At 42.8% G+C, this 57,671-nt stretch carries 53 protein-coding genes and 2 riboswitches (1 of these 55 running past the window's edge); of the genes, 14 read left to right on the top strand and 39 right to left on the bottom strand.

Translation table 11 applies throughout. From position 1 onward, the window contains the following. Positions 1 to 128 precede the first annotated feature (128 nt). The 4 genes from E4K68_RS02815 to E4K68_RS02800 all read right to left on the bottom strand — a co-directional run bounded on the left by E4K68_RS02815 (position 129) and on the right by E4K68_RS02800 (position 2,812). Entirely contained in the window at positions 129 to 533 is a 405-nt protein-coding gene (locus tag E4K68_RS02815) for a cytochrome c (RefSeq protein WP_158291361.1), read from the bottom strand. Between the two features lie 267 nt (positions 534 to 800). Beyond that, positions 801 to 1,607 carry a CoA-transferase gene (locus tag E4K68_RS02810; RefSeq protein ID WP_135377191.1) on the bottom strand — a complete coding sequence of 269 codons (807 nt, stop codon included), beginning with the start codon at positions 1,605 to 1,607 and terminating at the stop codon, positions 801 to 803. Then, positions 1,607 to 2,581, bottom strand: a complete 975-nt coding sequence (locus E4K68_RS02805; RefSeq protein ID WP_135377190.1) for a CoA transferase — start codon at positions 2,579 to 2,581, stop codon at positions 1,607 to 1,609. The genes E4K68_RS02810 and E4K68_RS02805 overlap by 1 nt, the downstream gene beginning before the upstream one ends. 21 nt (positions 2,582 to 2,602) lie before the next feature. Beyond that, positions 2,603 to 2,812, bottom strand: a complete 210-nt coding sequence (locus E4K68_RS02800) for a hypothetical protein (RefSeq protein WP_135377189.1) — start codon at positions 2,810 to 2,812, stop codon at positions 2,603 to 2,605. Positions 2,813 to 3,026: 214 nt separating this feature from the next. Then, positions 3,027 to 3,202, top strand: a riboswitch (cobalamin riboswitch). 109 nt (positions 3,203 to 3,311) lie between these two features. On the opposite strand from E4K68_RS02800, the gene cobT reads away from it, so the two are divergent. The 7 genes from cobT to E4K68_RS02765 all read left to right on the top strand — a co-directional run bounded on the left by cobT (position 3,312) and on the right by E4K68_RS02765 (position 10,175). Beyond that, positions 3,312 to 4,391: a nicotinate-nucleotide--dimethylbenzimidazole phosphoribosyltransferase gene (gene cobT / locus E4K68_RS02795; protein WP_135377188.1), complete on the top strand. Its 1,080-nt coding sequence runs from the start codon at positions 3,312 to 3,314 to the stop codon at positions 4,389 to 4,391. Between the two features lie 55 nt (positions 4,392 to 4,446). After that, on the top strand, positions 4,447 to 5,040 hold the full coding sequence (gene cobU, locus E4K68_RS02790) for a bifunctional adenosylcobinamide kinase/adenosylcobinamide-phosphate guanylyltransferase (protein WP_135377251.1): 594 nt from the start codon (positions 4,447 to 4,449) through the stop codon (positions 5,038 to 5,040). A gap of 6 nt (positions 5,041 to 5,046) precedes the next feature. Then, complete coding sequence (gene cobS, locus E4K68_RS02785) at positions 5,047 to 5,784, top strand: adenosylcobinamide-GDP ribazoletransferase (protein ID WP_135377187.1); 738 nt, start codon at positions 5,047 to 5,049, stop codon at positions 5,782 to 5,784. Between the two features lie 233 nt (positions 5,785 to 6,017). Further along, positions 6,018 to 7,637: a spore germination protein gene (locus E4K68_RS02780; RefSeq protein ID WP_135377186.1), complete on the top strand. Its 1,620-nt coding sequence runs from the start codon at positions 6,018 to 6,020 to the stop codon at positions 7,635 to 7,637. Between the two features lie 28 nt (positions 7,638 to 7,665). Beyond that, on the top strand, positions 7,666 to 8,850 hold the full coding sequence (locus tag E4K68_RS02775; protein ID WP_135377185.1) for a Ger(x)C family spore germination protein: 1,185 nt from the start codon (positions 7,666 to 7,668) through the stop codon (positions 8,848 to 8,850). A 6-nt stretch (positions 8,851 to 8,856) separates the two neighbouring features. Beyond that, positions 8,857 to 9,939, top strand: coding sequence for an endospore germination permease (locus tag E4K68_RS02770; RefSeq protein WP_135377184.1), 1,083 nt, complete (start codon positions 8,857 to 8,859; stop codon positions 9,937 to 9,939). A 17-nt stretch (positions 9,940 to 9,956) separates the two neighbouring features. After that, positions 9,957 to 10,175, top strand: coding sequence for a hypothetical protein (locus tag E4K68_RS02765; RefSeq protein ID WP_135377183.1), 219 nt, complete (start codon positions 9,957 to 9,959; stop codon positions 10,173 to 10,175). A gap of 119 nt (positions 10,176 to 10,294) precedes the next feature. Here E4K68_RS02765 and E4K68_RS02760 read toward each other — a convergent pair whose 3' ends face one another. Together E4K68_RS02760 and E4K68_RS02755 are read right to left on the bottom strand one after the other, a co-directional pair. Then, a complete protein-coding gene (locus E4K68_RS02760) occupies positions 10,295 to 11,455 on the bottom strand; it encodes a PLP-dependent aminotransferase family protein (protein WP_135377182.1) in 1,161 nt (386 codons plus the stop codon). A gap of 185 nt (positions 11,456 to 11,640) precedes the next feature. Further along, the gene (locus tag E4K68_RS02755) at positions 11,641 to 12,273 is read right to left on the bottom strand and encodes a corrinoid protein (protein ID WP_135377181.1); all 633 of its coding nucleotides are present in this window, start codon (positions 12,271 to 12,273) and stop codon (positions 11,641 to 11,643) included. Between the two features lie 287 nt (positions 12,274 to 12,560). On the opposite strand from E4K68_RS02755, the gene E4K68_RS02750 reads away from it, so the two are divergent. Continuing rightward, positions 12,561 to 13,211, top strand: coding sequence for a VTT domain-containing protein (locus E4K68_RS02750; RefSeq protein WP_135377180.1), 651 nt, complete (start codon positions 12,561 to 12,563; stop codon positions 13,209 to 13,211). A 62-nt stretch (positions 13,212 to 13,273) separates the two neighbouring features. Here the strand turns inward: E4K68_RS02750 and E4K68_RS02745 are convergent, their stop codons facing one another. From E4K68_RS02745 to E4K68_RS02735, 3 genes are all read right to left on the bottom strand, one after another. Next, positions 13,274 to 14,260: a TIM44-like domain-containing protein gene (locus E4K68_RS02745; RefSeq protein WP_135377179.1), complete on the bottom strand. Its 987-nt coding sequence runs from the start codon at positions 14,258 to 14,260 to the stop codon at positions 13,274 to 13,276. Positions 14,261 to 14,349: 89 nt separating this feature from the next. Then, the gene (locus E4K68_RS02740; RefSeq protein ID WP_135377178.1) at positions 14,350 to 15,036 is read right to left on the bottom strand and encodes a PspA/IM30 family protein; all 687 of its coding nucleotides are present in this window, start codon (positions 15,034 to 15,036) and stop codon (positions 14,350 to 14,352) included. 233 nt (positions 15,037 to 15,269) lie between these two features. Beyond that, entirely contained in the window at positions 15,270 to 15,896 is a 627-nt protein-coding gene (locus E4K68_RS02735) for an SGNH/GDSL hydrolase family protein (RefSeq protein WP_243450228.1), read from the bottom strand. Between the two features lie 130 nt (positions 15,897 to 16,026). Here E4K68_RS02735 and E4K68_RS02730 point away from each other — a divergent pair, with 130 nt between their 5' ends. After that, entirely contained in the window at positions 16,027 to 16,986 is a 960-nt protein-coding gene (locus E4K68_RS02730; RefSeq protein ID WP_135377249.1) for a cation diffusion facilitator family transporter, read from the top strand. A 113-nt stretch (positions 16,987 to 17,099) separates the two neighbouring features. Here the strand turns inward: E4K68_RS02730 and E4K68_RS02725 are convergent, their stop codons facing one another. Beyond that, complete coding sequence (locus tag E4K68_RS02725; protein WP_348982828.1) at positions 17,100 to 17,609, bottom strand: GNAT family N-acetyltransferase; 510 nt, start codon at positions 17,607 to 17,609, stop codon at positions 17,100 to 17,102. A gap of 361 nt (positions 17,610 to 17,970) precedes the next feature. On the opposite strand from E4K68_RS02725, the gene E4K68_RS02720 reads away from it, so the two are divergent. Beyond that, positions 17,971 to 18,171 (top strand): aspartyl-phosphate phosphatase Spo0E family protein, encoded by a 201-nt coding sequence (locus E4K68_RS02720; protein WP_135377177.1) that lies wholly within the window; start codon positions 17,971 to 17,973, stop codon positions 18,169 to 18,171. Positions 18,172 to 18,701: 530 nt separating this feature from the next. On the opposite strand, the gene E4K68_RS02710 is transcribed toward E4K68_RS02720, so the two are convergent. Next, the gene (locus E4K68_RS02710; RefSeq protein ID WP_243450227.1) at positions 18,702 to 19,991 is read right to left on the bottom strand and encodes an FMN-binding glutamate synthase family protein; all 1,290 of its coding nucleotides are present in this window, start codon (positions 19,989 to 19,991) and stop codon (positions 18,702 to 18,704) included. A gap of 636 nt (positions 19,992 to 20,627) precedes the next feature. On the opposite strand from E4K68_RS02710, the gene E4K68_RS02705 reads away from it, so the two are divergent. Beyond that, positions 20,628 to 21,293: a DoxX family membrane protein gene (locus tag E4K68_RS02705; protein ID WP_243450226.1), complete on the top strand. Its 666-nt coding sequence runs from the start codon at positions 20,628 to 20,630 to the stop codon at positions 21,291 to 21,293. A gap of 564 nt (positions 21,294 to 21,857) precedes the next feature. On the opposite strand, the gene E4K68_RS02700 is transcribed toward E4K68_RS02705, so the two are convergent. The 3 genes from E4K68_RS02700 to E4K68_RS02690 form a co-directional block, all read right to left on the bottom strand. Continuing rightward, positions 21,858 to 22,247, bottom strand: coding sequence for a response regulator (locus tag E4K68_RS02700; RefSeq protein ID WP_243450225.1), 390 nt, complete (start codon positions 22,245 to 22,247; stop codon positions 21,858 to 21,860). A 45-nt stretch (positions 22,248 to 22,292) separates the two neighbouring features. Then, positions 22,293 to 22,478 carry a hypothetical protein gene (locus tag E4K68_RS02695; RefSeq protein ID WP_135377174.1) on the bottom strand — a complete coding sequence of 62 codons (186 nt, stop codon included), beginning with the start codon at positions 22,476 to 22,478 and terminating at the stop codon, positions 22,293 to 22,295. Positions 22,479 to 22,963: 485 nt separating this feature from the next. Next, entirely contained in the window at positions 22,964 to 26,023 is a 3,060-nt protein-coding gene (locus E4K68_RS02690; RefSeq protein WP_135377173.1) for a PAS domain S-box protein, read from the bottom strand. Positions 26,024 to 26,971: 948 nt separating this feature from the next. Between E4K68_RS02690 and E4K68_RS02685 the strand changes: the two genes are divergently transcribed. Next, positions 26,972 to 27,589 carry a hypothetical protein gene (locus tag E4K68_RS02685; protein ID WP_158291360.1) on the top strand — a complete coding sequence of 206 codons (618 nt, stop codon included), beginning with the start codon at positions 26,972 to 26,974 and terminating at the stop codon, positions 27,587 to 27,589. Between the two features lie 468 nt (positions 27,590 to 28,057). Here the strand turns inward: E4K68_RS02685 and E4K68_RS02680 are convergent, their stop codons facing one another. The 10 genes from E4K68_RS02680 to E4K68_RS02635 all read right to left on the bottom strand — a co-directional run bounded on the left by E4K68_RS02680 (position 28,058) and on the right by E4K68_RS02635 (position 36,203). Continuing rightward, the gene (locus tag E4K68_RS02680) at positions 28,058 to 28,510 is read right to left on the bottom strand and encodes a C-GCAxxG-C-C family protein (RefSeq protein WP_135377171.1); all 453 of its coding nucleotides are present in this window, start codon (positions 28,508 to 28,510) and stop codon (positions 28,058 to 28,060) included. A 19-nt stretch (positions 28,511 to 28,529) separates the two neighbouring features. Beyond that, a complete protein-coding gene (locus tag E4K68_RS02675; protein ID WP_135377170.1) occupies positions 28,530 to 28,961 on the bottom strand; it encodes a hypothetical protein in 432 nt (143 codons plus the stop codon). A 16-nt stretch (positions 28,962 to 28,977) separates the two neighbouring features. Then, complete coding sequence (locus E4K68_RS02670) at positions 28,978 to 29,652, bottom strand: YdjY domain-containing protein (RefSeq protein ID WP_243450224.1); 675 nt, start codon at positions 29,650 to 29,652, stop codon at positions 28,978 to 28,980. 1 nt (position 29,653) lies between these two features. Continuing rightward, positions 29,654 to 30,679 (bottom strand): lysylphosphatidylglycerol synthase transmembrane domain-containing protein, encoded by a 1,026-nt coding sequence (locus tag E4K68_RS02665; protein WP_135377168.1) that lies wholly within the window; start codon positions 30,677 to 30,679, stop codon positions 29,654 to 29,656. After that, positions 30,672 to 31,376 carry a TVP38/TMEM64 family protein gene (locus E4K68_RS02660; protein WP_348982827.1) on the bottom strand — a complete coding sequence of 235 codons (705 nt, stop codon included), beginning with the start codon at positions 31,374 to 31,376 and terminating at the stop codon, positions 30,672 to 30,674. Before E4K68_RS02660 ends, E4K68_RS02665 begins: the two co-directional genes overlap by 8 nt. Before the next feature lie 112 nt (positions 31,377 to 31,488). Further along, complete coding sequence (locus E4K68_RS02655) at positions 31,489 to 32,070, bottom strand: CDP-alcohol phosphatidyltransferase family protein (RefSeq protein ID WP_135377167.1); 582 nt, start codon at positions 32,068 to 32,070, stop codon at positions 31,489 to 31,491. A gap of 18 nt (positions 32,071 to 32,088) precedes the next feature. After that, positions 32,089 to 33,174, bottom strand: coding sequence for an ABC transporter ATP-binding protein (locus E4K68_RS02650; protein ID WP_135377166.1), 1,086 nt, complete (start codon positions 33,172 to 33,174; stop codon positions 32,089 to 32,091). Positions 33,175 to 33,267: 93 nt separating this feature from the next. Then, complete coding sequence (locus E4K68_RS02645; RefSeq protein WP_243450223.1) at positions 33,268 to 34,080, bottom strand: ABC transporter permease subunit; 813 nt, start codon at positions 34,078 to 34,080, stop codon at positions 33,268 to 33,270. 22 nt (positions 34,081 to 34,102) lie between these two features. After that, entirely contained in the window at positions 34,103 to 34,984 is an 882-nt protein-coding gene (locus tag E4K68_RS02640; RefSeq protein ID WP_135377164.1) for a sugar ABC transporter permease, read from the bottom strand. Next, the gene (locus tag E4K68_RS02635) at positions 34,968 to 36,203 is read right to left on the bottom strand and encodes an ABC transporter substrate-binding protein (protein ID WP_135377163.1); all 1,236 of its coding nucleotides are present in this window, start codon (positions 36,201 to 36,203) and stop codon (positions 34,968 to 34,970) included. Before E4K68_RS02635 ends, E4K68_RS02640 begins: the two co-directional genes overlap by 17 nt. Positions 36,204 to 36,528: 325 nt before the next feature. Here E4K68_RS02635 and E4K68_RS21585 point away from each other — a divergent pair, with 325 nt between their 5' ends. Together E4K68_RS21585 and E4K68_RS02625 are read left to right on the top strand one after the other, a co-directional pair. Next, a complete protein-coding gene (locus E4K68_RS21585) occupies positions 36,529 to 36,690 on the top strand; it encodes a DUF255 domain-containing protein (protein WP_135377162.1) in 162 nt (53 codons plus the stop codon). Positions 36,691 to 36,727: 37 nt separating this feature from the next. Beyond that, positions 36,728 to 38,689: a thioredoxin domain-containing protein gene (locus tag E4K68_RS02625; RefSeq protein WP_135377161.1), complete on the top strand. Its 1,962-nt coding sequence runs from the start codon at positions 36,728 to 36,730 to the stop codon at positions 38,687 to 38,689. A gap of 151 nt (positions 38,690 to 38,840) precedes the next feature. On the opposite strand, the gene E4K68_RS02620 is transcribed toward E4K68_RS02625, so the two are convergent. The 15 genes from E4K68_RS02620 to E4K68_RS02545 form a co-directional block, all read right to left on the bottom strand. Beyond that, the gene (locus tag E4K68_RS02620; protein WP_135377160.1) at positions 38,841 to 39,908 is read right to left on the bottom strand and encodes an HD-GYP domain-containing protein; all 1,068 of its coding nucleotides are present in this window, start codon (positions 39,906 to 39,908) and stop codon (positions 38,841 to 38,843) included. 580 nt (positions 39,909 to 40,488) lie between these two features. Beyond that, positions 40,489 to 42,225, bottom strand: coding sequence for an adenine deaminase (gene ade / locus E4K68_RS02610; protein ID WP_135377159.1), 1,737 nt, complete (start codon positions 42,223 to 42,225; stop codon positions 40,489 to 40,491). 124 nt (positions 42,226 to 42,349) lie between these two features. Continuing rightward, positions 42,350 to 43,681: a 5'-deoxyadenosine deaminase gene (locus tag E4K68_RS02605; RefSeq protein WP_135377158.1), complete on the bottom strand. Its 1,332-nt coding sequence runs from the start codon at positions 43,679 to 43,681 to the stop codon at positions 42,350 to 42,352. A 136-nt stretch (positions 43,682 to 43,817) separates the two neighbouring features. Beyond that, positions 43,818 to 45,182, bottom strand: a complete 1,365-nt coding sequence (locus tag E4K68_RS02600) for an NCS2 family permease (protein WP_135377157.1) — start codon at positions 45,180 to 45,182, stop codon at positions 43,818 to 43,820. Between the two features lie 184 nt (positions 45,183 to 45,366). After that, on the bottom strand, positions 45,367 to 46,377 hold the full coding sequence (locus E4K68_RS21350) for a molybdopterin cofactor-binding domain-containing protein (RefSeq protein WP_135377156.1): 1,011 nt from the start codon (positions 46,375 to 46,377) through the stop codon (positions 45,367 to 45,369). Further along, complete coding sequence (locus E4K68_RS21345) at positions 46,374 to 47,639, bottom strand: molybdopterin cofactor-binding domain-containing protein (protein ID WP_135377155.1); 1,266 nt, start codon at positions 47,637 to 47,639, stop codon at positions 46,374 to 46,376. The genes E4K68_RS21350 and E4K68_RS21345 overlap by 4 nt, the downstream gene beginning before the upstream one ends. Then, complete coding sequence (locus E4K68_RS02585) at positions 47,636 to 48,103, bottom strand: (2Fe-2S)-binding protein (RefSeq protein WP_135377154.1); 468 nt, start codon at positions 48,101 to 48,103, stop codon at positions 47,636 to 47,638. Before E4K68_RS02585 ends, E4K68_RS21345 begins: the two co-directional genes overlap by 4 nt. Then, complete coding sequence (locus E4K68_RS02580) at positions 48,100 to 48,942, bottom strand: FAD binding domain-containing protein (protein ID WP_135377153.1); 843 nt, start codon at positions 48,940 to 48,942, stop codon at positions 48,100 to 48,102. The genes E4K68_RS02585 and E4K68_RS02580 overlap by 4 nt, the downstream gene beginning before the upstream one ends. Before the next feature lie 53 nt (positions 48,943 to 48,995). Beyond that, positions 48,996 to 49,095: riboswitch (purine riboswitch) on the bottom strand. Between the two features lie 153 nt (positions 49,096 to 49,248). After that, the gene (gene yqeB / locus E4K68_RS02575; protein WP_135377152.1) at positions 49,249 to 50,097 is read right to left on the bottom strand and encodes a selenium-dependent molybdenum cofactor biosynthesis protein YqeB; all 849 of its coding nucleotides are present in this window, start codon (positions 50,095 to 50,097) and stop codon (positions 49,249 to 49,251) included. A gap of 25 nt (positions 50,098 to 50,122) precedes the next feature. Continuing rightward, on the bottom strand, positions 50,123 to 50,791 hold the full coding sequence (locus E4K68_RS02570) for an NTP transferase domain-containing protein (protein WP_135377151.1): 669 nt from the start codon (positions 50,789 to 50,791) through the stop codon (positions 50,123 to 50,125). Then, on the bottom strand, positions 50,773 to 51,585 hold the full coding sequence (gene yqeC / locus E4K68_RS02565) for a selenium cofactor biosynthesis protein YqeC (RefSeq protein WP_135377150.1): 813 nt from the start codon (positions 51,583 to 51,585) through the stop codon (positions 50,773 to 50,775). The genes E4K68_RS02570 and yqeC overlap by 19 nt, the downstream gene beginning before the upstream one ends. 61 nt (positions 51,586 to 51,646) lie before the next feature. Further along, positions 51,647 to 54,205, bottom strand: a complete 2,559-nt coding sequence (xdh, locus tag E4K68_RS02560; RefSeq protein WP_135377149.1) for a selenium-dependent xanthine dehydrogenase — start codon at positions 54,203 to 54,205, stop codon at positions 51,647 to 51,649. After that, the gene (gene hydA, locus E4K68_RS02555) at positions 54,198 to 55,601 is read right to left on the bottom strand and encodes a dihydropyrimidinase (protein WP_135377148.1); all 1,404 of its coding nucleotides are present in this window, start codon (positions 55,599 to 55,601) and stop codon (positions 54,198 to 54,200) included. The genes xdh and hydA overlap by 8 nt, the downstream gene beginning before the upstream one ends. A 245-nt stretch (positions 55,602 to 55,846) precedes the next feature. Further along, positions 55,847 to 56,797, bottom strand: coding sequence for a carbamate kinase (gene arcC / locus E4K68_RS02550; RefSeq protein ID WP_135377147.1), 951 nt, complete (start codon positions 56,795 to 56,797; stop codon positions 55,847 to 55,849). Between the two features lie 2 nt (positions 56,798 to 56,799). Then, on the bottom strand, positions 56,800 to 57,671 hold the 3' portion of the coding sequence (locus E4K68_RS02545) for an ornithine carbamoyltransferase (RefSeq protein ID WP_135377146.1). 133 nt of this gene lie beyond the right edge of the window; 872 of the gene's 1,005 nt are visible here — the last part of the coding sequence; its start codon lies off the right edge, out of view — the gene reads right to left on this strand; its stop codon occupies positions 56,800 to 56,802.

The following is a 57,671-nucleotide window of genomic DNA, read 5'->3' as shown; positions in this document are numbered from 1 at the left end:
TCTCAACACTAGGAAAAACTCTTTTCCAAATCCCATAAACAAATACGGCATCTGCCCAAATCATTTATTGTATAATAGACAAAGCACTCCTTCGATGTTTCGAAGGAGTGCTTTCCACATATCAACGCCTACTTTTTTAGGCCTGCCACATATTGCGATACCGCTTGCATTTCAGCATCACTAAGCATATTAGCATAAGCAGGCATACTTCCTTTACCTTTCTTGACAACCTCATAAACTTGAGCTTGAGTCCTACTTTCCTTATTCAGGGCTGCTGCGGAACCACCCGCACCTCCTGCACCATGACAGCCCGCACATTTTTGGTCATACACATCTTTTCCGCTTGCCGCCGTGGTCGTTGTCGAGGTGGATGACGCAGGCGTCTGGCCCGTTGTTGGCGCGGTCTGAGTGGTTGGTGATTGAACTTGCGGAGCCGGGGGTGGAGCTGGAGTCGGAGCTGGGGTTTGCGAACCGCACCCACTAACGATCGCTACTGTACCGACTAGTAATCCCGTGATCAAAAGTTTCTTCATGATTATTTCGACCTCCCTCATATTACTAATTCAGGGTTTAACCCGTAAAGGGATCGTTTATTAATTGAGCTAGTTTATTTATTCCCTTCGACGAATCTAATCATACTAAATGCGATTTCATAGATTGAAAATATGTTCAATCTATGAAAAAACACAAAAAAGATAAGCAATTCTTCAAGGAATTGCTTATCTTTTTTGTGTTTTTTTGTATTAAGCATTAGTTTTCATATTAATTACCTATATGGTTTACTTCGATTACAGCTATTCTTAAGGTAAGAAAATACCTTCCGGATCAACCGTCTTGTAAAGTAGTTCTAACTCATTGTAAGTTGGAGGCTTGGTTTCCCCGCTCACCCTCGAAATATTCAAGTCAAACATGCAGTTTTCTCTGACCTGTTCAGGGGTAAAACCTGGATGAACCGTATCTAGATATATTATTCCATCGTCATCAAAATGATAGACACCCATATTGGATATAACAGCCCAGGGACCGCCCCGGAAAGCCTTGCCGTAAACCTCTTTTTTATGGACGAATTCGCCACCCGGCCACTTAGGGATTCTCCATCCCGGTGAAGTGATGTAGCTACAGCGTTCTACAAAACGTCGTTTCTCCTGAATCATAATAAAGACAGTTCTTTTAGCGAGAGCATTAATGTCGGCGTTTCCACCACTACCCGTTAGACGCTTGCCGACTGGGGAGTAGCCCCCCATGGCGGTGGTATTGACACTGCCATACTGATCGATTTCTGCACCACCTAAGAAAGCCATATCCACATTTCCTCTTTGCAGTTGTCCAAAAACGTCGTATAAACCAGAAGCAATCGAAGCCTGATAGATACAGCGAGCATCCCCCACGGAGGTGGGCAGAGAAATGGGCCTTCCATCCACACTGCCGGCCTCATAAATACATACTGCGTTAGGCGCAGTGGTTTTCTGAGCCAACATGATAGCCAACATGGGCAATCCGGTTCCTGCAAAAACAACCTCCCCGTCTGTTACCTCTCTTGCTGCGGATACGGCCAGAAGGTCGATTGGTTTGAATTCGCCAACTTTTGCAAAATCATTACTAGCCATTATCTCGACCCCCTTTTCACTTTGGTGGAATAGCCTAGCGCAGCGCTGGCCCTCAAAGTTTCTAGGCGGCTGACGCCCAGCTTGTTAAGATATTCCTCATGATCAGCAACTCCAAAGATCCATTCTTTAGCCCATTCATCAAAGCCTTCCTGGGTACGCGTCTTAGTGAAGAAATTATTGATGAAAGCCCCATCTGTTTCATAAGCGCCAAAACATCCCGTGGGATGGGCTCCCCAAGGTAATTCCACAATATAGTCAACCAAGTGAGGCGGAATAAGATTCCTTTCCGGCTCACGACGGATGAACTCTTCCGGTACGATCTGCTCAGTAATGACGATTAACTTGTCGGCTGATTTCATCGCCTCCTCATCACTGAACTTTTGTCCCAATACCCGAACGGTTCCCTCTGAGCCCACCATATTAACGTGCGCAATGCACCAATTGGGCTGGGCAGCTGGAATTAGAGCCACTTCAGTCCCGGTAAAGTTCTCTTTGTATATTTCGTATTTTTTTGCTGGTATTTTGGGATTAGAGCCATCACGCAGACCAGCTTTACCCAGCATATCGTATTCCGGATTCAAAATATCGGACCCCAGCGCAGCATAAGTGGGCGTAAACGGTATCCCTTGAGAACCTGCCACCAAACGGCAAAGCATCTGCACATGGCTGTAATCTTCAATGATTAACTCGCCCGCTTCGACTTTGCGAGCCATATTTCCTGCGATCTTGCCAAATAATTCGTGACCATTCCAACACGACTCCCATATCTTTACACAACCGGCCCCGATCAACATATCACTGTGGGTCCCGCCGTTGACCTCCACTAAATGCAAGTTTTTCTTACCCTGTCGAATTAGTTCCATGATGGCTGCCATTGGACGACGCCAGATGGTAAATCCGCTAAATGTCAGCATGTCGCCATCGTTAATAAAGCTGATGGCCTCTGCTAAACTAACTTTTTGGGGTCTGCTCATGTATTTATACCTCCTTTTTTATTAGCTGGTTTTTAGCACTTTTTTGTTGGAGACATTTTCAATCGCTACCATCGAAAAATCTGTTCCTAAACTGATGGAGAAATACCCACATTCGTCAATTGAGTCCTTGTAAAGACGTGTCTGACCTTTGAATTTCTCACACCTCACGTTCTTCTCTTTTCTCTCTTGAAGGGAACATTCTCTCACTAAGATTCCTAATAATAACATCATACCTAGCCCTCATTAGGACGTCAAGACTTATTTTTATATTATTCAAATAAATATGAATATTTTATATTATTTGCCCAGTTTCTCATGTTTTAACTCCCCGACATCGTAGTGTTGAGTGCCCTTCATTTGCCTTCAGGCACCAAACAGAGTTAAAGCTCGTCAAATTATGAACAAGTACTTGAGATTAGAAAAAGGGTGTGTTATGCTTAAAAGAAAGAATATATACATTTTAGGTGCCCATTGGGAGAATAGGGAAGTTCGGTTTAAAACCGACGCGGACCCACCACTGTATTCGATGAGCTTCGTAAACCACTGGCGTTATGCTGGGAAGGTTACGGATTAAGCGATGATTCGTTAGCCAGGAGACCTGCCTAAGATGTTTACGTTTCCCACACCGTGGGGAGCGGCGGTGATGACGGTAAAGTCCCGACTACAAAGTTATTTGTGGTCAGGACTTTACTTTTTTTTACAAATAAAAATATTAAGGGGGAGAAAACCAATGGAAAAATTAACAGAATCCCAACTATTTTCTCAACTTGAAACTCTGATTGCGAGCATTTCAGACCTTGACGAGGAAGCTATGGCCCAAATCCAAGTTCGCTTAGATTCACTCACTAAACCTCAGGGAAGCCTGGGCCAATTAGAACATTTGGCCAAGCAACTCGGCGGCATCCAACGAACCTCCCGCCCTAAAATCCAAAAGAAAGCCGTCCTATTAATGGCAGGAGATCATGGAGTCGTCGAAGAAGGAGTAAGTGCCTTTCCTCAGGAAGTTACCCCTCAGATGGCGTATAATATCATGAACGGTGGGGCCGCCATCAATGTTCTATCTCGCCAAGCGAATGCCGAGGTATTTTTGACTGATGTCGGTATTGCCTTTCCATTAGAGGGAAATATTATTCATAAACGTGTCGCTGATGGGACTAAAAATATGGCCAAAGGCCCAGCCATGACACGGCAAGAAGCCTTACAAGCTCTACTAGTCGGAGCTGAGGTTGCCTCTGAAAAGATCGCTGAAGGATATAACCTTTTTGCCACAGGTGAACTCGGAATCGGTAATACTACCCCAAGTTCTGCCATCGTCGCCCTCTTGACGAATTCCTCCATTGAAGATGTGGTTGGGCGTGGAACCGGAATCGACGACGCCGGAGTCATTAGAAAACGTTGTGCCATTGAAAAAGCCATTGAAGTCAATCAACCTGATATAACGGACGCCCTCGATGTTCTAACCAAAGTAGGGGGCTTAGAAATTGCGGCGATTGCTGGTTCGATCCTTCAAGCTGCTGCTAGCCATGTTCCCATTGTGATCGACGGATTTATCTCGACTGCTGGCGCACTCATTGCTTCAAAACTGGCTCCTAAGAGCATCGCCTATATGATTCCCTCTCATGGGTCCGTCGAAATAGGTCACCGCAATGCATTATCCGGCCTAGGGCTTGATCCAATACTTAACCTGAATATGAGACTTGGTGAAGGAACAGGAGCCGCCATAACCTTTTACATTGTTGAATCCGCCCTTCATATCCTCGAGGAAATGGCGACCTTTGCTGATGCAGGAGTCAGTGAGCAATCAAGCTAACCCGAAGCAGCATGTCTCATCTCCATCCAATAAACTAGGGGAGTCGGTGAATGTTATGTCTCAATTTACACTCATCACAGGCGGTGCGAGGAGCGGTAAAAGCAGCTTTGCCGAACTCCTAGCTGCTTCAGCAAATTGTCCAGTCACATACATTGCGACCGCCCAGGTCTGGGACGAAGAAATGGCCCAGCGCGTTAAGAAACATCAGAAACAACGTCCGTCTACTTGGCAGCTCATCGAAGAACCCCTGAACATTCGTGATACCTTAATCCGACTAAAAGACGAGAACGGAGTTATTCTCCTCGATTGTGTCACTCTCTGGCTTACTAATCTTCTTTTAGCAGAACAAGCAGAATCATCAAACCAAGATGAGGCTAGTCCCACCATTGAGGGGCAAATCCTAGCTATGGTTCAGGAAGTCGCCCTGCTTGCCCAAGAGATAAAACCGCAAGTCCTCTTTGTCACCAACGAAGTGGGTCAAGGAATTGTTCCCGAAAACCCCTTGGCCCGAGCTTACCGCGATTTGTCCGGACGCAGCAATCAAATCCTGGCTCAGTGTGCAGATCAAGTGTATTTGGTCGTAGCTGGTTTTCCTATGGAGATTAAACACTCCGGTGAGAAACTGCTTGCTTCCCTACTCAAGGAGTGATTTAATTTGCGCGGGTTTGTCATTGCCCTAACCTTTTTGACTCGGCTTCCTTTTCCATCACCAAAAGACGTTTCTTCGGAAGAATTTACACATAGTTACAGGTATTATCCCGGGGTTGGATTAGTGATCGGTCTAATCCTCTGGCTTTTGGCGAAGGCTTTAATTCCGTATTACCCCCCTTTGGTTTTAGGTGCTATCTTATTAGCTGCAGAGTTAATGCTTACAGGAGGAATCCATCTAGATGGGTTTATGGATAGTATGGATGGATTATTATCCGCTCGAAGTCCAGAACAAATCCTGGAAATCATGAAGGATAGCCGAGTTGGGGCCCACGCCTCTATGGCACTAGTCGGCTTATTACTTCTTAAGTTCACCTTACTTGCCAGTCTGACTAGCCCCCAATCTCTTTCCATCCTAATTGTTATGCCCATGCTCTCTCGTTGGGTTTTTCAAATCGGCATGATCGGGTTTCCTTACGCGCGCTCCCAAGGGCTTGGCAAAGGATTTCATGAAGCTACACGTTGGATTCCGTTTCTTCTCATTGGCATGGTCGTTTGCGGGATTTCCTTCTTCTTTGCAGGAGTTGCCGGACTCATCGCCTTTGGAGTATCCATCCTCACGATAAGCGTCTTTGCCTCCAGGGTTTCTTCTCTTCTCGGGGGATTGACCGGCGACCTTTATGGAGCCTTTATCGAAGTTTCCGAAGTTGTGTGCTTATTGGTGGCTTTTCCCTTTCTCCACTGACTCAGCTATATAGTTCTATTATCCCTCATCAAATAAAAAGGGGCCATACCTTCCTTCCCAGTTTATTACACTTTTTTCGTTTGAGAATTTCATATAAGCTTGAGGATTATTCACCATTTTGTAGGTGTATAATCCTTTTTTTGTTCAAGATTTATGCCAATCTAAGAAAGATAAATAACTTCAGACTACATTGGTCATATTAACTAGGATGACTCCAGGAAGGGACGGGGGTAGTGATTAGTTACATAAATAACAAATTTCGGTATTTGAAATTCCTTATCGAAAACTCTCCTAGAAATCCAATAAAACTGGAAACTTCTCATACTGACCAGGAAATTCCTACTTCCCTTTCAAAAAGTCTTACAACAAACTTAGATGTTATAAAGGGCCTACTCGGGAAAAATTACGATGTCGTTATCCGAGATTTTACCCTCGGCGAGCATCGACAAGTGAAAGCAGCGATTGTTTATCTCAATGGAATGACCGATTCGAATACAATCAACGAAAATATTCTCAAACCTTTAATGTTTGAATCACGTTTAACCATTAATAACGATGCCTTAAACCTTAACGCTATTGAAGTTATTAGAACGAACATGCTTTCTGTAGGGGAAGTCAGTAAATCGACATCGATCCAAAAAATTATCGATAGCTGTTTGTCTGGCGAGACCCTATTACTAGTCGATGGTTGTCTTGAAGCCTTAGAAATCATGACCGCTAGTTGGAACTCCCGAAGTGTTGGAGAACCAAAAACCGAATCCGTAGTCCGTGGACCACGCGAAGGCTTTACAGAAAAAATACTTACAAACACAACCTTAATAAGGCGCAAAATCAAGAACCCGGATTTAATCATGGAATCTATGAAAATAGGTCAACGCACTAAAACAAGTGTTTGTATAGTCTATATAAAGGGAATTGCGAATCCTTTGCTCATTGAGGAGATTAAGCGTAGGCTAATAGATATCAAAACCGACTCGATCCTTGAATCTGGCTATATTGAGCAATTTATTGAAGATGCACCCTTCTCCATATTTTCAACCGTAGCGAATAGCGAAAAACCCGATACTGTAGCGGCCAAGATGCTTGAGGGACGGGCAGCCATTCTGGTCGACGGTACTCCGTTCGTACTTACTGTTCCCATGCTATTTATAGAAAGCTTTCAAAGCGCTGAAGATTATTATTCCCGACCATACTTCGCAAGTTTGATTAGGATGATTCGGTTTTTATCATATATGATCAGCATTCTCGCCCCAGCCACCTACGTGGCCTTGACAACGTTTCACCAGGAATTACTTCCCACTCCTCTTTTATTTAGCATGGCCGCTGCTCAAGAAGGGGTTCCTTTCCCAGCCGTGGTGGAAGCCATAACGATGGGGATTATATTTGAGATTCTGAGAGAGGCTGGAGTAAGATTACCCAGACCTGTCGGTCAAGCGGTAAGTATTGTAGGAGCCCTAGTGATCGGTCAATCCGCTGTAACCGCCGGACTAATCGGTGCGCCTATGGTTATCGTAGTAGCTTTAACAGCGGTAGCTAGTTTTGTAGTTCCTGCGCAAACGGATTCAGGAGGAATATTGCGTATCATTTTTACAATTCTGGCTGGGTTTATAGGTGGTTTTGGAATCATGATTGGGCTAATCGGGGTCTACATTCATCTAGCGTCACTAAGGTCCTTTGGGACTCCTTATCTTTCTCCTATCGCACCACTCATTGTGCGTGACTTGAAAGATACCTTTGTTAGAGCACCTTTATGGACTATGTTAACTCGACCTAGGACGATCGGCTGGCATGATCCCAAACGACAGGAATTCAGACTTAAACCTAGCCCACCTCCAGAAAAAGATACTGAATAAGAACTAACTTTTTAGATAAGGTGTCAAAATGAAAAATCACTACAAGATTATAGTCACAATAATAACGTTACTGGCAATCGCTTTGGGTACAACAGGCTGTTGGAATCGGCGAGAACTGCCTACTTTAGCCATCGTCTTGGGTGTTGGCGTAGATCGCATCGAAGACACAGGCAAGTTGAAATTGACCGCGCAAATTGTTAAAACAGCTACGTTGAAAACGAGTAGTACTGAGGATAGTAGCAGCGGAAGTAGCGGAGATGCTTTTTGGAATGCCACAAATACAGGTGATAGCATGTTTGAAACAGTGAGAGATTTCACACATAAAACGAACCGCAAGTTATATTGGCCTCATAATCAAGTGATAATCTTTGGCCATTCTCTTGCCGAAAAAGGAGTTCAACAATATATTGACTTCTTTATTCGGGACCAGGAACCCCGACTAGGAGTTTGGGTCTTGGTTGCTGACGATAAGGCTAGTGACGTGCTTGATGTCAAACCCAAACTAGAGAAAATCCCCGCAGTCAATCTTGCCGATTTAATGGAAGATCAATCGGCAAGTTCTCAGACAAGTGTTATTAAGCTCTACGAATTTATCACCCGCTTAATGAGCCAGACGACAGCTCCAATTGCCCCGATTGTTGAAGTTCAAGGAAAAGGGAACGATAAAGAATTGATCGTTACTGGCACAGCAGTTTTTAAACGAGATCAATTGATCGGAAAATTAGACAAAGAGGAAACTCGAGGCCTGTTATGGGTTATCGATAAGGTCAAGAGCGGAATCATCGATGTCAATTGTCCTGACTCTGATGCTAAAGTAAATTTAGAAATCATTCGTACCAAAGGTAAATTTACCTCAGAAATCATCGATAATAAGCCCTACATAAAAGTTGATATTAAAGAAGAGGGGAATATTGCCAGCCAATCCTGCTCAGACAGTTTAGTTTCCCCCGCTACAGTTGCAGCTTTAGAAGCGGAACAAGCTAATGCAATAAAGGAAGAAATCAAGGCTGCCCTAAGCAAAGCCCAGAAGCTTAATGCAGATATTTTTGGTTTTGGAGATGCCATCCATCAGAGACACCCCAGCGAGTGGAAAGAAATGAAAACTAACTGGAATGAACTCTTTCCAGATCTTGAAGTAGAGATCAATGTCGAGGCTAAATTACGCCGATCAGGCATAATAGGACAGCCACCAGCACCGGAAAAGGAGAAATAGCCGTTCATGAAACTTGAAAAGGGTGAAATATCAAGTTCACAATTAGTGTTCCTAGTAGGAGGTTTTTTGCAAGGCTCTCTTTTAACGTTATCATTTGCCGGCAATATCACTAAACATGATACATGGCTAGCTGTCATTGCGGGAGTAGCACTGACAGTCCCCTTAGCCTTGGTTTATATTGCTCTTGCTCAAAGATTCCCTGGTAAAAACTTAGTCGAAATGAATGAACTTATTTACGGCCCCTATCTAGGCAAACTAATTTCCTTGCAATATATTGGATTATTTTTAACGATCCTCGCATCAAATCTATGGTTTATAGGGGATTTTTTTCTGACCTACATTTTGCCGGAAACCCCCATATTAGTGATCATGATCATGTTTATGTTTATTTGTGCCTGGGCTGTGCGTAATGGAATAGAAGTAATAGCCAGGACCAGTTTTCTATTTGTCTTAATCACCTTGCTAATCACTTCAATAACATTTATTTTACTATTAAAAAATATGAAGATTACTAATCTATTACCAGTCTTGGATATTCCACTGCGAGACTTTATTCATAGCACTAATATTTTAATGGCTATTCCCTTTAACGAGGTATTTGTTTTTCTCATGGTAATCCCTTATATGAACAACCAAAAACATATTAAAGCCACTACTCTACTAGGATTAACAATCGGAGGCCTTAACATGTTACTCATGACGATACGTAATACATTGGTGCTGGGTCCTCTGGTTGCGATTCTTACATCTTCTTCGATGGAATCAGTGCGTTTGATAAACATAGGGAAAATTCTAACCAGACTTGAAATGGTCGTGGCAATCTCGCTCTTAGTCTCATTATTTCTAAAGGTTAGCGTCTTCTATTACGCTACAGTTTTAGGCATAGCCCAGTTAGTCAAGATGCGTTCATATTTACCATTAGTCCTACCTGTTGGTATCATTGGCATTACACTTGCTCTTTGTTTTGAATCCAGCATGCAATTTATCTATACATCACAGAATACTTTTCCTATTTTCAGCATCCCCTTTTATATTCTGATTCCGATTTTATCCTTATTTATTGCCAAGATACGCAAGCTACCAAAATAACAGGAGGGGGGAATCCGATGATACTTTTGTTAGTAAGCGTTTTCATTGGCATTATCCTATTTGAAGTTCCTAATTTAATAAGAAATAAATATTGGCGAGAACTTATTGTCTTTTCGATTCTCTTATCCATCGCCTTCACAATGGCAATGCTAGAAACCATGGGAGTAAAACTCCCAAATCCATCGTTAATCATCGATTGGTTAGTGCGTGATGTCTTACATTTGAATTATCAATAGGTATCAAAGTTTCGCTAGAAGTTCATTCCATTGGATAATCACATAAATCAGACAAGAAACAAGAAAGCGTAAGGTTAACGATTCTGTTCATCAACCTTACGCTTTCAGTTTATTGAAATTCACACCCTAACCGCTCGAGCCAGACGCCGAACGCCTTCTTCAATGGTTTCCGGTGTTGAACAGGAGTAATTCAATCGTACTTCTGATGTCACACGCCCATCAGGGTAAAACAAAGCACCTGGCACATACAGCACATTTTGGCGAATCGTCTCCTGAACGTAGTCAAAACTGTTGTTAATCTTTTTGAATCGCGCCCAGAGGAAAAGTCCTCCTGAGGGAATTATCATATCCACGTCATCGCCTAGATACTTCTCTATGGCCTGAACCATTGCCTCTCTGCGTTCCTTATAGAGTGTACATAATTTAAGAATATGTCCGGGAAGTAGCCCTTCGTTTAAAAACTCAAGCACTGCACGTTGGGTTAGGTTATTACTATGCAAGTCCACACCTTCTTTAGTTTGGCAAAGGTGGTTGATGATATCGGGGTTCGCAACCACATATCCCACCCTAAGTCCAGGAGCCAGGACTTTAGAAAACGTGCCTAAGTAAATGACCTGATCCCCCAAATCGATTAAATTCGGGTACCTCTCTCCTTCAAAACGCAACTCGCCATAGGGATTGTCTTCTACGAGCAACAAATCATACGCCTGAGCCACTTTCAAGAGTGCTATCCGTCGTTCAAGCCCCATTATCTTGCCGGAAGGATTTTGATAGTTTGGAATAAGGTATAAAAACTTAGGCGTCACTTGTTTGAGCATCGTTTCCAGTTCTTCAGGTATAATTCCCTGCTCATCACAAGGTATCGTCATCAACTGAGCGCGAAACCCTTGAAATGCCTGAATCGCCCCCAAATAAGTGGGGGTCTCGACAAATACAACATCCCCCGGATCAAGAAAGGTTTGTGCAAGTAAACTTAGTCCCTGCTGACTGCCCGTTGTTACCACAATTTCTTCCGCTTCAACCGGTTTGCCATTTCTCTGATGTTGCTGTGCAAGCCATTGCCGGAGCTGCGGATGTCCTGCTGTTTGCGCATATTGCAGGGATGATTTCCCTTGCTCTTCAAAAACTCGTTGAAAACAACGCTGCAACGCCTGATCCGGAAAAAGTTCCGGGGCGGGTAATCCCCCAGCAAAGGAAATCATATTAGGATCCTGAGCCGCCTTTAATATTTCACTGATAAATCCTTCTCCCGTAGCTTCCATCCAACTCGCATACTGCATTATTACTCCTCTTTTCAGATTGAATTCCAAAGATTTATTATATTAAGTTTATAGTCTAAATCTAAAGTTCTTCATAATTCATGGTTATTTGATAATACGGTCAATTTCATTATAATCCTCTTAAGACGAAGAAGGCAACTACAAAACAGCAGTTGCCTTCTCTCATCAATATTCTTGCATAGGCATTAAGCGAGTAACCTTTTGCACAAATCTGCGGCAGTACCAGCATCTGGCGCATACCCATCTGCCCCGATTTGCTCAGCAAACTCTTTTGATACGGGAGCACCGCCAACGATTACCTTTACCTGCTCGCGCAATCCTTCGACTTTTAAAGCTTCGATCGTTGCTTTCATATTCAACATCGTCGTGGTTAATAGGGCTGACATACCAATAATCTGGGCCTTATGTTCTTTCACTGCTTTAACAAAAGCCTCCGGTTTGATGTCAACTCCTAAATCAATCACTTTAAAACCGCTACTTTCCAGCATCATATTCACAAGGTTCTTACCAATATCGTGAAGGTCCCCTTGAATTGTGCCCACCACCACAGTCCCTGCTGTAGGCATATCCGAATCAGCAATCAACGGTTTAACCAGCTCAATTCCAGCACTCATGGCTCTAGCTGACATCATAACTTCTGGTACATACATACTACCGGCTTTAAAACGTGTACCAACGACGCCCATCCCTGGGATGAGACCTTCATTGATGATAGACACGGGATCAACCTTGTTGTCGATCATACCCTGGGTCAATTCCTTAACTTTTTGCAGGCTTCCCTGGATGATTGCTTCATTTAAATTCACGAAATCTGCCATATTCTTCCCCTCCAAATTGATTGATTGCGCATAAGCTTTTTAGAGAACTTTTCTCTGATACCCATAATTTCTTTTTGGTACAATTAGAAGATCTACACTGAACACATTACAATGCCCACCAAGGTATATTCTCCCCATGTTTTTCTTTTCCTGCTATGAAACATAGATTCACTTTGATTTTATAATTTATTCTTTTCACATAACTATTTCTCAGTACCTATCTAGTCATCACAGAATATGTTACGATTAATACATTAAGCTCTGATGCTAGTTAGGGAGGTAACCTCGTGAACAAAAAACACTTCTCACTCCTGACGTTGCTGGGTTCCCTCTTGTTGGTGATTGTACTCTATCCCAAACTTCAACACCCTGCTGTACTACAGGCGTTCGTTACGCAATGGGGATGGATTAGTATCCTTGTTGATTTATTCATAATCATGCTTCTAATGCTTTTTCCAGTGGTACCGTTTGTCTTAATCGCAGGAGTTAATACCCTTCTTTACGGATGGATCGGTGGTTTTATGCTTTCCCTCGGCGGAAGCTTATTAGGTTCCTCATTAGGTTTTTGGTTAGCCCGTACTCTTGGACAAGCATGGGCACAGCCAAAGGTAGAGAAACTTGGAAAATGGGGCACTCTAATCGAAGGCAATAGCTTTTCGCTTGTCCTTCTCTCCCGATTCATTCCATTCCTTCCCTCCGCGGCAGTAAATTATGCGTCTGGGGTATCTCTAATGGCCTTTCCAACGTTTTTTTCAGCAACACTTATCGGAAAAATTCCCATGATTGTTTGGGAGTCTTGGGTTGGGCATGACTTTTGGCGAATCTCTCATCATTCCGGGCGGTTATTACTTGCCCTAGTGATCGGTGCGCTTTCATTTGGGTCAGTTTGCCTATACTGGTATTTTTCGACTCGATGCCCCAATGATCCCCCTTCTTAAAGTAGTACATCAAAATAGTCGCCAGTTTCTTTAACTAGCGACTATTTTGATATACTAAATCATTATTCCTCACCACGAGCAATTTTTGCGACTTCCAAGGCGTCTTCTTGATAAATATCGGCCAGCAACCATTGGTCATTCTGCCAAACAAATTCCCAAAATTCCGTGTAGTAAAGTCGATGCTTATCATCACCCGACAGAATTCTTTGGGACGCATCGACCGTATAATCGACTAAACTAGCAGACACCATGACCATAAAATGTTGGGTCTGCTCATCCAAATGGCTATGAATGAATTCTATGTCCCCCTTGTTCAGAACTGGTTCCTTAATTATATTACGTTCTCCACGGGTTTTCATCCCTTGAAGATCTGACTGGTACTTATTGCCCAGTGTTGTGGTTAGATAGTCATTGGCTGCCGAAAGATCCTGACGGCTCCATGCATCTTGCAACCAGAAAAATACCTGTCGGACTCGTCCGATAAGAAAATCTCTATCCCAACGGGAAAAGGTCTCTGCATAATAGCGCATATTCTCGCGCGTAAAGTTGATTGACTTTCCAAAACGCTGAAGACTTTCTGAATTCGTGATCGGTCTTCCAGTGAGGTCCACTGGCGTCAGGCTCGAATAGTTCTCTCCATCGTCTCTGATGTTTGGACCAGAACTTGGCATGAATGGGGCACCTAAACCACGCCCCTTAGTTGACCTTCCTTGTTGACCCCAGCGACGCGAGGAGCGCAAAGCTTTGAAGATAAGGTAGAGAATAACCATTAAGAAGAGAAAACTAAATAATCCCCCAAATAATGATCCGCCTGAAGACGTACCCCCGAAGAAAAAGAACGGAAAGGGAAAGAATCCACCGAGTCCCCCACTGGAAGAACCTCTAGGTAAACTACCCCCAGAGAAAGACCCACCGCTATAACTTCGCCCTGAACTTCCGCCCAGACTCCCACCTACTCCTCCACCCCCACGTGCTAAAGCGAGAGAAGCCTGGGTCGAAAGGAGCATGAAAGTGATGGCAACCCCTATTCGTTTTATCCTTGTATTCATGCCCATCACCGACTTTCCTTTCTTTCGTAATTATAGTCAATTAGCTAATTTAATACCACCCAAACTTATCTAACAAAAACGTATAAAAGCTACTTCTTTTCCAACCCTACTTTAAGCCCAGCTTTAAGCTTTGCCAACTCATCTTCCACTTCCGAATTCGCTTTGATCTTTTCCAATTCAGCAAATTGGTCCTCAAGCGTGTTGGTACTTACCATAGTTCGTGAAGCCTTTGCTTCTGCCTCCATGCGTTGGACCCGCTCTTTCATTCGATCAATGTCAGCCATGGGATCATGCGAAGAGAGCCCAGATATTGCTTCATTAGCATTTTTCATAGTTTGTGCTCGACGTTGGCGCATAACAAGGTTATTCCGTTCCATTTTTGCCTTTTCTAATTTCTCAGTAAGTATGCGCAGGTTCTCCTGAAGATCATTCACTGCTTTAGCCTGATCTCCAAGTTGAGTTTCATAATCAAGCTTGCTAGTTTCAGCCTGTTTCTTATAGGTCAGAGCAGTCCTTGCTAAGTCATCTTTACCCTGTTGTACGGCAAGTGTCGCCTGGCCAGTGCGTAGTTCAATTTCCTTATTCAAACCCTCAATGCGTTCCTCAAGTTGAATCTTATCTGCAACTGCACGATTTACTTGAATTTGAAAGTTGCGAACTTCCTCCATGGCACGTTCCACATAGAGATTTAACATTTTCTCGGGATCTTCAGACTTATTCACCATATCCATAATATTTGCTTGAAGCAGATCTTTCACTTTGCTAAACAAACCCATAGTTTTCATTCCCCCTTCAATCTTGAACTCATAACTAAAAGTTCCAGCTCATCAACTCTTAGTTTATCCTTTTGCGATCGTTTGCAATCTTTACATATTCTCTCCTCTATGGAAAAATTCCTTTCTTAAGAAAATATTTTGTACTCTACTCTAGAGGAAAAGCCCACTGGAGAGAAGACCTCACCATAAAGTTAAGGTCTTCAAGGAATCAACTTGAATATATAAAGAACATCTTAATAACGGGCAAATGCTTTGGCAATTACCTGATACCCTGCTTCGTTGGGATGCGCATAATCCTGACCAATAAGCAAATGCTCTTTCCCTCTAATCTCCCGATCTAAAAAAACCACAACCGCCCCATACTGCTTTGCCCAAGAGACAATAATTCTATTAGCACTGGCGATAACCCTTTGGGCCAGTGCATTAAAGGGTGCATAGGGGCCTGCAGGCAAAGGATTATAAAGTGTGGCCACTTTAACCGTTGCACTAGAATTGAGTCGCCTCACCTCTTCACCCACGTGTGCTAGAGTTTTAGCCATATTTTTTAAGATAAAAGGTAACTGCGATGGATTTAAGGCTTGATTGAGATTTCCACATCCCATAAGACTAAGCAAATCATTAGAGCCAATTGTAATAGTGATCAGAACAGCCTGGGAAATCGAATGACGAAGGCCCTTGTTAAACTTTAATAACTCAAGCAGCTCACTCGTTGTTAAACCGTTTACCCCTTGATTGAGTAAGTGCAGATCTGAGTGATGTCTCGCTAAAAAATTGGCATAAATCGTTGGAAAGGAAGATGAACGGTCAACGCCATACCCTGAAGTAATAGAATCACCCAAAGCCAAGTATAAACTCAACATTATCACCTGCTTTCAAGCAACCATCCTTGTTATATAAAGTATGTTTACCCTCTGCTATATGTCACGCCCTGGGATAAAGCGAAGCAATTATGGCATGCTAACCAAAAAACTTTTGGATGGTGTGAACATTATGAGCACAATTTTGGAACTTATAAGAAAAGGAAATACTTCGTCGTTTTATGCAGCGCTAGGCAACCTTTTCCTAGTTATTCTCAAAGGTTTTGCGGCTATTTCCAGCGGTAGCGGCGCTATGTTTGCTGAAGCAATGCACACTGGCGCAGATACTGTTAACCAAATATTTGTCTTTATCGGCAGTATCCTTGCAGAACGAAAGCCGACTCTCCGTTTTCCGTCTGGTTTTGGACGTCTGATCAATGTATTCTGTATGGGGGCGGTCATTGTCGTCACCATTATGGCCTATGAAACGGTTCTAGAAGGAATTCATCTAATCCGACACCCAATACTTCTGGGAAATCTGGGACTCACCATTTTTAGCTTAATTACTTCGATGGCTATCGATGGCTATGTGTTATCGAAGGCCATACGTGAAATTGTGAAGGAAACACGGATTGAAACAAAGGGATTTGCTTCAATCGCAGCGGCCATAAAAAATGTAAAACGTGCCTCTCCTGCGACCCGCCTCGTCTTCTATGAAGATCTTGTAGCCACATTTGGAGCCATACTCGCTCTCGGAGCCATACTTTTGACTCGCTTCACTACCATCAAATCGTTAGATGGGTTCGCTACGATTATCATCGGATTTCTCATGGGAGGAGTAGCCTTTCGAGTCGGGTATGACAACATGGTTGGACTCATCGGAGTTTCTGCACCCAAGGAAGTGGAAGACAAAGTATCGCTGATTATCTTTTCAGATCCTGATGTTACGGACATCAACAAAATGCGTATCCTGCAAGAAGGGCGTTTTTATCATGTTGAAAGCTACATTGAACTCCGCCGAGGGTTAACCTTGGCGGAGGCTGATAACATCAAATCTAGGATTAGGGATTTGCTCTTGGGTTACGCTGAAGTCACCGATGTCACTTTAGGGATAATAGAGGATAACGGAGTAAAGGATTGGCGACCAAGCTAGAACTGGATTCCAAGCTCAATATCTTAAGCTCATTACGTCACAATTTGACATCTAATTCGAGAATTGCTTTAGTATGTATTAAACCTGAGGGAGTGCCCTCAACGCCCCTGAGATTAACGTTTTGGTTCTTCTACTAGAATTTTATCGTAACAATAAAACGGTTCTTCTTTACCTAAAAATTGCATTTCTCCAATAAAATTATAGCCACATTTAATGAAAAGTGCTTTCATCTTTTCATTGATCGAATTAGTATCTATTTTTAAATAATTGATTTTGTTGTTCTTAGCTAAAACCTCGGCGAATTTCATAAGTTTGGATCCAACCCCGGTTCTTCTATACTCAGGGTGAACGGACATCCTGTGGATTACCATTCCTACTTCTTTTGAAGACCAATCGAGCTCACTATATTCCTCAGGTTCTATCTGATTTACACAAATAAAAGCAACAACCCTTCCATCCCTCTCCAGAACGTATAAATTACCCTCATTAATATCCGTTATGAAATCCTTTTCCTGAGGATAATTCTCATCCCATTGATAATTGTTGTAGGAATGCATCTCAAAAATAGTCAGCCTGATAATGTCCATTATTTCATTGATATCCTCGAATTGAGCTTTTCTCATGATTTTAAACTCCTTCAAACCTCATGGTTTTTATCAAACTCTTTATATTTTAGAGCTTTGATGATTTCATAATAGTACTATATCCTCTGTTTCATATTCTTTCAATTAAAAAAACGCTGGTGGATCACTCCAGGCTAACGTTTCAAGATAGTTACAAATCGAGCAGGATAATGATGTCTGTTCAGCTGATTCAATGGTAATTTCCAGAATCGCTCGAAAGTGAACAACCTTACTCCGATCTAAAACACACATCAGCAAACACTTTAGACTTCATGACTCATTCATCATCACATATCATCTGCGATATGAATCACATTTCATTCGCTCATTATATGTTAATATTGGTTAAGGAGGTAAGGAGATGTGTAGAAATGTTAAAGATGCTAACATTGAATTGAAAACCCTTCTTAAGGTTATTGAAGATCTTCGCGAGGAATTAAACCTCACTATAGGACAAGGGAAGAATCCACTGGATCCCTTCGTGTTGAAGTTAAGTCAAGATCTAGATACGGAACTTAATAGGTTCTATTATATAACGTTAAATAAGGCATCCTCTTATTGACCTGATTCTCTACGTCTTTGACTATAAATTAACTAGCTAAGGAATTTAAAATGGGTAGCCGCTCATTTATGGTTACAGTTTGCCAAAAATATTGCACATCTAATGAACACATACCAGATAAGAGTCTTCTCCTCTCTCAAAATAGGAGAAACTCTTATCTTAGAAGCAAATAGTCTTACAATAGTAAATCGGTTTTATCCATAGGAAGCAGGCTCAGACGTAAAAGACGTCGAAGCCTGCTTCCTTCGCTCTTTATGATGTGTTAAGAAAAAGATTGTCAGTCTAAACCTTGTTGGTCTATAAGCCTCGGATCTGACCCTATGCAGTAGTACACCACGGACCAGCGCTCGGGCAAAGTCCCTGTATTCAAACTACTACTGTGGATAGTAAATAACCATACTTAGTGCGCAAAGCGCACCGCTAGAATTTTTATAAGCATTGGGACCGTCCGCCCTAAATCGAATAGAATTCGACCACTACAATGTGTACCATTACTTGTCTCCCTTATTAGAACATCTATAAAAACCAGTTTAATAAATCCGTTTCACTCCGGTGACTTCAGCTGTATAAGAGTCTAAGGCGACTAAATCATCAGGGTTAAGTTCTTTCAGAGAGGTTTTTCCAAGTGCGCGCATAGCTTCTTCCATTTCCGCCACCATAGACGTTAGCAAATTAACAACACTTGTTGCTGCCTGATTGACATTAAGTTCCTTCACGTTAGTAGATGAATCATAGAATACGATTGTATTTGGCGGTTCAAAGGGAATAACCTTTTCAGTTTGATTACTGGAAGAGGCCATTATGACGATAGAACCGAGATTAATTGCATCTGCGCCTAATGCCAAGGCTTTAAGACACTCCCCTGGAGTAAAATATCCTCCAGCTGTGATTAAACTTATCTGTTGACGCACCCCTCGTGCCTTTAAGAAACGGTCGGCACGTACTAAAGCATTTAAAGTCGGAATACCGAAGTCATCTTGTTTAATTGGGGCTGACCCGTAGGTTCCGCCTTGTGCCCCGTCAAGAACGATGGCATCAAATCCCAAATCTATAGCGACGTCCAGATCCTCCTCTAGACGTCCTGTTGGCATTAATTTTAATCCTATTGGAATCCCCTTGGCTCTCTTGCGCAAAGTTGCCATAAAAGAAGGCCAATCGTCAGGAGTATTAACACCTGGGGGTGCCGGAAGAGAAGCCACTGATTGACCAGGAATTAATCCTGCCAGCGTTTGGGCTTTCCCTTGCATTGCTTCCACCTTATAAGTTCCCATCGCTGCCCCTTGGCCCATCTGAACTTCCAACATATCTGCCGAGGATATCTGTTCGTCAGTTCTTCCGCCCCAAGGCCAGCGAGAAATTTGTAAAATGTATTTACCTGCCTCTTGTCGTTCCTCAGGTAACAACGGTCCTTCTCCTGAACCAGTGGTAGTCTCCATGGTTTTTGCCGCTTTGGCCAGGGCCAGCTTTTCTTCTTCACTAAGAGCTAAACCATAGGCCATACCGCTAATCATCAAAGGAATATTGATAGTGAGCGGCTTAGTAGCCTCCGGGCCGATGGTCACTCGCATATCGATCTTGGCACTTTCAAGAAGCGAGAATTTCGTCATAATTGAGGGAGCAAACATTAGCATATCATAGCCGGGGAAATGCTTATTAGACCCTAACGGACGTTCGATGGTTTTTCCATCTTGAGCTCGCATGTTAAATTCAATCATGTTCAGGATCGACATTCGTTTTAATGAAGTGATGATCTCCGTAAGATTCTCAGAATATTTGTCAGAGAGTAATCTTCTGATCGAATAATCGCTAATTCTATTCATGTAATAACGAAACATAGGTTTGGCTAAAAAAAACATCAGTAATCCAAAAATAAGTGGCAAAAGTAAAATATCAGAAACTAATATAGGTAACCATATCGAGTTGTTTGAAAATGTCGCCATTATTTACCCCAATAATCCTTTACTTTACATTGATCACCTGGTAACAACTTTCTTTTTAAACTTGTAAATTCTTCATGTTTCTAACTAACTTATGATTCTCTATATTAGGGTATTATATACAGGAATTGATAGTAAGCTCTTCTCATTACATAACGATCATAAGGCTGAGCCCTTGGAATGGCAGGCTTTTACGAAATCATCAAGATATAAAGCAATTATTAGTTTAAACAGAGCTAATTTGTTCAAAGTGAAAGTATAAACGATGTCAGGTTGTTTAAAGCAAAATTTAGTCTACCCTGTTCTCTTTGAAGTACAGGGTATTTTTTGTCGTGTAGATTTTCTAAAAAATGTAGTTACTAATATTAGTATTTATGGAAAAATCGATACAACTGATCTGTTTCCTTTTTGAGAAAACACTTTTGCTATCCAAATGAAAACTAATCCGTCTTAATAGTAGAAGCTTAGGTTGGTACCGCCTGGGCAAGAATAAATAGATTAAACGAGGGAGTTAATATCATGAGAAAATTTACAGTGATTCAATTAAGTGCTTTTGACGGAATCAAGAATCCTGCCTACATTGGTTATCAAGGAAAAGTTTATGATGTATCTAATATATTTAAAGATGGCGTACATGCTGGGATGAAAGCCGGCAAAGATTTAAGCGAAGACTTTGCCAAAGGTCCTCATAAAGAAGATATTTTTACTAACTTCCCTGTAGTTGGTATATTAGCTGAAGAGAAAAGCCTATGTGAAAAAGTCTTTTCAGGTACTTCACTACAAACTGATCTATTTTTGCGTCTTGCTCTTGGAATAGTTTTTTTCGCTCATGGAGCACAAAAATTGTTAGGTTGGTTTGGGGGATATGGTTGGAGTGGCACAATGGGCTATTTAACTCAAACTGTGCATCTAGCCACTCCAATAGCGGGGGTGGTAATTTTACTTGAGTTCTTTGCCGGAATAGCTCTAATCTTAGGGTTTTTAACTAGACCTGCCGCTCTGGGGATAGCTATAGTTATGTTAGGTGCAGCTGTTACGGTTCATCTACCTAATGGTTTCTTTCTAGACAAGGGTGGAGTCGAATATGTTTTTGTACTTTTCTTGATCGCACTCTTCTTTTTAATTAACGGAGCTGGAACTGTTTCTATCGATAGGCTGATTAGGACCCGATCTCAACGTAGATAATTAACTACTTTGAAGTTCTCTAATAATTAACGTTTCGTCATTTACAAGATATTTTTAACCATCGATATATTATCCAGCGATTTATTTAATCTGTATTCTTTAGATCGTTATTTATTTCTTTAGTGTTTATGGTACTTTGGCATCTTTCTTTTTTGACTTCCTATGGATAGGTTTCGGTCATATGAAGATTGCCTATAATTGTATATCAAATAAATTTATCCATAGCAAGCAGGCTCCAACGTATTAAACGTCGGAGCCTGCTTGCTATGATTCTTGAGAATGTGAATATTACTCTGGATAGTAAATAACCATACACTAATATGCCGATGGCTTCAACTACCCCTGATGGTCTAAATTTGATGGTGGTTCAGGGCGACTACAATAAGGGTAGAAAGAAACCCCCGTGCACGGGGGCTTCTTTCCTTGAGAGTTTGATATTCATCTATAGTGATTTTTGCACGATAAAGATCAAGCTCTCAATGCTGTTTTTAATTACAGGGCTTGTTGTGTACTATTTGTGCTTGCTTCTACATGAAGGAAGGTTCACTGCTTTCTTTACGAGGCTTATGATTGGATACGAAATAAGTTGTTAAGTAAATCATTTAAGAGAACACGTATTTCTACTAGGTCAAATGGTTTCATTATAAAGTGTTGAATCAACCCTTCTTGGAGTGCTTCTCTTATATCTCTTGCATTAACATAAGCACTCATCGCTACTACTATTGTTTTCGGAACCAAATCTCTTAATTTAGCTATGGTTTGCATACCACTTATTCCGGGCATTCGCATATCAAGTAATATCAGGCTAGGTTTCTCCTCAATTGCAAGTTTCAAAGCGCTCATTCCATCCGATGCTTCTGTAACATAGAAACCTTCTTGAGTTAGAAACTCTTTCAAAAATCTGCGTATACCATAATTATCATCAACCACTAAAATATGATAATCACGTGACAAAATTACACCTCCCTTATGTCATGCATACCTAGTACACCAATAATATTAGTCCAGCGTAATTAATAGATTAACTAATCCATTAATTACTTTTTCCAGATTATCTACTTCCTGCATTTTAACAATCGAATGGTCAATTTTGTTATTCATCTTATCCAGTTGTATATATCCTTTAAGCACAGTGAATTGGTCGATTAAGTTATCACAAAGATTTAATATTTGTTCTTTGTCCATTCTATCTCCTTTCTACATGGAGGTCCTATAATCCTGTTTGAAATATTAAACAATTTGATTAAAGACATTCATTTTTCTTCCAAAATTAGTATAATTATAGTCTACTGTCTCAAATAAACAAATACAAGGGTATACTTTATTGAAATTTGTCGAAATACTGATAACAAATAATTATTATTTTTATGACATGCAATAGTACAAAGAGTTTCACGCAAACAACAAAACAAAACACAGCAGAACCCGCTAATGCAGTTTTGCTGTGTTTGCTTTTGTACGACAAAAATAGAAAAATTAATTTAATAATTGCTCGGCTTGTACTAACCTCTTATTCAGGTCGTCCATAATAGTTTTAATGTAGTCAAGATTGTGTATACCCCAACTTTTATCGTTCTCAACAAAGCTTAAGTTGGTTATTACTATGTCAATTAATTCCTTGGCTTGATTGTAATTGGGAGCACCTTTTATACTAGCGAGCTTTTTGGCGCTTAATCAGGTGAGCATACTATTTCCGGCTTCTCATCTGGAATAGGGAAGAGTATACTGATGGTTGTCCCACTAGGACTAGAATCGATATTGATCTTGGCGCAATGAGATTCTGAAATTCTGTAGCATGTTGCTATGCCCAAACCAGTACCAGTGTCTTTAGTCGTAAAGAACGGGATTCCTAATTTGTTAAGATTTTCTTGTGGAATGCCGCACCCCTCATCCGCAATTGACAGCACTACCTTACTGTCCTCTACATAACTTTTAATGGTTAATGAACCGCCTTGCTCCATTGCTTCAAGTCCGTTGCGGGTTAAATTCAGAATCATTTGGAAGATTTCGTTTCTATTAAGGTCAAGATTGGGAATTTTACCTGGAATAAAATATAGTTGTTTGTTTTGAGTGAACGTGTCCGCTTCCAAAAGCGGGTATAAATGATTAATAATGTCGTTAAGGTTTTGGGATTTTAGTTCAGTTGGTTTTGTCTGAGCCAGCGAGAGAAATTCGGTAATAATAAAGTTTGCACGATCTAGCTCCGAAATCATCAGCGCGAATGTATCTTTCAGTGCTGAATAATCTGGTTTTGCACCTATAAGTTGGAGGTAACCCCTCACCGTCGTCATCGGATTCCTTATTTCATGCGCGATACCAGCAGCCAATTGACCAATCAGGTTTAGACGGTCCAGCTTAGCCATCTCTTTTTGAATACGCTTTTGCTCAGTAACGTCAATAAGTCCTGTTATGTGACAAGGATTTCCGTCTAAATAGAATAGTTGGCTCCAACTAAGTCCATAACGGATTTCGCCTGATTTTGTGCGGAAATCAAATTCTTCATTCTCTGTCTTACTCTGTTCCACAAGCATCTTTTTAAGCTTCTGCCTCTTATCCGCTTCTACGAAAAAATTCAATTCTTTTGAGGTGTGACCGATAATCTCCTCGCGGGTATAACCCGTACTAGAACACAATGCCTCATTAACATCTATGAATTGCCCTTCTTCAATAGTGGCCATCAACATCATAATTGGTCCGCCATGAAAGGCTTTGGAGAATTTCTCTTCGGATTGACGCAGGGTTTCTTCTGCCGTCTTACGGCTAGTAATATCTCGGAAATAACATGTTACACCAGTTTTTGTATGATAAACACTGATCTCTAACCATTTACCACCTAAAGCTTCAGAAATAATTTCAAAAGTTACCGACCTTTTTTCGTTTATTACTTCATGATAGTAATATAGGGCGGTATCATTGGCCTTAAATACTTCAGTCATTTTTTTGCCCAACAGCTGACCACGGGATTTCCCAAAAGCTATTTCAGCTGCGTGATTTATGTAAGTAAATTGCAAGTCCCGATCCATTGCATAAAAACAATCTGTCATACTTTCGAGAATAGAAACCTTCTCTTCTTGAGATTTAATTAATTTCTCGCTCGCTAATTTTTCTTCGGTAACATCCCTATAATAAACAGACATGCCAACTTCAGAAGGGTATGCCGTAATTTGATGCCATGAGTCTATATGCAAAGAACTAAGATATTCAAACGTTATGGGTAGGAAATCAGTTCTTGCTTTACTGAAATTGAGTTCAAGTATAGTTCCTCGTGCTTGGGGGTCTACTACCCATAAAACTTCTCCTATAAGTTCTTCTTGTGTTTTCAGGAACAATTCCTCTACCTTCTTATTTACGAACGTAAACCGCCATTGATTATCGAGAGCGTAGAATCCATCTGGCATATTATTGATAATGTCTGCAATAAATTGATTACTCTTGGCAAGGTCCGCCTCTAATTCTAAGTTTTTGGTGAGTTGTTCTAGCCTTTCCGTTTGCATTCGTTTCATTTCAGTAACGTCATTATAAGCAAACAAAATGCATTCTTGATCGTCAATTTGTATCGTTTCAGCTGAAAGAATAGCGGTACCTCTTGAACCGTATTTTGAAACGATTGTACTTTCAACATTTTTAACTGACCCTTGTTCCTGGATAGCCTCAAAAACTCCTGAAAATTCACTTTGGGGCACACCAATTTCGATGGGTGTTTTACCAATTACATCTTCATATTGGAAATCCCTTGCTTCAAGGAAACGTCGATTAACATCAACATATCTATAGTCAGACTTTCTAATAATAGCCATCATATGGGGTCCCAGCTGAAATGCTTTGTAAAACTTTTCGTTTGCTGCTCTTAGCTTTTCTTGTTCACTTTTCCGATCAGTCACATCGTTTATAATTGCAACAAAAGCGTTTTCGCCACATGGCATTTTAAAACTAGATAAGTCCGTGACAAAGTGCTTTCCATCTTCTGTATTAATTTCTCTATGTTGTGGTTCTGTCGTATTAGGCCATGTTTTATCGGTGTATAATGATGGAAACAAGTTTTCAATAAACGGGTAAGCTTTGAGTTCGGTTTTTATATTTTTGCTGATCATAATTGAGCCTTGAGCATCAAAAATCATTATGTTTATAGGACTGGAGTTTATTATGGCATTTAGGATCGAAGCTTTGCTAACACATCCATACACCCAATAATAGAAGTTAAATATTATCGTCGTTGCCAATGGGGTGATGATTAAATATGGTCCCCAGACAATTCTTAGAATCGCTTGAGCATGTTTTGTCCATGGTGAGAAAAATCCAATGATTAATAGAAGCATAATCGACATTACGATACCTACAAGGAACCAAAATATTAGTTTTTTTCCATTTTGCTTACTTCGCAAATTCTTTCCTAAAACTGTTCCAAAGCAACCAAATACAATAATAATTGTAATACTACCTATCAGACCACTTCCACCTGAAAAGTATCTATACAGTGCACTTATAATCGCTGCGATCAGTGCGGTTACTGGCCCACCGATAAAACCTGCCATAGTCATAGTAATATGTCGAAAATCCAAAGAGCTACTTCGCATACCCATTCTACTACCCATTACAAATATAGTAATTAGACCGAACATAACGCCAAGCAAATAATCAGAATACTTTCTTTTGAGTAATAAGTCTAGCAAAATGGCGACACCGCAGAGAAATAAGACCATAATACCACTTATTACAAAGTTATAATACAAAATATCTACCTCCTTTTGACAAGATATACATCACACCGTTTCAATTGTACATCCAGTAATAGAAGGAATTTGTCACATTGTGCTAATAACTCGATTATTCTAGTCGCTAAAAGCAGGAATTTATTTTGAATTACAATACAACAAATCCCTCGGACGTTCTGTGTTCAATGGATCTCATATCGATAATCTATTCTTTCTTTAAATTAATACATAAAAGCAGGAGCACGTCTGCTCCTGCTTTTATGTTTATCTGGTGTAGCAAATGGTCCTCCTTCCTTAATTACCTAACTACGGCTTATCATTGCCTTTATAAGTCATTGTGCTGGTATACACCCATGATGAATTCGCTTCCGTTCGTTACAATGGGTGGTGCAAACCAAATTCTCCAGTCCATGACAAGTCTCCATATCTTCCATAACATTCTTGACTGTACACACCTCGAACTAAAGAGGTTGTGTCTTTTAAGCATCATTTGTTTCTGTATTACGTCTTGTCAATATAATAATTCCTTTTGCCAGGTTTATTATATCTGGACTTTATTTGTAAATATGCATTCTCATCGTATAATAATAATGATGAGAAACCCATGTTTAAAGTATATAATATGGCTTGTCTCATTCACCGTCTCCTTCTGCCTTGCCATAGCTCCTAAAAATGAAAACGAGCTCATATCTTATGATTTTTAGAGATTTAATCTTAATATTCAGCTTTAACCGAAATATATTGAAAGATTGGAGTGTATAAGTAATACAACAGTTTTTTCTACAAGTACTAAAATTCAGCCTGATAGAACTTATATGTTTTGTGGGACTCTTAATCCTCATAGGGTTCATCTTTGGTATAATCCAGAAAGCCTCCAACAAATATCTTTTCTCGGCATTTGGCTACAAGGGTATCCTGGCTACCTCTTGGATTGGAACACCCGTCCATGAGCTAGGCCACGCGTTAATGTGTCTAGTCTTTAAGCATCAGATTACGGACATTCGCTTATTTAGCCTTCACCCTACCGACCAAAGACTTGGTTATGTAACACACTCATATAACAAAGAAAGTATCTATCAAAACATCGGTAATTTTTTTATTGGTATTGCGCCTATTTTAAGTGGTATTGGAGCCTTATTATTAAGCCTTTACTGTTTATTACCTGATTCATTCAAAGTATTGCAAACCTCCTTAAGCTCGGAAATAAATATCCAATCTCTAAATACGCTTTTCCTAGAAAAGCTATTTCATGCTAATTTGAATCTAATAGGCAGTATCTTTACATTAAGAAATTTGGTAAATCCGTATTTTTGGCTCTTCCTAATAATCGCGATAGGAATTTCTTCGCATATGGTTTTAAGTGCCGCTGATTTGAAGGGGGCTGCTGAAGGTCTTATCACGCTTTTTATTACCCTATTCTTTATAACGATGATTGTAAATTCCATTCATTTGAATCTTATTAAATACTTCTCAGTCGTGACGCGATATAACATTTACATTATTTCTTTATCGTCGATTGCCTTGCTTTTCTCCTTATTGACCTTAGCAGTTAGTTTCACTCTCTTTAAGATTAAGACTAGATAAGACGACTAACTCCTTACTACCTACTATTTACTTTTAAATACGAAATGCCCGTTGCGCACAAATTATAACTATTTTCAGAACCAGTCTTTTTTTCATCAAATTGACGGGTATTCCTTAAATACCAAGCTAAAAAACGCTGACCTTCATTGGAAAGTTTTTCACATAATAATCCTGCTTAATTTCATTTTAATTTGTTCATACACCCCTATTTCCTCCCTAGTAATTTTGTACGAGAGAGATTCATACAACTTCCAGCGAAAGAAAGAGAAACTCATATATAAATCCCCTCGTAGGAGGGGATTTATATATGAGTTTCTTTACCACAAAGTTTCTTTTACAGCGATAGGTCTAATTCTTCAATAAACTCTTCGTGAGTCTTACGAACCTTCCACTCATCTAATAAGGGCAGTACTTTAACATAACAATGTTTTGTGAGTATTGGTTAATAATGTCTTTTGTAAATATTTTTTACAAGGATTTTTCTTCTAAAGTTTGTGAATGTAAGTGATCCCACTCTTTAACCAGTATGGCTACCGCACCTTCGGTTATGTGGATGCAACCTTTTTGGCTGATACGAGCTAAAAATGATTGTTTTTTACGTAGTACAGCACAACAGGAAGACTTGTACTCTTGTTTAAAACCTGAGTGTAGACGCTTAGCAAGATCTTGATCCTCTTTCAAGCCATATCTTTCTCGAATAATTCCAGAGGCCATGACAATGCCAACAAGTGCACCGCAGGTACAGCCACTGCCCATCCCCTCTTTAAATAGGCTAGCGGCAAAAAACATGTCTTTGCTTAGATTAAGCTTCCACACTTCATTAGCAGCAGTTAGAACGGATTCACAACAGTTCAGCCCACGCTGCATGGCATCTTTAGCAATTTCAGGTGCTCGTAATTTAAGTGTTATTAATTCTTGCAAGGCCCACTCCTCCAATCGCCTAATACTGATTTTCACGCGGACGAAGCGCTCTGTTACGATTGAGGAAAAAAGAAACTAAAATAGTACATAAAATCGTAAGGCTAAACGCAATATTAGCGACTTGCATCGATAAATCAGGCATTAATAACCCTTCTCTGATCGTGTATCCAGTTAGGATTAGTAAGGAGGGTAGTTCGGCATCGGTGATTATTAATGCAGGGATAAGGGCAGCCATTAAGGAAATACCAGTCACCGCTAAAGGATGCTTAACTTCTCGAAAAAAGCCTATGCCTAATCCTATCACTGCTCCTACCAGAATTGCCAAACCTGTATTAAACCTAAGCTCCAGCCAAGTCCATTGAGCAAGCAAGAGTGCTACAACAAACCCGAAATTAAATCCTACCAATCCAGAGTAAACGACGTTTAACCATCTCTTTGGTCTAGAATTCATAGTTTCTATCACTCACCTATTTAAGCTTAAATGTGACAACGACGGGAGTTCCATCTGCTGGAAGTACCTTGTTGTTTCCTTTAAATTCAGCGATTTTGTTATCAAAATCCTTCGTTGGATGAGCAGCGTTACTTGTAATCCCTACCGGACAGCTATCTAAGCATAGAATACATCCGGTGTTTTTAGCCTTGGCATTTTCTTGGTTACCGCCAAACCGGAAATCGAAGTTCTTTTTCGTGGAATCAAGAATTGCATCTCCAAACGGAAGTTCTTTCCCCGCTCCGTCCCAAGTGATCGACACATCAAGAGGATCGCCTTCGACAGCCACTCCCACGGAATCCAATTTTAAATTGTTGCCAGGTTTTGCACCGATGGTTGTTAAGGCGTTATAAAAGTCGTTTTGATTTCCCCAAGCTTTCAGCACAGACTTAGAGCCGTTGGAACCATCTTTGAAAACGACACCGTGACGTGTGGGTTCTACGAAGTATTTTCCGTTGACTTCAGTGTAAACTTTTACAGTTTTGGCCACTTTATCAATAATGATTGGATTAGTTTGACTCACGGCCTTCTCGGAGCTGGCCACAGGTGCAGACGTTGTTCCAGAACTTTTTGCAGGTTCATTTGAACTACATCCTGTGAGAGAGACAGCAATTGCCACTGTTAGTGCTGCTGATAATAAAACCTTACTCATTTTAGCTACTCTGTTTGTTATTAATTTCATTTGTATTAAATTCTCCCCTCATTAATGCAGATTTCTTTAGTAAACATTTCTTTTCCTTTTGAATTTGAAAAGCTGCTTTTTTTCGCCAAAACAACCATATCCAACCACCCCAAAGGCTGCAAATGCTAACTAAGAAGGCAAATAGTACAGAACTACTGAAAGCTCCAGCCTTTGGCACTCCGAAAGGGGTTAATAACATAACATACGCTCCCTCTCTTAGGCCGTAACCATTGATTCCTAAAGGCAACATTGATGCTACTGAGGTTGCAGGTATAACATAGATTGACTTAAATACATCGACCATGTTTAACGAAAGACCCTGAAATAAGGCGTGATTCGTTCCAACGATGCAGATTTGAAAAATTACCGACCATACAAACGCTTTGAAGATGGAAAGAGGATGTTCTTTAACTCGTAACCCGTGCCTAATCATTCCAACTAGGAATACAAAAACTTTATTTTGGCTTACCAGTATAAATTTTGGAACTCTCCCGCTCATGATCAAAGCTAATAAGGCAAGGGTAAGAATAATGAGAAAGCAAAATAGAGTAATTAGTCTCTGATCAGGATTGTCGACAAGCATACAACCAAAGAGGCCTAAAACGGCTAATCCTGTCGTCGCTAAAATCCTCTCAATGACCACGGAAGAGGTTGCACCAGGTGAGTCTCCACTGAGCTTTGCTACCCAAAGGATACGCAGAGCATCTCCTCCAATGCTTGAAGGAAGGAAATTATTAAAAAATATCCCTACCCAATAGGCTCTCCACAGCTCGCTAAAACTTACTTTAAGTCCTTGAGCTTTAGTAATGACTTGCCACTTAACGGTACTGACAACCATTGCTAAAACGATCCACACTATAGCCACGACCAACCATTTTAGTTTTATCCCGACGAGCATAACGATAATTTGAGACCAATCAATAGCCTTGATGAACCAACCTATAAGAATCAAGGAGAATAGTATTCTAAGCAGCAACTTTAGATTTTTGTTAAGCATTACTATCACCAGCGAGCCTTTGATCAAACCTTTTCTTGATGGCTAGACTGACAACCAAGAGTATGATAAAACCACAAAGAGCCCAGAGGGTATATTTGGCAGTTGGAGACATATTCTCTCCAAGCCAGGAATAGACGATGGTCGCAGGCAATTGTCCTAGGCCGGTGGCCCAGAAAAATTCCCAAAAACCCATAGTCGTTAAGCCCGCAGCGTAAGAGATAATATCAAAAGGGACGATGGGTAATAATCGGGCAATCATAACGGAATGCTTGCCATACTTTTTGAAAAAGCTGTCCGTTGTTTCCAAACTCTTTTTGCCAACCATTTTCTCAATAACAGGTCGACCGAACGCTTTAGCAATGATGTAACAGAGGGAAGCCCCAATCATTGCTCCAGTCCAGGAGTATACAGCTCCCATAACCCAACCGAAGATCCAGGCATTCGCGAAGGTTATCACAAATGCTGGTAAAGGAGCGGCTAGAGACTGAAAAACCATGAGAGCCATAGAAACAATGGGGGCCCAGATACCAAAACCCCTTAAGTAAGTTCTCATTCCATTGATGTCGGCACGCGCAAGAAGATTAAATGACTTATTCAGTTGTTCTGCTATCGACGGTACTAATAGGTACAATACAATGAAGATTAACAAAAAGGCCACGATGATTACCGCTGTGATTTTTTTCTTATCTATTGACAATTGTTCACCTCCTTAAGTCCTAGGTATCATTCATAACACAGTTATTATATAACTTATAACTTATCTATTCAAATAATAAATTAATTATGCATTTAGAAATGTTACCCATGGGCTATAATATCCTTTTCGCTTCCCACAGTCTTTGTATTGCAGTGAATGTTACAGCAGCCATGAAGAGACCTGTAACCACGTGTATCCATCCGGGTAATAACGACATTAACGAAAGAAATATAAATCCTTCTGTACGCTCTGCAAGTCCCGCCTGGTAGTAAAATGATTTTATACCCTTTTTCTCAGTCAAGACACCCACGGTTAAAAAAACCGTCATCGAAAAAATGATTCCCGCAGTTAAGAGAAGTAGTAAAAACTGAACTCCAGGATAGCGCCAAGCTAGCCCAAGGATTACCGAAAGTTCGACAAGTCTATCAAACGTAATGTCCATCAAGGTTCCCCAAGAGCTAGCAGCGTTGTGTTTTCGGGCAATTGATCCATCGACTGCATCTAAAAAGCCAGAGAACCAAAGCAAAGCAACTGCTAATACTGGTTGATTAAACAGTATGGCGACTCCTGAAAAGATCCCCATCACAAAAGCCGCTTTAGTCACCTGATTGGCCGTAATATTGAAACGATCAAGAAAATCTGCTGTCCAATCAATCAACGGTTGGATATATTTTCTGGCGTGTGTATCAAGCATAACGCTCTCCTTTTTAATTTAATGTTCGGGAATAAAATGTATAGAACGTGGATCATAGGTTAACTCAAAAGTTTCACCTAAACGTGGCCTTGAGCTCAAATTAGCTGGGAAACAAACGTTTATAGCTTGAGACGCTATTTGCATTGTCAAATAATAATAACCTTGGGAAAAAAGACATTGACTGACGATGCCCGTGAGCATTGTTTCTTCATTTGTTTCTCTGAACTTATCTCTAACCCTTTCATTGGTTAGCTGCAAAGTCTCTGATCGAAGTACGATCCAACCTGATTGTTTGTAGATTTCCTCTGTTCCTGCAATCTTCAGCTTAAAAAGGCCCGATTGAAAGACCCCCTGGGAAAGTTGACCGCAGATGACATTTTTAGCACCTAAAAACAAAGCAATTTCTGGGCTATAAGGGTTTTCGTAAAGTTCCTGGGGTTTACCAATTTGTAAAAGACGACCCTTCTTCATAATTCCGATCTTATCCGCTAACATGTATGCCTCATTAACATCATGCGTTACGAAGAGTGTCGTTTGCTTATAGTCTTGTTGTAATCGTTTTACCAAATTCCGCATTTCGTCTCGTAATTCTGGATCAAGGGAACTAAAAGGTTCATCCATTAATAGCACTTTTGGACATGTCACAAGGGCCCTTGCCAAGGATACACGCTGTTGCTGCCCTCCGCTTAACTCTGGCGGAAACCGACCTTCAAAACCGGAAAGTCCCACTGCTTTGAGCAACTCCCGAGCCTTTTCCAGCCGTGGCGCTTTAGAGACACCTTTCATCTTTAGACCAAAAGCCACGTTAGCCTCAACTGTCATATGAGGGAAAAGCAACGCTTGTTGAAAAACCATCCCAAAGCCTCTTTTTTCAGCTGGGACTTGGGTGATAGATTGGTCTCTAAGAAAGACTTCTCCCCTATCTAGCTTTAACAAGCCAGCAACCACTTTAAGTAGAGTCGTCTTACCGCAGCCCGAAGGACCTAATAGCGCGAAAAACTCACCCTCTTGAATGATTAATTCAGGAATGTTCAGCTCGAAGAAATTCTCCGAGTTGGAGGAGGAATAACCCTTTTCTATTTCTTTTAAATGAAGATAATCCATGTGTTACTCCTTAAGGCTCACTTTAATGTTCTGTTTGGTATGATGTTATTAATGCCTGGTACGTGAAATTGTTCTTTTTTGATTTGATCTCATTTATAGATGAAAGTGTAGTCGCTTACCGTAATATTGCTTAAGCAGCCAACCCATGACGTAAAGGGCAAGACCCGCCATCCCTGCGAAAAGAAGGGCATAAGCACTGCCAATAGCAAGATCCCCACCATTGATAAACGGAAACAGTAGAAGCGTTAGAGTCACCACTTGCCCACTTCCGATCAAGAACGTGATCATATATTGGCTCAGTGAGATAAGGACACTTAAGCTGGCCCCCGCAACAATCCCAGGAACAAGATGCGGCAAAATAATATACCAATAGCATTGCCACCGGCCAGCTCCAAGCGATCTTGCTTGATCCTCTAGTGAAGGCTCAAGCGTCTGAAAGCTAATCACTAAAGCTCTGATCATATAGGGAAGCGTTGGTGCTAAATGGGCTAAAATAACACCCATATTAGACTCCGTTAAACCAAGCTTGAGAAAGGTCATATGGATACCCATGGTTGAAACAAACGCGGGAATGATGATTGGCGCATAGATGATTCCCTCGACCAGCAACTTCCCTCTGAAGTTATATCTAGCTAGAGCAAAGGCAGCCGGCATCCCCATTAGAAGATTTATGATTGTTACTGCCGAAGCGATTTCTAAGCTAAGCCCGATGGACCTATAGGTTCCCGAGCTCGGTATTAACACATAACTCCAAGCCCTAGAGGAAAAAGCTTGGGGAAATAGATCAGGCCATCGCCAACCGTATGTAAAGCTATTTATTAGTAAGGAAATAATCGGTAGTGCCAAGATCAAAACAGCGAGCAGGCTTATCAGGATACGCAGAGTTCTTCTTAAACTCTTCATCATTAACTTATTCATCAACTTTTCATCAACTTCTCCTTCCCGGCGTTCCCCACCTTCGGTTGAGCTTGTAAGCAAGTATCCCTAAAAACGCGGTAATGATCGTCAAGAGGACGTTGATAGCCATTGCTTCTGGCATCCTGTTCCAGCCGCCATTTGTATAGAGACTATAAGATAATACCGGCAGCATTTTGGGGTAGGTAATCCCCATTAAATACGGCACTTCAAAAGCGGAAAACGTGAAAGAAAACACAATAAAGCAACTTGAAGACCAAGCTGGAAAAAGCATTGGCATGGATACTTCGATAAAAAATTGCCAGGGTTTTGCTCCAAAGACCTTAGCTACTTCCTGCCAATCAGAATAAACTTTTCTAAGGACCGGATAGACCATCAACGCTATAAAGGGGGCCTCTTTCCACGTATACGTTAAGATAACCCCCCAGCCCGTTGGATCATTCGTTAACACGGGAAACACTTCGGGTTGCTGAATCAAACCTAAATAATAACATAGCCGTGAGACATATCCACTTTGCATCAATAGAAGCATCATTATATAGGCACCGACAAAATGCGGGATGACTAAAGGCAAATTGCACAAGCCTTGGAGCCAGAGACGAAGCCTTGATTTCCTACGTTCGTTTCGCAAAAAGAAAAGAGAGATTCCAAGACCAAGAATCCCAGCTAGAAGAGTGGATAAAAAAGAAATCCGCAACGTGAGCCAAAGCGCCAGCCAAAAATCCTTTGAGATTAATAATTTATGATAAGCGTTTGTAGAAAAATTAAATTGACCCGCAGCGGGGAAGTATCCGACACTTTGGGCCACTCCCTCAATCAGACCGCCAAAAAACAAGATCATAATCACAATTACAGCGGGTAGAACAAGCCAATAAGGCTTACTTTCTTGCCACATAGTCTAACCAACCAGTGTCAAGAAAGTCGACATATTCGCTTGGCAGCTCAGGAAGCCTATGACTGGCCAATTCTCCGACAGACAAAGTGGCAATTCCGCGGTCGATACCTGAGATGCGTTTTTGGTCTTCAGGGGACATTTTCTTAAGATCCAACGACATATCTTCGCCCCAATTAACGGGATCGAATTTAGCGATTTGTGCTTCTGGAGAAAGCATGAAATTAATGGCAACCATTGCCCCCGCTCGATGGGTCGAGTTAAAGGGTATCGATAGATAATGAGTATTAGCAAGGGTCCCCTTTTCAAGCACGAAGGTACGAGTTGACACCGGGAAGGTTCCCTTCTTAATCTCATTAGATGCCCTAGCTGGATCATATCCCATGGTCATCCAGACTTCTCCATTGGCATAAAGCTGATCTAATTTTGCTAAGCTTTCAGGATAAGTTGATCCTTCCCTCCATAAAAAGGGCTTTATAGATTTAAGATAATCCCAGACTGGTGTCAGTTGAGGTGTGAGGGTTTTAGAGTCGAGTGGTTTCATGTATTGTTGATAGCCGCCTGTTGTTTCATATAGGGCATGACGTACAAATGCGCTCCCTGTAAAATCAGGAGGCGCAGGATAGGTAAACTTGCCTGGGTTTTGTTTAACCCAATTAGCGAGCTGTAACATCGAAGTCGGAGGAATCTTTATTTTATTGGAATCATAAATGAAGACAAACTGAGCTTTACCCCATGGCGCTTCATAGCCCTCCGTAGGCAAGCCGAAGTCATCTTTAATATCTGGTGTATTAGCATCAATATATTGATTAAAATTAGGAAGTTGCTTATCGAAGGAACCCCAGAGTAATTGATGTTCTTTAGCATTTTTAAAATTTTCACCGTTGATCCAGATAAGATCAACGCTGCCATCTGTCTTGTTGACCTGTTTTTCCGCAAGCAGCTTATTGATCACATCGTTAATATCATTGACAGGTACACGGTTCAAGGTAACTCCGTAATCCTTCTTTAAACGTGGGGCGATCCATTCATCCATGTAACGATTGATGGATTCACTTCCACCCCACATATACATATTAACGGTCTGTCCCTTAGCCTGTGTTAAAACCTCGTTCCAATCAGCCTTCAGAAGATTTGTCGGTACGGCAGAAGAATCACTTCGTTTCTGGACTTGTGAGCAGCCTGTCAAGACTAAAAAAATAGATAAAATGATTAGAAGCACAGAAGAATTCCCTATTCGCACGGTTTATGGCCTACCCTTCTTTATTAGAATCTGTAACTAACAGCAGAAAAGGATAATTCATAACCGTCGCATTATCCCAATCGATTATTACCTACTTATTATAAACGAAGGTTCTCATTCTCTCAATGAATTTTTATGTTCTTCAAATCCGATTTTTTTATGGGCCAATGAAATAAAACTCAATTATGTGACGAACTTTTGTTGTAGGTCTTCGTGGGGTAATCGTCAAGGCAGTGGTGTATAATTAGTAATGCGCTACCAGATAATAACTAAAGTAAACTTGTTTGAAAGGTGGTGATTGCCCATGACGACTACAAAAACACCCAATAGATTAACCAAGGAAAAAAGCCCGTATCTACTCCAACACGCTAACAATCCCGTCAACTGGTTTCCTTGGGGAGAAGAAGCGTTCGAAACTGCAAAGGCAGAGAACAAGCCAATTTTCTTATCTATTGGGTATTCGTAGTTGGTGCAAGAAACCGACTTGCCATTGGTGCCATGTTATGGAAAGAGAATCTTTTGAGGATCAGGAAGTTGCAGACATTCTGAATCGCTACTTTGTCTGTATAAAAGTTGACCGTGAGGAACGTCCTGATGTTGACCATTTGTACATGGCTTTCTGCCAGGCTCTCACTGGGTCAGGCGGCTGGCCGCTCACTATCCTGATGACGGAGGAGAAAAAACCATTTTTCTGTGGAACTTATTTCCCAAAAACCCAACGTTACGGCCGTCAAGGTCTTATGGAGCTGTTGGAACAAGTGGGAACACTCTGGAACACCGATGAGGCCAAAGTAAGGGAGTCTGCAGAACGGATCATGTCAGCTGTTCATTCTCAAAGGTCCGTCCCCAATAAATCCAAAAAAGTAACGCCCCTTACTTCCCCAATCGACGACCTCTCATTAAAAGACGGCCAGGACTTAGCTTCCGACGCCATTAAAAAGTGGGGAACACAGCTGATCGATAAAGCTTACTCCACTCTAGCCCACAGCTTCGACGAGCATTACGGTGGTTTTGGTCGTGCTCCGAAATTCCCCACACCCCATACCCTAACCTTCCTCCTGCGCTATGCTCAAGACCATCCAGAAGCCAAGGCGCTCGAGATAGTCCGGAAAACACTTGATGGCATGGCTCAAGGCGGGATCTATGATCATGTCGGATTCGGGTTTGCAAGGTACAGCACAGATGAAAAGTGGTTGGTCCCTCACTTCGAAAAAATGCTCTATGATAATGCACTGCTTGCCTTAACTTACTTAGAAAGCCATCAAGTTGGACATCATCCTAAAGATGCACAACTAGCACAAGAAATCTTCACCTATGTCCTTCGAGACATGACCTCCCCTGAAGGCGGTTTCTACTCCGCGGAAGATGCTGACGCTGAGGGCTTGGAAGGAAAATTCCATGTATGGACCCCCGATGAGATAGAAGCCGCACTAGGCAAAGAGACAGCAGAGAGGTACTGTGCGGTTTATGACATTACCCCCGAAGGTAACTTTGAAGGGAAAAATATTCCCAACCTTTTACTTGGCTCTTTAGGGAAAATCGCACTTGACAACTCCCTCTCCGAATATGAGGTTCTACATTCCCTGGAAGAGGCACGCCAAACCTTATTTACCATACGCGAGAAGCGGATCCACCCTCATAAAGACGATAAGATTTTGACAGCCTGGAACGGGCTGATGATCTCTGCTTTGGCGAAAGGTGCACAAGTTCTTGGAAACAAGAGCTATTTAGAAGCTGCAGAAAGAGCAGTGAAGTTTGTTCTCACCCACCTTTTGCGTAGTGATGGACGCCTCTTGGCTCGTTACCGAGACGGGGATGCAGCCTACCCAGGTTACTTGGACGATTATGCCTTTTTTATAGCAGGGCTCCTAGAGCTTTACTCTGTTATTGGTCAGCCACAATACCTCCGAACCGCACTTCAACTTCAAGAGGAACAGGAACGGCTTTTTTGGGATGAAGAAGGTGGAGGGTATTATCTAACCGGGTCAGATGCCGAAGAACTTCTCTTCCGCCCTAAAGAGAGTTACGACGGAGCACTTCCTTCTGGCAATTCGATTACTGCGCTCAACCTTCTTCGATTAGCGCGACTCACAGGTGAAGAACGTTGGGAAAAAAAAGCGGAACAACTACTTCTGGATTTCCGCCCTGTTCTCGAAGAACATCCCTCTGGTTACACAGCGTTTCTTCAAGCCCTACAGTTTGCCCTTCATCCCAGTCAGGAATTGATTCTAGCGGGTTCTCTTGATTCAGCCCAACTGCCCAAAATGCGGCAACTCTTCTTTTCCACATTCCGCCCATATGCTTCTGTTCTTTACCAAGAAGGAAGCCTTACCGAGATTGTCCCTTGGGTCCAAGATTACCCCCTTGAACCCGGTCATACTACAGCTTATCTGTGCCAGAACTTTACCTGTCAACGTCCCGTTCAGCAGATCGGAGAATTCGAGACTCTCTTGACAAACTCCTAAGAATAATAAAAAGAGTAAGAAACAAGCTTCCCCATTGGGTGAGCTTGTTTCTTACTCTTAGCATTTGATATTCCAAATTACTCCTCATTCATTTAGGCCCTTATCATCCATAATAATTCACGATTTCACTGCAAAAAGCACTATTGCTAAGCTAGCGATTATCCACGGCGACAATCATAAGAGAAGGTACTTCCGCCAAATTATAATCGATTGGAGAAACTAACTCTTCTTCTTTTTCGTAAAGCATCCTCACAAAGGGACGATTCGGGAAAGCGGAGTTTTGTCTTACAACATTTCCTCTTTGCCCGTTACTCAATAAAATTCCAGAGCCAGATGGGTAAACGGCAATATGTTTTTTAAATATCTCTAGCATTTGTGGATCAAAATGTGAGTTTGACTGAGCAACAATATATTCGTAAGCATCATTAGGCTCGACGGCCTTTCGGTAAACTCGTTTACTCGTCAATGCTTCATACACATCCGCAATTGCAGCTAATCTTCCGTACTCATGAATTTCGCTTCCCTTGAGTCCTCTCGGATAACCAGACCCATCCCATTTTTCCTGATGTTGAAAGGCAATATGAGAAGAAAGCAAACTTAAATCATTGTTCTTACGAAGTATGTCAAACCCATATGTCGCATGTTGCTTGATCTCTCCAAATTCTTCTTCTGTCAGTGGAGTCTTCTTGTTCAGAATGTACTCTGGGACTTTTATCTTTCCGATATCATGCATGAGAACACCCATGCCAAGCTCGATTAATTTCGGTTCTGAATATCCAGATGCAATTCCTAAGACAAGGGCTAGTATAGTTGTGTTGACCGAATGATGAAAAGTATAGTCATCATATCCCTGTATCTCTGACAAATTTCCCAATATATCCGCACTGAATAACAAGTCGTTAATCATCTGCTGAATGGTCTTGCGAATATTTTCCACACTTAGGGCATCTTCTTGACCACTTTCGATGTATTTGCTGACTTTTTCAATAGTATGATAGGCGGCCTCTCGAGTTTGAGCAGTAATTGCCGTTTGAAATTCTACATCATCCAGCCGATCATCCAGAATAAACAAGACGTCATACCCCATAGTCTTTAAACGTCCAATATATGATGCCGTCAAGCGAACCCCTGCTTGTAATAAAACCATACCAGAAGAATTGATCACTTGTCGAGCTAAAATTGATCCTTCCTCAACATAACGTATGTTTACCAAACGCATGAATCCTTCACCCTATCTTAAGTTAATGTCTGTTCCAGTCCCTCCCTACGAATCTGTATAATTCGTCAAAATATATTGAATAACCTTCTCCAAATACCCAAGTCCTTGAAATTTTCCCTTTAGTCCTATTCTAAACCCCTAGTCAACCTATAGTACATTTATTAAAAAAAATAATATTTAGACCAGCTAAAAGTACAAAGGCTATAGCAATCGGTACAACGTATTCAAAGGTTCACCAACACACTGACACAAGTGTTTTGAAAACAGGGGAAGTTTCCTCCGGGTTGGTCGAAAGAAGAGCTCCTCCAGCTGCCTTAAAAATGTAGGAATATACCCAACCAGCAACTGTTGTGTAAAAATCCATAATTAGGAAGGCGCTTAACACCCCTGCACTACCGACTCAATACCAAGGTCGATGAGGTTCCAATGCTTTGAACGCTCCGTCAGCATTCGCTTTTGTATGCCGACCATAGCAAGGCAGAGCAGATATACCAGTATGAAAGCAGCCCCTCCATTAGCCCAATAACATATGGGAATTTCCAGATGTTTCCTAGTCCCACTGCGGAACCAAGTACCGCAGCTACAAGACAGTCTCTGTCAATCGAAAGCGATCTACATCGACTAACCCTAAATCTGTCAACTTTAACTCAGGAATCACCGGTAGTGAAAGAAAGGCCAGTGTCATAAATGGATCCACACTTTCACTAATTCCCAGAAGATGTGCTTTCTCATGTAACTCATTCAGGGTTTGAGTAACTGGTTCAGCCTCCTGATCTGTCATAAGACCGGCAATCGGTAAAGGCAACTTCCCAATCACATGATCTCCATCGACTAAACAAAGTCCGCCACCCATTTCCGCGCAGGTTTGAATCGCAAGATTCATTTCCTCATCACTCATTCCTACGACGACCAGATTGTGAGAATCGTGAGCAACCGTTGAAGCAATAGCTCCTTTTTCCAACCCCAGGCCTTCAACAAATCCGACGCCGACATTCCCGGTCCCATGATGCCGTTCGAGCACCGCAATTTTTGCGATTCCCTGTGCCTGGTCTGTCTGAACAAACCCATTCTTTACCGGAAGTTTCCGCGACAAGGCTGCCGTCACCAGTGAATGCCCCTTAACCCCAATTACCTGAACTTTGGCGTGATTCGCTTCCTTTTCTCTAGCTGAGACTTTGAGTTTATTATCGGACCAGTTACCAAGATTAACACTCTCGGTTAACCCCGCTATACTGAAGCGTGGAAATCGCAGACGTTCTCTCCTACTAACATCACTCCCACTTTGTTTTACCCCACGCCAATAGACTTCCTTGATGTCAAATCGATTAAGATCTTTTAGGATAACGAAGTCCGCTTGATACCCGGGAGCCACTGCACCCAATCGAGGAAGCCCAATTGCTCGCGCCGCATTAATCGTCGCCATTTGGATTGCTCGTATTGGATCAATACCAGCCTCAATGGCGAGGCGGACAAGGTGGTCGACGCTTCCTTCCTGGATAAGGTCTATTGGATGACGATCATCTGTCACAAAGAGGCACTGTCCTGAATTTTCCGACGTCACAGCCGGTAAAAGGTCCAAAAGGTTTTTGGCAGCGCTTCCCTCTCGAAGCATAACATGAAACCCACGCCGTAGACGTTCTCTAACCTCTTCCACCGTAGAACATTCGTGTTCGGTATGTATCCCAGATTTATAATACGCATTTAAATCCTGGGGAGATATTCCTGGAGCATGACCATCCTTGAACATCACAGGAAGTTCTAACTTTTCCACCATGTCTGGTTTTGCTTCGATGACTCCCTGATAATCCATTACTTCTCCAAGTCCTATTACTTTTGGATCCGCAATAAATTCAGCTAAATCCGCAGCTCCAAGATGAGCCCCGGAAGTCTCCAGCTCTGTTGCTGGAACGCAGGAGGGAAGGGCTACAAACGTGTTAAAGGGTAATGTGTCGACACTGTCAAGTATGTAACGAATGCCTTTGACCCCTAAAACATTGGCAATCTCATGGGGATCCACCACAGCCGTAGTTACTCCATGGGAAAGAAGGAGCGAACAAAATTCCTCAGGACAGAGAAGAGAGCTTTCAATATGAACATGCCCATCGATCAGTCCAGGAACAACATAGTTTCCACACAAGTCAACTTCTGTCTCCGCTTCTTTGAATGACCCAATACCGACAAAATTCCCTTCATGAATCCCGATTTCCGTTTCGTGAATTTCACCCGAGAAAACATTGACCAACCTCGCCCTTCTCAGTACTAGGTCAATTTTCACAAGCCCTCGAGCTTCATCCATCCTCTGCTTAAAACTCGACATTTACTTCTTACTCCCTCCGAATACAGATAAGGACAGTTCTTAACTTGCCTATTTCCTTGATTCTCATGCAAGTCACGAACTGTCCATATTCCTCCCTATCAATGTGCAACAAGTTGAAAATCTCTTACAGGAGTCCTACCCTCTTCATCACTCGATTTATACTGCGTGTCGAGCTTTCTTTGAGCCGCGGTACATCGATCGTTAAAAGCTGCCGATCTTGCATCACGATTTGCCCATCTACCATTGTGAGACGCACATCTGATGAAGTCGCTTGATACACCAACTGTGAATAGACATCAACGTGTTCATTAGGCCAAGTGTGTAAACCCTGTAAGCTAACAACTGCCAAATCCGCTTTTTTCCCGATTTCCAAACTTCCAAGATCATGTTCGTGTCCTATGGCCCGAGCACCACCAAGGGTTGCAAGTTCAAAGACCTTTTGGGCTGGCATTACCGTCGGTCCATGCAACGGTTTTTGAATCAAGGCAGCGTGGCGCATCTCCCTGAACCCATCTAGGTTATTACTACAAGGAGCTCCATCTGCACTTAGGGAAATCTCTGCCCCGCGCAAAATAAGTTCCGGAATCGGCGCGATCCCTGAAGCCAGTTTCAAATTTGAAGAAGGGCAATGGGAGATCCTTGTTTTACTCTGAACCAGGATTTCTTTTTCCGCTTCATCCAGCCAGATGCAGTGAGCAAGAATAAGCTTCGGGCCGGTTAAGCCAACCTTATCTAAATAGATGATATTGCGCATTCCGCGAGTGCTCTCTACAAGCTGGATTTCTCCTCGATTTTCTGAAGCGTGAGTGTGCACAAAGGCATTTTTCCCACGAGCAATTCGCGAAACTTCTTTTAATAACGTATCGGTACAGGAAATAACGAAACGAGGCGTGAAAACAACTTCCAGTCGCCCATTTCCTTTCCCGTGATATTTCTCATATAAGTCCACACTTTCTTGCAAAGAATCCTCCGTCGTCTCCTGCAAAGAACGTGGAATATCTCCATTCGGATCATCCATCATTACCTTTCCCGCCAAAGCCCTCAGGCCACTGGAGAGGATAGCCTCAAAAGCATGTTCCGTGTGATGCACGGTTTCCATATCCACGATCGTCGTAGTCCCTCCAAGGAACAATTCTCCAATTCCGAGTAATGCGGAATCGCTTAAGGATTCAGAATCATGACCGCCTTCTAGCGGCCAAATACGTTGTTTAAGCCAATCCAAAAGTTCCAAATCATCCGCCTGTCCCCGAAAAAGAGTCTGGCAGAGATGAATATGAGTCTGAATCAAACCGGGAATCAGTAAATCACCACGGAGGTCGATCACTTGATCTGCCTGTTGTTCAATAACTCCTCCCACCGCCACAATCTGAGACCCATCGACTAGTAAATCTCCTTGAATAATCTCTCGTTGTGCATTCATAGTCACAATCTTAGCATTCTTAAAAAGAGTAAGCATATCTATTCCCACCCTTTCCCTTCTTGCGAAGGGCTTTTTCCTCATAAGTAGGGGCAATTCGTGAATTGCCCCTACAGAAACTTTTGGGAGAAATGCGTTCTAGCACATATCTCTCTAAGACATTTATAGGGTTAGATCAACCGCCACCGAGTATAAAGTGAATGATAAATAGGACCGTTAAAGTATATGTGACAGCATTGTTTTCCTTGTGCTTTCCAGTAACTAATTTAATAATTGTAAAAGACATAAATCCAAATGCTAAACCTTGAGCAATAGAGAACGTTAAAGGCATCATGACTATCGTCATAAAGGCTGGAAAAGCGTCTGTAAAGTCCTCAAAGTTAATTTGAGTTACTTCGCTCATCATCAAAACACCCACTAAAATAAGAACAGGTGCAGTCGCTTGTCCGGGAATCAAGCCAACTAGTGGTGCAAAGATAATCGAGATTGCAAAGAGAGCTGCGACTGTCACTGCAGTCAAGCCGCTTTTGCCACCTTCGGATACACCAGATGCACTCTCGATGTAAGAGGTCACCGTAGGGGTCCCCATAGCAGCCCCAAACATTGTCCCAATTGAGTCCGCCATCAGAGCTTTACCGGCACGTGGTAAATTCCCTTTCTCGTCCAGAAGGCCAGCTTTACGGGAAACTCCGAGCAGTGTGCCAATATTATCAAATAAATCTACAAACGTAAAAGCAAAGAGAATTGAAATTAGGCCATAGTTAAAAGCACCCATAATATCCAAATGGAACGCGATCGGCGCGATTGCTGCAATAGGATTAGTAGGACTGACAAAACTGGATATCCCTGTTGGAAGCGGAGAAACGCCCATAATCATACTGAAAATTGTGGTGAAGAAAATTCCGATCAACATGCCACCCTTGACTCGCTTCGCCATTAAAAATCCTGTCACAATCAAGCCAAAAACAGTCACAAGTACACCAGGAGATTTCATGTGACCAAGTGCGACAAACGTTGCTGGATCCGCTACAACTAGACCCCCATCTTTTAGTCCAATAAAAGCAATAAACAGACCAATCCCGACCCCGATAGAGAGCCTCAACACCGGAGGAACTCCTTCGATAATCCATTCCCGAACCCTTGTTACGGTCATTAGAAAAAAGACAAAGCCAGAGATGAAGACTGCTCCAAGTGCAGTTTGCCAAGGAAGCTTCATGCCAAGTACTACAGCATACGTGAAGAACGCATTAAGCCCCATGCCTGGAGCCAAGGCGATCGGATAGTTTGCATACACACCCATGATCAATGTGGCGACCGCTGCAGCAATAGCCGTTGCAGCAAACGTCGCATTCACAGGCATTCCAGCATCCTTCAATATATTCGGGTTAACAAAAAGAATATAGGCCATGGTCACAAATGTGGTGATGCCCGCGAGAATTTCAGTCCGTACGTTTGTCCCTAATTCCGATAAATGAAAGATTTTTTCCAATAAGCCATTGGCATTACTTGCCGGTGGCATATTCTTTGGCATCGTTGACATGCACAGCCCCCCCAAAATAATTTCCCCACATCATCCCTGTATCCGAACAAATTTGCGAATAACAAGAATATGTTCTTGTGCGCCTGAGTTCCACTCAGATAGTCGACTTAACTTGACGTGCCATATTCAGTTTACTTTTAGGTTTCTACTTATTGTCTTCTAGCTTCTCCCTAGTTTACACAGTTTAGTTTTCTGTATCCCTCCCTTGTTTCATCTCTGCTAGCGCTTGTAGAATTTTTTCCGGAGTCGCTGGTAAAGACGTGATCCTTACTCCCACAGCGTCATCGATCGCATTGATTACGGCTGCGACCGTTGGTAGCATAGCAGGCTCGCCAAGCCCCTTTGCTCCAAAAGGGCCCGTACACTCTGCCTCTTCTACGAAGAAGGCTTCTATATTAGGCACATCTAAGGCCGTGGGAATCAAATAACTGGAAAAGGCAGGATTTTTAATTCTTCCCTCTTGTAATTCCAGTTCCTCAAGCAAAGCGAACCCAATTCCTTGGACTACCCCACCTGCAATTTGCCCTTCTACTTGTGTAGGATTTAAGGCTTTTCCAACATCATGAACTGCAACGACTTTTAGAACACGGACAATTCCTGTTTCGGTATCGACCTCAACTTCGGCCGACTGACATCCGAAAGAATAAGGCCAGTAGGGAGCCCCCTGCCCGGTTTCTGGATCAACCGGGGTCGAACGCGCAGTCGAACTCTCTGCACTGATAAACCGTTCACCATTTATACGAGCCTGAAAGACCATGTCAGCCAAGAACATCCGGCGGGTAGGATCACCCTTAACCCCGATAAAGCCCTCTTTTAATTCGATTCCTTCCGAAGTCGGACAAGAAAATTTGTGTGCTGCATAATCCAATAAACGAACTTTCGCCTGACGAACTGCTTTCAGTACTGCATTCCCTGTGTTATAGGTTTGCCGAGTTGCTGCCGTCGTCCCCGAATCCGGCGTCGCATCTGTGTCGGCTGAATAGACACAGATATCCTGAGCTTGAAGACCAAGTTCTTCTGCAACGATTTGAGCATAGATCGAGTTACTTCCTTGACCCACATCAACAGCCCCGGTCAGTACCGTCGCCGAGCCGTCGTCATGAATTTCCACAAAGGCACTAGAAACATCCGGAAAGCCGTTTCCATAACCCGTTCCGTACCATGCACAGCCTAAACCGATTCCCCGTTTTTTCATACAGTACCCTCCCCTCTCTGGAGATAAGGTGCGATTTTTGCTAGACACTGGTCAAGAGGGACACTACCAGTGAGCACCTGTCCAGTGGCCGTCGTACTTCCCACCCTAAAAAGATTGCGCAATCGAATTTCAAGAGGAGAAATCCCTAGTTCCTTTGCCAAAAGATCCATTTGGCTCTCGTACGCAAGTACGGTTTGAGCCGCTCCAAACCCCCGCATTGCTCCTGTAAAGGGGTTGTTGGTAAACACTGCATAGCTATCAATGGAAACATTCGGGATTACATACGGTCCGGTACCATGAACCGCCGATTTACGCAAAACATTAATACTCCACGAAGCATAAGCGCCTGCATCCCCGATAATTTTGGCTTCCATCGCCACTAGTTTACCCTCTTTCGTCGCACCTGTTTTATAATGCATCCGCATGGGATGACGCTTGGAATGAGAATAAAATGACTCTTCCCTGGTGTTTTCCATTTTTACCGGTCTGAGCGTCGTCTGAGCCATTAAAGCTGCTATGATCTGGAGAGAGATGTCTTCACGCCCTCCGAAAGCCCCTCCTACAGCCAAAGTTTTAACTTGGACCTGGCTAAAGCGTAGACCTAAAGCGTGGGCGATTTCCCCACGATCATAGTGAGCATATTGGGTTGCAGTTTGCACCACCATATGTCCGCGTTCATCTACATAGGCTAGCACTGCCTCTGGTTGCAAAAAGGCATGGTCAACGTGTTGCGTATTGTAGTCTTTTTCTATCACCACATCAGCTAGGGCCCAGCCCTCTTCCATCGTTCCACGACGAATCGGCATATGAAAGAGGACATTCGTTGGGCGAAGATCTGGATGAAGAGGGAGTACGTCAGGCATCATGGCCTCCTCTGGATTAAACACCGCGGGCAACACCTCATAATCCACTTCGACAAGTTTCGCCGCAGCTCTGGCAATTTCCAAGGTTTCAGCCCCAACCACGGCTACTGGGTCTCCGACCATGCGCACATAATCTGCTAAGACAGGCTGATCACGAAAAAGCACGCCGTGCGAATTATGTGGGACATCTTTTGCCGACAATACTGCCACCACACCGCCTAAGCCCATCGCCTTTTCGATATTAATTCCTCGAACTCGGGCATGAGGATGAGGGCTACGCACAACCACCCCATAAAGTTGTTCCGGCAAATTCACATCAGCCGGGAACTTGGTCTGCCCGAAAACTTTCCCCCACGCATCTTCTCGGACAACCCTGGAACCCACTACGGTTGTGTTCATCTTACCCCCTCCTCAGCTGCCAATTTAACGGCACGCAGGATTTTATCATATCCAGTACAACGGCAAAGGTTTCCAGACATGGCAACAGCTATTTCGGCATGGCTAGGATGTGAGTTCTTGTCAAGTAAGTTTTTCGCAGAAAGCACCATGCCAGGAGTACAAAAACCACATTGCACAGCCCCAACTTCAACAAAGGCCTTTTGCACTGGATGTGGTGAGCGCCGATCTCCTACCCCTTCGATTGTGGTGATTTCACACCCGTCGGCCTGAGCTGCGAGAATAAGACAGGAGTTCACGGTTTTCCCGTCAATGATCACGGTACAGGCACCACATTCTCCTTCTCCACATCCTTCTTTAGTTCCCATAAGCCCTAAGCGAGTGCGTAAGACATCCAATAAACGTTCACTCGGGTCAATGTTCAAGTTATAGGTCTTCTGATTAACAACAAGTTGAATGTCTATCATGCCTTTTTCCCTCCCTCCGAAATAAGCGTCGACACAGCCTCACGAAAGACTCCAGACACTGCTACTCGTTTATATTGTGCTGACGCACGTGCCCCAAGGGCCTCCCGGACAACCCTTTGAACTTCTTCAACCCCTCGTTCGATCCAGACCCCATTTAATTCCCCGTCGCTTAATTTCTGAGAAAATGATTCACTCAAGAAAGCACGTCTGCCCACCGCGCCTAAGGCAACACGAACATTCCCTGCCTTCGACCCATCCATTTCAACGGCTACGGCTACACTCAGTCGAGCAATGGCTAAAGCCTGACGTCGTCCCAGTTTGGCAAACCCACTTTTTAAGCCTTTTAGGGGGATACGAAATCCTCGAATGAGGGTCTCCTGTGCAAGAAGGGGCGAGCGACTCAATAGGGTCTCTAGCGAAACGACCTCATCACCCTTCTTTGAAATGAGATGAACTTCCGCTCCCAACGCAAGTAACGGTGGTAATCCGTCCGCAGCGGGCGAGCAATTACCTAAGTTTCCACCCAATGTCGCCTGGTTCCGAATTTGCGGAGAACCCATAGTTTGACAAGCCAGCCATAGGGCAGAAGCATTCCTCAAAACGAGTTCACTCCGTCCCATGTCAGCGAAGGTTGCCATGCTACCAATATCCAAATACCCATCAGTTTCCTTGATTTCACTGAGTTCTGATATCTTCCCTAGATCGATAAGACCTAACGGCTGAGCTTTACCAGTTTGCATGTGGAGTACGAGATCAGTTCCTCCTGCCAAAAAAGTCCCCTCAGATGTCTGTGCTATTTCAAGAGCATCACTTACACTCCGCGGTTGATAATACTTCATTCTCCCACCCCCTCATAGTAAACACACAAAAAGCAACCGCAATCACAATACCCCATAAACCATTCCTGGCTCATAGAGAAGCAATTACGGTTGCCTCGTAGAAACCCTTGATCCAATTATCAAGGATATATGAGTATACTTTAGACTATTCACTTTTTTCTTAACACTATACTTATTCGTCATTAATCTGCATTTTCCTACTAAGTTCGATAATAAATTAATTTACATTTATAGAATTTTTATCACTACTTGGTATTTTATTCAAAAATAAAGGCTTTTAGTTCAACTCGATCACTTGAGTATCTTCTATACTCTGAGAATCGGCGGGCTCAGAATTCCGCTTTCCATAATTCCCAGCAAAACCGACGACCCTATAGCACGAGCTTTCTCTGAAACAGTCCAACAATATTCCTGATGCCCTCGGGGATCGATATCTCCTATTTTAACATTTGCAGGGATACAAGTATTGGTTCTTAATAACCCTCTTAATGTACCATCAATGGTAGAAAGAACTTTTTCAGATCTTACCCCGTCATCAATTTCACCCAAACTATCTCCTGCTGAAACCTGTTCTCCAATGTCCCGCTTAGCTTTGAAGATTCCAGCCTTGGGCGAATAGACAACCCGCTCCCGAGAAAACCCCGCTATTACCCCAGGCGTGCCAGTATTAGGTTGTGCCGCCCCAGCATAAATGAGTTTGCCCAAATAATGCCCACGGTTAGTTTCAACGACGAGATCGACATCAACTCCCGCTGTAAAACCAGGCCCCAAACCAATGGTCTGTGGAGCCATGTCTCTCTTTGTCCCTAAGTTTCGTTTGGCCATGATAGCATCAACTAAGACAACAGGATTGAGTTTAGAGAGGGCTTCAAGATGAGGGTCAACCAAAATTGGAATTTCCCCTGCTTTCCAAGCAGTTTCGCAATCCACAATGGAATTCTCGACATAGCAAGCCGAAACCCCCTCCACTTGCCATCTTTTTTCTGGAACAGCCGTTCCAAAACAAACCGGCCAACGAACCATGAGCGGCTTAGCTACTTCTGTCATCACCACTCGAAACCCTGCCTTTGCCAAAACCCAACCTACTCCTGAGGCTTGTTCCCCAGCCCCGCGCACGAGAATCACTGGTCCATTCATGAGAAGTTTGTTTACCATCCGTAGTTTCTCCTTACCAAGTTAACTAGCAATAACCGTCAGATCCGTTAAGAGTTTTCAATAACGCCTGGTATTCTTCTGGCGTATCAACATCTTGAAATGAACTTTCTATAACAGGGAACATCCTCCATCGTTCAGGGTAACGATTTAGGACTTCTCTTCCCCCTTGTTCCTCTCGGAGGGACAAAAGCTCCTGAACATATCTCCGATGGAAAAATACAGGCGACCCCGTCTTATCACCAGCAATCGGCACTAGAAAATCTGGGACATTATGTATCACCTGTCGCAAACAGGCTTCTAATCCTTGTGCCGTAATCCCTACTTGATCGCCGGGTAGGAAACCAATCACTTGAACTTCGTTGTTCAAGTCTTGTAAACCCAAGCAAATCGTTTTTGCAAGGGGTTTAGGACTCGGTACTTTAAGCCAAAACCCACCACAAGCGCGGAACCTGTTAATGTCCTTCACTGACAAATAGGTCTCTATCGGGTATCTAGCTACAACTCGAATATCTGTTAATCTCGAGTAAGAGGATAAATCTCCAAAGGATTTATCTTGGGGCTTAAGTGCCTCGAAAGCCTCAAGCACCGTTTGAAGCACATAACCGAGCACAGTCGTTTCTCTCCAAGGAAGTGCAAGTTTATCTTTTCCCATCCGGGTAGCGAGGCCAGCCGCCATCACCACAAATCGAACCACTGTAGTTTTTCCCCCTTGGCATCCCCCGCGGCTAATCTCAAATGCTTAGGTCTATGGTTTTGTTCGTCCAAATCCTGCCGAATTCCCACCCACCTATGGCAAAGCTCTTGTAGATCCTTCGGGCTCATTGATTCTTTGTTTTCTGCGCATTCATCAGGACTGTTCAGAAGAATAACCCAAGACAAATGCCCATATCTGGGAGCGAAAACAGGAGATTTCAAAAAGTAACTCCAAGCGTTCTCCGCATTCCAAACTTGCCCAAGTAAACCTTGACAACGCTCCGGCCTATGAACTTGAGTCTCCTGAAGGATCTCTCCCCATAAGCCACGATCAACAACCAAAACTGCACATTTCGTGAACATAGGGATTTGAGGTTCATGGGGACCCCAGCATTTCAACTTGCGCTCACGGGCCCCATCACCTTCGATTACCCAAAAACGTTTAGGTATAGAAAGGAGATCTCTAGCAAGGGCATCATTAACCATTTTTATGGATGGACCGACCCATTTACCGCTTTCATCCTCTACTTTAGCATACCAAAAGCATGCATTCTCTTGGTCTTGTAGCGGCGGTAAAAGATTTCTCCAAGCTTTAAAATGTTTCTCCGGAAAAACTTTCGTCGTGGTCGTTGCAATGACCAGCTGCCCTGCGGATTCAATTTCTTGAGTTATAGATCGAAGACAAGTCGTCTTTCCTCCGGCCCCAATGAACGTAATGACCTGGACCCTTTCTGTCATATCCCAAAGACCGCCGCTTGCCCAATCCGAAGTTGGCCCTGTTAATGAACTAACCATGTTTTTCTCCTGTAGTTTTTTTGCAGGGGCGATTCATATATTTATCGCCCCACAGACGCCGTTATTTCTTATAAGGTGTTTCACGTAGAGGGAGGACACACCTAAGCTTGCCATCATACTTGTAATAAGCGGAATTAACCGCTGGCGTGATCGGAATAGAAGCAATCTCGCCCACCCCTTTGGCGCCATAAGCTAGCGGGGAGGAATTCTTCTCAATGATTATAGACTCTATTTCAGGCATTTCCGTGGAACGGAAGAGACCCAACGTCCCGAATTTAATGGTTGGCCTACCCTTTTCAAGGGGAAAATCTTCACGCAAAGCATAACCTAATCCCATGGCTATCCCGCCTTCAATCTGCCCTTCCACTGCCTTCGGATTGATGGCCCGACCCACATCGTGTGCTGCCACAACCTTTTCCAATTTCCCTTGTTCATTTAACAATACAACATTTGTTGCATAGCTATAGGCAACATGGCTAATTGGGTTTAACTTGTCAGAATTCATCGGGTCAGTACTTCCGATATACTCTCCCTTGAATTCGCGACCTTCCAACCGCTCTAAGGAGGATTCATGCAACGCTTGCTGAAGTTTAAGAGCTGCCTGGCGCACAGCTTCACCGGAAAATAGGGTTTGACGCGAAGCAGTTGTCGTACCAGAATCAGGTGTTAAAAACGTATCGGGTGCGTTAACTTCAATACTTTCTAATGGTAAGCCGGTAGCTTCATTAACAATCTGAGTCGCGATAGTAGCAAATCCTTGTCCTATGCAAGCAGCACTTGTAAAGACCACTGCTTTTCCATTAAGGATTTTCAGTTTTACCCGACCAGTATCTGCAAGACCGACCCCAATGCCTGTATTTTTCATAGCACAAGCAATACCCGCTGCAAACGGATGAGACTCATATACTTCACGAACCGCAATTAACGTTTCCTTAATCGCCGTCCCCTCATCTGTTATCTGACCCGTGGAATTCACCATGCCTGGTTCTAGAGCATTAAGATAACGGATTTCCCACGGAGAAATCCCCACCTTTTCTGCTAAGAGATCCATGTTGGTTTCCGAGGCAAAAGCAGCCTGAGTCACTCCAAAACCCCTGAACGCCCCTCCCGGAGGATTATTTGTATAAACACATAGACCCGTAATATCTACATTGGGTATCTGATAAGGCCCGCTGACATGGGTACATGCGCGTTGCAAAACAGCGGTCCCTAGTGATGCATAGGCTCCTGTATCCGCCACGATATGAGCCACCATAACGGTCAATTTACCTTCCGCATCACACCCTGTTGTTATATCCAATTCCATAGCGTGCCGCTTGGGATGTACCAAAATACTTTCCTTACGGGACAAGGTGAGTTTCACAGGCTTTTGAGTTTTCATGGCCAGTAAAGCCGCATGATGCTGGACGGTTAGATCCTCTTTGCCACCGAAACCGCCTCCGACCAACTTGCTGATCACGCGAACCTTTTCCGCCGGAAGGCCAAGAATACCCATGATTCCATGTTGGTCATCATAAACACTTTGATCTCCAACATAGACAATGACTCCCCCATCTTCTCCAGGGATAGCCAAGGCGCTTTCTGGCTCCATAAACGCATGTTCTGTCGGAGGGGTAGAATAACGATGAGACACAACATGGGCGGATTTTGCCAGCTCTTCCTGGGCATTCCCTCGATTAATCTTCGTGGTGCTTAGCAGATTTCCCTTTGGATGAATGCTAGGAGCTTGATTAGCAAGCGCCTGTGTAGGGCTAAGTATCGGTTCAAGTTCTTCATACTCAACCTCAATTAAAGCTAATGCTTCACGAGCTTGTTTTTTCGTCTGGGCTGCCACGAGGACAATCGCATCTCCAACATAACGCGTTTCAGTCCCAACGGAGACCAACGTAGGCCAATCATGAAAAATATGGCCATGATCACGTTCACCTGGAATATCTTCCGCAGTCATGACTGCTTCTACACCAGGATAAGCTCTTGCTGCCGAAACATCAATGCTCTTGACAATTGCACGTGCATACCTAGACCTGAGCACTGCAGCGTGAAGCATCTGATCAAGGTACATATCATCGACATATTGTCCCGTTCCAAGAACTTTTTCACGAGCATCTACACGTTGTATGCTTGACCCTATCCCAGCCCCGTGCTGTAAAGTTGACTTAGGTTGGATCTCTCCTCGTAATACTTTAGCAGCTAGCATAATCCCTTGTTCAATCTTCACATACCCCGTGCAACGACAAATATTTCCCCGAATCCCCTCTTTGATTTCTTGAGCCGTAGGATTTGGAGACTTATCGATGACAGCCTTAGCACTAATAACCATTCCTGGTATGCAAAAACCACACTGGACTGCTCCCGCCTCGGCGAACGCCCAAGCATAAGCTTCTTTCTCTCGTTCAGATAGCCCCTCCACTGTTAAAACCTTTTTTCCAGAAACTTTCGCCAAGGTCAAGGTACATGCCCGCAACTTTTTACCGTCAACCAACAACGAGCATGCGCCACAGACCCCTTCGCCACACCCGTTTTTGAGCGAAGTCATATGGAGTTGATCACGCAAATAATCCATAAGGTTCATATCTTCTTGTACAGTATACACTGTACCATTAATTTCAAGATTAAACATTCTCCCCACCCTTTCTCCTCAGAAATGGTTTACGGAATAAATAGTTCCCTGTGGGGTTCTCCACCCCAAGTTTACCGTCCTGTACGACTTGCTTGCCACGTATAAAAACACGAATTGCTTGGCCTACCTGTTCAAAGCCCTCATAAGGCGTATAATCTACAGCTTGATGAAGGGTTTTCGCCGTCACCACCGATGAAACACGAGGATCCCACACCACAATATCCGCATCACTACCAGGTGCAATGGTTCCTTTACGAGGAAACAAGCCAAATAGTTTGGCCGCATTTGTGGATGTCAGTGCTACAAATTCGTTGATCGTTAATTTCCCAGCCATGACCCCATAGGTGTACAGCAACCCCATGCGGGTTTCCACCCCAGGTGCCCCACTCGGAATCTTACTAAAATCGTTTAACCCTAAGTCTTTTTGTCCTTTATAATTAAACGCACAATGGTCTGTTGCAACGGTATCTATGACCCCTGTTTTTAACCCAGACCATAATACTTCTTGATGATAAATCGGGCGCAGTGGGGGAGAAATTACATACTTTGCACCGTTAAAGCCCTCAGCGCTGTAAACGCTGTCATCTAACAAGAGATATTGCGGGCAAGTTTCAGCGTAAATCTCTAATCCTTTAAGCTTCGCATCGATCACAGCTTGTAGTGCTCCGCTGCAAGTGAGATGAACCACGTAGAGAGGAGCCTCTGCAAGCCGTGCCAGAGTAATAACTCTGGAAGTTGCTTCTTCTTCTGCTTCAGCCGGTCGTGTCAGCGGGTGATACTTAGGAGCCGTTTTCCCTTGAGCACGAGCATTCTGTACTAAATCAGCAATGACATCTCCATTTTCACAATGAACACAAACAAGTGCCCCACACTCCCCAGCCTGGCGCAATGCCTGTAACAAGGCACCGTCATCCACTTGCAAGACATTTTTATAGGCCATATAAAGTTTAAAGGATGTGACACCCTCTCGCTGTATCATTTCTCTCATTTCTCGTGCAACCTGATCATTCCAATCTGTGATTGCCATATGAAAGCCATAGTCTACGAAACACTTGCCATCAGCCTTCGCGTGCCAATTATCCAAGCCTTGTTTCAGGGTTTCCCCTTTAAACTGTGTCGCAAAATCAAGGATGGTTGTTGTCCCACCCAGCAAGGCTGCTTTCGTACCAGATGAAAAATTATCCGACGTCGAAATCTCTCCTACGGGAAGATCAAAGTGAGTATGTGGGTCAATTCCTCCTGGAAACAAAAAACAGCCATCCACAGAGATTACCTGATCACCAGGTTGCTTGATCTCGTAGCCAATAGCCACAATTCTCTCGCTTTCAATGCGGACGTCTGCTTGATACACATCTGCAGCCGTAACAATCGTTCCACCGTTTAACACTATACCCATGTTCATTTCTCCTTTGCGATGCGCGAAGTGAGATGCACGATGCGCGATACGCGAACATAGAACTTCAAACTCTCGAACTTCATACCACGCCACGGACGTAGAAGATAAAGAATTGACGCAGAGCACTTCCCTAGGGGAAAACGACTCTGCGCAATTCTTATTCAAAAAGCTTCTTAAACTAACGTTCGCTCTTCTCATTAATTATGCATGCAGTTTTCTATATACACTATGGGCATAGAGGAAACTTATGCAAAAATATGGGTTCCTGTCTTTCCAGCAACGGCATCTTCCAGCGATTCCGGGTTAGTAATGATCGCTTCTTTGCCACCATTCTCCAGGAAGTTAATAACCGACTGAACCTTAGGAAGCATACTTCCAGGAGCAAAATGATTTTCTAACACATATTGCTTCAGTTCAGCCAATGTTACCTTATCTAACGCCTTTTCATTCGGCTTGCCATAGTTCAGATAAACTGTTGGTACCCCAGTCGAAATGATTAACACGTCTGCCTTAATATCTGAGGCTAGAAGACTCGTCGCAAAATCCTTATCAATGACCGCGTCCACACCCTGCAACGAACCGTCCGCGCGTTTGACCACAGGAATTCCACCACCACCAACACTGATAACACAATATCCATCACGTACCAGTTTATTGATGACATCCTTTTCCACAATTTCTTGAGGAGCTGGAGAAGCCACCATTCGACGATACCCCCTACCAGCATCTTCAACCATGACCCAAGACGGGTTATTGGCTTGAATTAAATCAACCTGCTCTTTGGAATAAAACGAGCCAATAGGTTTTGTGGGTTTTTGAAAAGCCTGGTCATCTTCTGAAACCACAACTTGGGTCACAATCGTTACAGCCGATTTATCCATACCACGCTTTTTGAACTCATTATCCATGGCTTGTTGAATTTGATAACCAATAGCCCCTTGCGTATCTGCACCACAACTGACTAAAGGCACTCTGTGCATAGCCGCCACATCTGTCGCAATTTCCGACCTTCTTAAGATAAATCCAACTTGTGGGCCGTTACCATGTGTAATAATAACATTATAGCCCTGCTCGATCATCCCAACAATATGCTTAGCTGTTTCAACAACAGCCAGATATTGGTCCTCTACGGATTCATGCGCGTTATCACGAATCAGAGAATTCCCACCAATGGCTACTACAGCTAATGTACTCACTATTATTTTCCACCTACCATTAATGTCATAATAGCTTTAGCTGTATGCAAACGGTTTTCTGCTGCATCATAAGCGATAGAATGTGGTCCATCAATAACAGAGTCTTCAACTTCATTGTTACGGTCAGCAGGCAATGCATGCATATACATTACATCTTTGCTAGCAGTAGCCATCTTAGCTTCAGTGCACTTCCAGCTCTTATTTGCAACAAGAGCATCGTCAATAACTGCAGTAGCCCCAGCAACAGAAGCTCCAGTTTGGTCAGTAACCCAGTTGCCCCAACTCTTGGGAATAACGATATCAGCATCTTTATACGCTGCCGCTTCGTCATGAGTAATTGTCAGAGTACCACCATGTTTCTCAGCATTCTCTCTAGCTTGAGTAATAACCCACTCAGGAAGCTCCCAGCCTTTTGGATAAGCCAACCATACATCCATACCATAACGAGGGAAGAGTAGAACTTGGGTTACAGGCACAGAAATCGGTTTCTTGTGGCTCTCAGCGTATGCCCAGATGATCGAAATCTTTTTACGACGTAAATCTGAATGTTTCTCTTTAATCGTCAACAAATCTGCCAAACCTTGGAATGGGTGGTAAAGGTCACACTGTAAGTTCATGATCGGAACTGAGGACCATTTAGCCATTTCATTCAAGTAGTCATTTCCTCTACCCCAGTTGCAATATCGACAAGCAATCATATGTCCAAATCGGGAAAGAATGATCGCGGTATCCTTCGCAGTTTCACCATGGGCAACCTGCATTGTGCTAGAATCCAAGAAATTTGCATGCCCACCCAATTGAGCCATACCCGCTTCCATCGAGTTTCTGGTCCTAGTGGATTGCTCGAAGAACATCAAAAAGCCCGTTTTATTAT

The sequence above is a fragment of the Desulfosporosinus sp. Sb-LF genome (assembly GCF_004766055.1).
In the GTDB taxonomy this organism is placed as follows: Bacteria; Bacillota; Desulfitobacteriia; order Desulfitobacteriales; family Desulfitobacteriaceae; genus Desulfosporosinus.
Note: the sequence above shows the minus strand (reverse complement) of the source record. Positions and strands in the feature narration are given on the sequence as shown.

Bases quoted from the DNA above. Each gene is read 5' to 3' on its own strand.
- E4K68_RS02815 (WP_158291361.1), bottom strand. From the start codon at position 533: ATGAAGAAACTTTTGATCACGGGATTACTAGTCGGTACAGTAGCGATC.
- E4K68_RS02810 (WP_135377191.1), bottom strand. From the start codon at position 1,607: ATGGCTAGTAATGATTTTGCAAAAGTTGGCGAATTCAAACCAATCGAC.
- E4K68_RS02805 (WP_135377190.1), bottom strand. From the start codon at position 2,581: ATGAGCAGACCCCAAAAAGTTAGTTTAGCAGAGGCCATCAGCTTTATT.
- E4K68_RS02800 (WP_135377189.1), bottom strand. From the start codon at position 2,812: ATGATGTTATTATTAGGAATCTTAGTGAGAGAATGTTCCCTTCAAGAG.
- cobT (WP_135377188.1), top strand. From the start codon at position 3,312: ATGGAAAAATTAACAGAATCCCAACTATTTTCTCAACTTGAAACTCTG.
- cobU (WP_135377251.1), top strand. From the start codon at position 4,447: ATGTCTCAATTTACACTCATCACAGGCGGTGCGAGGAGCGGTAAAAGC.
- E4K68_RS02775 (WP_135377185.1), top strand. From the start codon at position 7,666: ATGAAAAATCACTACAAGATTATAGTCACAATAATAACGTTACTGGCA.
- E4K68_RS02770 (WP_135377184.1), top strand. From the start codon at position 8,857: ATGAAACTTGAAAAGGGTGAAATATCAAGTTCACAATTAGTGTTCCTA.
- E4K68_RS02765 (WP_135377183.1), top strand. From the start codon at position 9,957: ATGATACTTTTGTTAGTAAGCGTTTTCATTGGCATTATCCTATTTGAA.
- E4K68_RS02760 (WP_135377182.1), bottom strand. From the start codon at position 11,455: ATGCAGTATGCGAGTTGGATGGAAGCTACGGGAGAAGGATTTATCAGT.
- E4K68_RS02755 (WP_135377181.1), bottom strand. From the start codon at position 12,273: ATGGCAGATTTCGTGAATTTAAATGAAGCAATCATCCAGGGAAGCCTG.
- E4K68_RS02745 (WP_135377179.1), bottom strand. From the start codon at position 14,260: ATGAATACAAGGATAAAACGAATAGGGGTTGCCATCACTTTCATGCTC.
- E4K68_RS02740 (WP_135377178.1), bottom strand. From the start codon at position 15,036: ATGGGTTTGTTTAGCAAAGTGAAAGATCTGCTTCAAGCAAATATTATG.
- E4K68_RS02735 (WP_243450228.1), bottom strand. From the start codon at position 15,896: ATGTTGAGTTTATACTTGGCTTTGGGTGATTCTATTACTTCAGGGTAT.
- E4K68_RS02730 (WP_135377249.1), top strand. From the start codon at position 16,027: ATGAGCACAATTTTGGAACTTATAAGAAAAGGAAATACTTCGTCGTTT.
- E4K68_RS02725 (WP_348982828.1), bottom strand. From the start codon at position 17,609: ATGAGAAAAGCTCAATTCGAGGATATCAATGAAATAATGGACATTATC.
- E4K68_RS02720 (WP_135377177.1), top strand. From the start codon at position 17,971: ATGTGTAGAAATGTTAAAGATGCTAACATTGAATTGAAAACCCTTCTT.
- E4K68_RS02710 (WP_243450227.1), bottom strand. From the start codon at position 19,991: ATGAATAGAATTAGCGATTATTCGATCAGAAGATTACTCTCTGACAAA.
- E4K68_RS02705 (WP_243450226.1), top strand. From the start codon at position 20,628: ATGAGAAAATTTACAGTGATTCAATTAAGTGCTTTTGACGGAATCAAG.
- E4K68_RS02695 (WP_135377174.1), bottom strand. From the start codon at position 22,478: ATGGACAAAGAACAAATATTAAATCTTTGTGATAACTTAATCGACCAA.
- E4K68_RS02685 (WP_158291360.1), top strand. From the start codon at position 26,972: ATGTGTCTAGTCTTTAAGCATCAGATTACGGACATTCGCTTATTTAGC.
- E4K68_RS02675 (WP_135377170.1), bottom strand. From the start codon at position 28,961: ATGAATTCTAGACCAAAGAGATGGTTAAACGTCGTTTACTCTGGATTG.
- E4K68_RS02670 (WP_243450224.1), bottom strand. From the start codon at position 29,652: ATGAGTAAGGTTTTATTATCAGCAGCACTAACAGTGGCAATTGCTGTC.
- E4K68_RS02665 (WP_135377168.1), bottom strand. From the start codon at position 30,679: ATGCTTAACAAAAATCTAAAGTTGCTGCTTAGAATACTATTCTCCTTG.
- E4K68_RS02655 (WP_135377167.1), bottom strand. From the start codon at position 32,070: ATGCTTGATACACACGCCAGAAAATATATCCAACCGTTGATTGATTGG.
- E4K68_RS02650 (WP_135377166.1), bottom strand. From the start codon at position 33,174: ATGGATTATCTTCATTTAAAAGAAATAGAAAAGGGTTATTCCTCCTCC.
- E4K68_RS02645 (WP_243450223.1), bottom strand. From the start codon at position 34,080: ATGATGAAGAGTTTAAGAAGAACTCTGCGTATCCTGATAAGCCTGCTC.
- E4K68_RS02640 (WP_135377164.1), bottom strand. From the start codon at position 34,984: ATGTGGCAAGAAAGTAAGCCTTATTGGCTTGTTCTACCCGCTGTAATT.
- E4K68_RS21585 (WP_135377162.1), top strand. From the start codon at position 36,529: ATGACGACTACAAAAACACCCAATAGATTAACCAAGGAAAAAAGCCCG.
- E4K68_RS02625 (WP_135377161.1), top strand. From the start codon at position 36,728: ATGGAAAGAGAATCTTTTGAGGATCAGGAAGTTGCAGACATTCTGAAT.
- E4K68_RS02620 (WP_135377160.1), bottom strand. From the start codon at position 39,908: ATGCGTTTGGTAAACATACGTTATGTTGAGGAAGGATCAATTTTAGCT.
- ade (WP_135377159.1), bottom strand. From the start codon at position 42,225: ATGTCGAGTTTTAAGCAGAGGATGGATGAAGCTCGAGGGCTTGTGAAA.
- E4K68_RS02605 (WP_135377158.1), bottom strand. From the start codon at position 43,681: ATGCTTACTCTTTTTAAGAATGCTAAGATTGTGACTATGAATGCACAA.
- E4K68_RS02600 (WP_135377157.1), bottom strand. From the start codon at position 45,182: ATGTCAACGATGCCAAAGAATATGCCACCGGCAAGTAATGCCAATGGC.
- E4K68_RS21350 (WP_135377156.1), bottom strand. From the start codon at position 46,377: ATGAAAAAACGGGGAATCGGTTTAGGCTGTGCATGGTACGGAACGGGT.
- E4K68_RS21345 (WP_135377155.1), bottom strand. From the start codon at position 47,639: ATGAACACAACCGTAGTGGGTTCCAGGGTTGTCCGAGAAGATGCGTGG.
- E4K68_RS02585 (WP_135377154.1), bottom strand. From the start codon at position 48,103: ATGATAGACATTCAACTTGTTGTTAATCAGAAGACCTATAACTTGAAC.
- E4K68_RS02580 (WP_135377153.1), bottom strand. From the start codon at position 48,942: ATGAAGTATTATCAACCGCGGAGTGTAAGTGATGCTCTTGAAATAGCA.
- yqeB (WP_135377152.1), bottom strand. From the start codon at position 50,097: ATGGTAAACAAACTTCTCATGAATGGACCAGTGATTCTCGTGCGCGGG.
- yqeC (WP_135377150.1), bottom strand. From the start codon at position 51,585: ATGGTTAGTTCATTAACAGGGCCAACTTCGGATTGGGCAAGCGGCGGT.
- xdh (WP_135377149.1), bottom strand. From the start codon at position 54,205: ATGTTTAATCTTGAAATTAATGGTACAGTGTATACTGTACAAGAAGAT.
- hydA (WP_135377148.1), bottom strand. From the start codon at position 55,601: ATGGGTATAGTGTTAAACGGTGGAACGATTGTTACGGCTGCAGATGTG.